General features: G+C 46.7%; 58 protein-coding genes and 1 pseudogene (2 of these 59 running past the window's edge). 36 read left to right on the top strand and 23 right to left on the bottom strand.

The features are described 5' to 3' along the window. Positions 1-399, bottom strand: the 5' end (the start) of a protein-coding gene (locus LGV68_RS04090) for an ABC transporter ATP-binding protein (RefSeq protein WP_158130298.1). The gene continues 1,398 nt to the left of window position 1, outside the view; only the first 399 of its 1,797 coding nucleotides appear in the window; it begins with the start codon at positions 397-399; its stop codon lies off the left edge, out of view. 88 nt (positions 400-487) lie between these two features. Between LGV68_RS04090 and LGV68_RS04085 the strand changes: the two genes are divergently transcribed. From LGV68_RS04085 to prc, 3 genes are all read left to right on the top strand, one after another. Next, on the top strand, positions 488-961 hold the full coding sequence (locus LGV68_RS04085) for a GAF domain-containing protein (RefSeq protein ID WP_020331104.1): 474 nt from the start codon (positions 488-490) through the stop codon (positions 959-961). A gap of 98 nt (positions 962-1,059) precedes the next feature. Next, positions 1,060-1,689, top strand: a complete 630-nt coding sequence (gene proQ, locus LGV68_RS04080) for an RNA chaperone ProQ (protein ID WP_020331103.1) — start codon at positions 1,060-1,062, stop codon at positions 1,687-1,689. 17 nt (positions 1,690-1,706) lie between these two features. Then, entirely contained in the window at positions 1,707-3,707 is a 2,001-nt protein-coding gene (gene prc, locus LGV68_RS04075; protein ID WP_047456799.1) for a carboxy terminal-processing peptidase, read from the top strand. A gap of 57 nt (positions 3,708-3,764) precedes the next feature. Here the strand turns inward: prc and LGV68_RS04070 are convergent, their stop codons facing one another. After that, positions 3,765-4,595 carry an HDOD domain-containing protein gene (locus tag LGV68_RS04070; protein WP_020432247.1) on the bottom strand — a complete coding sequence of 277 codons (831 nt, stop codon included), beginning with the start codon at positions 4,593-4,595 and terminating at the stop codon, positions 3,765-3,767. Positions 4,596-4,876: 281 nt separating this feature from the next. Between LGV68_RS04070 and LGV68_RS04065 the strand changes: the two genes are divergently transcribed. The 11 genes from LGV68_RS04065 (at position 4,877) to rmf (ending at position 22,284) form a co-directional block, all read left to right on the top strand. After that, entirely contained in the window at positions 4,877-5,551 is a 675-nt protein-coding gene (locus tag LGV68_RS04065; protein ID WP_020331100.1) for a hypothetical protein, read from the top strand. Positions 5,552-5,767: 216 nt separating this feature from the next. After that, on the top strand, positions 5,768-8,374 hold the full coding sequence (pepN, locus tag LGV68_RS04060; RefSeq protein ID WP_061056535.1) for an aminopeptidase N: 2,607 nt from the start codon (positions 5,768-5,770) through the stop codon (positions 8,372-8,374). A gap of 41 nt (positions 8,375-8,415) precedes the next feature. Further along, positions 8,416-8,634: a DUF2835 domain-containing protein gene (locus tag LGV68_RS04055; protein ID WP_075988588.1), complete on the top strand. Its 219-nt coding sequence runs from the start codon at positions 8,416-8,418 to the stop codon at positions 8,632-8,634. Between the two features lie 187 nt (positions 8,635-8,821). After that, positions 8,822-13,663 carry an NAD-glutamate dehydrogenase gene (locus tag LGV68_RS04050; RefSeq protein ID WP_252536310.1) on the top strand — a complete coding sequence of 1,614 codons (4,842 nt, stop codon included), beginning with the start codon at positions 8,822-8,824 and terminating at the stop codon, positions 13,661-13,663. 73 nt (positions 13,664-13,736) lie between these two features. Further along, a complete protein-coding gene (pyrD, locus tag LGV68_RS04045; RefSeq protein ID WP_020331097.1) occupies positions 13,737-14,747 on the top strand; it encodes a quinone-dependent dihydroorotate dehydrogenase in 1,011 nt (336 codons plus the stop codon). A 188-nt stretch (positions 14,748-14,935) separates the two neighbouring features. Then, the gene (locus LGV68_RS04040) at positions 14,936-15,478 is read left to right on the top strand and encodes a cell division protein ZapC (protein WP_020432254.1); all 543 of its coding nucleotides are present in this window, start codon (positions 14,936-14,938) and stop codon (positions 15,476-15,478) included. Positions 15,479-15,951: 473 nt separating this feature from the next. Continuing rightward, positions 15,952-18,075, top strand: coding sequence for a bifunctional 23S rRNA (guanine(2069)-N(7))-methyltransferase RlmK/23S rRNA (guanine(2445)-N(2))-methyltransferase RlmL (rlmKL, locus tag LGV68_RS04035; RefSeq protein WP_252536309.1), 2,124 nt, complete (start codon positions 15,952-15,954; stop codon positions 18,073-18,075). Positions 18,076-18,087: 12 nt separating this feature from the next. Further along, positions 18,088-18,330, top strand: coding sequence for a glutaredoxin family protein (locus tag LGV68_RS04030; RefSeq protein ID WP_075988585.1), 243 nt, complete (start codon positions 18,088-18,090; stop codon positions 18,328-18,330). Continuing rightward, on the top strand, positions 18,308-20,224 hold the full coding sequence (locus LGV68_RS04025; RefSeq protein ID WP_061056531.1) for an ABC transporter ATP-binding protein: 1,917 nt from the start codon (positions 18,308-18,310) through the stop codon (positions 20,222-20,224). The genes LGV68_RS04030 and LGV68_RS04025 overlap by 23 nt, the downstream gene beginning before the upstream one ends. A gap of 8 nt (positions 20,225-20,232) precedes the next feature. Next, the gene (locus tag LGV68_RS04020) at positions 20,233-21,945 is read left to right on the top strand and encodes a DUF3466 family protein (protein WP_222733091.1); all 1,713 of its coding nucleotides are present in this window, start codon (positions 20,233-20,235) and stop codon (positions 21,943-21,945) included. Positions 21,946-22,110: 165 nt separating this feature from the next. Beyond that, on the top strand, positions 22,111-22,284 hold the full coding sequence (rmf, locus tag LGV68_RS04015; protein WP_020331091.1) for a ribosome modulation factor: 174 nt from the start codon (positions 22,111-22,113) through the stop codon (positions 22,282-22,284). Positions 22,285-22,416: 132 nt separating this feature from the next. Here rmf and fabA read toward each other — a convergent pair whose 3' ends face one another. Beyond that, positions 22,417-22,935, bottom strand: coding sequence for a bifunctional 3-hydroxydecanoyl-ACP dehydratase/trans-2-decenoyl-ACP isomerase (fabA, locus tag LGV68_RS04010; protein WP_047456811.1), 519 nt, complete (start codon positions 22,933-22,935; stop codon positions 22,417-22,419). Between the two features lie 71 nt (positions 22,936-23,006). Further along, positions 23,007-24,650 carry a Lon protease family protein gene (locus LGV68_RS04005; protein WP_158151052.1) on the bottom strand — a complete coding sequence of 548 codons (1,644 nt, stop codon included), beginning with the start codon at positions 24,648-24,650 and terminating at the stop codon, positions 23,007-23,009. 166 nt (positions 24,651-24,816) lie between these two features. On the opposite strand from LGV68_RS04005, the gene matP reads away from it, so the two are divergent. The 5 genes from matP (at position 24,817) to LGV68_RS03980 (ending at position 26,912) form a co-directional block, all read left to right on the top strand. Continuing rightward, positions 24,817-25,266, top strand: a complete 450-nt coding sequence (gene matP, locus LGV68_RS04000) for a macrodomain Ter protein MatP (RefSeq protein WP_020331088.1) — start codon at positions 24,817-24,819, stop codon at positions 25,264-25,266. A gap of 11 nt (positions 25,267-25,277) precedes the next feature. Beyond that, a complete protein-coding gene (locus LGV68_RS03995; RefSeq protein WP_208564042.1) occupies positions 25,278-25,595 on the top strand; it encodes a DUF3634 family protein in 318 nt (105 codons plus the stop codon). A 122-nt stretch (positions 25,596-25,717) separates the two neighbouring features. Then, positions 25,718-26,047, top strand: a complete 330-nt coding sequence (locus tag LGV68_RS03990) for a hypothetical protein (RefSeq protein WP_208552548.1) — start codon at positions 25,718-25,720, stop codon at positions 26,045-26,047. Between the two features lie 114 nt (positions 26,048-26,161). Further along, on the top strand, positions 26,162-26,539 hold the full coding sequence (locus LGV68_RS03985; RefSeq protein WP_165881058.1) for a regulator: 378 nt from the start codon (positions 26,162-26,164) through the stop codon (positions 26,537-26,539). Between the two features lie 19 nt (positions 26,540-26,558). After that, complete coding sequence (locus LGV68_RS03980) at positions 26,559-26,912, top strand: hypothetical protein (RefSeq protein ID WP_165880999.1); 354 nt, start codon at positions 26,559-26,561, stop codon at positions 26,910-26,912. Positions 26,913-27,443: 531 nt separating this feature from the next. On the opposite strand, the gene LGV68_RS03975 is transcribed toward LGV68_RS03980, so the two are convergent. The 10 genes from LGV68_RS03975 to LGV68_RS03930 form a co-directional block, all read right to left on the bottom strand. Beyond that, positions 27,444-27,863 (bottom strand): cell envelope integrity protein TolA, encoded by a 420-nt coding sequence (locus LGV68_RS03975; protein ID WP_222747912.1) that lies wholly within the window; start codon positions 27,861-27,863, stop codon positions 27,444-27,446. A 436-nt stretch (positions 27,864-28,299) separates the two neighbouring features. Next, positions 28,300-28,479 (bottom strand): hypothetical protein, encoded by a 180-nt coding sequence (locus LGV68_RS03970; protein ID WP_104965717.1) that lies wholly within the window; start codon positions 28,477-28,479, stop codon positions 28,300-28,302. 79 nt (positions 28,480-28,558) lie between these two features. Continuing rightward, positions 28,559-29,929 carry a zonular occludens toxin domain-containing protein gene (locus tag LGV68_RS03965; protein ID WP_252536302.1) on the bottom strand — a complete coding sequence of 457 codons (1,371 nt, stop codon included), beginning with the start codon at positions 29,927-29,929 and terminating at the stop codon, positions 28,559-28,561. Positions 29,930-29,934: 5 nt separating this feature from the next. Further along, positions 29,935-30,276, bottom strand: coding sequence for a DUF2523 family protein (locus LGV68_RS03960; RefSeq protein WP_222737507.1), 342 nt, complete (start codon positions 30,274-30,276; stop codon positions 29,935-29,937). Between the two features lie 8 nt (positions 30,277-30,284). Then, positions 30,285-31,424, bottom strand: a complete 1,140-nt coding sequence (locus LGV68_RS03955) for a hypothetical protein (RefSeq protein ID WP_252536301.1) — start codon at positions 31,422-31,424, stop codon at positions 30,285-30,287. 362 nt (positions 31,425-31,786) lie between these two features. Then, the gene (locus LGV68_RS03950; RefSeq protein WP_252536299.1) at positions 31,787-32,005 is read right to left on the bottom strand and encodes a hypothetical protein; all 219 of its coding nucleotides are present in this window, start codon (positions 32,003-32,005) and stop codon (positions 31,787-31,789) included. Between the two features lie 35 nt (positions 32,006-32,040). Next, positions 32,041-32,265, bottom strand: a complete 225-nt coding sequence (locus tag LGV68_RS03945) for a hypothetical protein (RefSeq protein ID WP_100268099.1) — start codon at positions 32,263-32,265, stop codon at positions 32,041-32,043. A gap of 9 nt (positions 32,266-32,274) precedes the next feature. After that, entirely contained in the window at positions 32,275-32,592 is a 318-nt protein-coding gene (locus LGV68_RS03940) for a hypothetical protein (protein ID WP_100268100.1), read from the bottom strand. Further along, positions 32,585-33,844, bottom strand: coding sequence for a replication initiation factor domain-containing protein (locus LGV68_RS03935; protein ID WP_229601575.1), 1,260 nt, complete (start codon positions 33,842-33,844; stop codon positions 32,585-32,587). Before LGV68_RS03935 ends, LGV68_RS03940 begins: the two co-directional genes overlap by 8 nt. Continuing rightward, positions 33,844-34,050, bottom strand: a complete 207-nt coding sequence (locus LGV68_RS03930; RefSeq protein WP_100268101.1) for a hypothetical protein — start codon at positions 34,048-34,050, stop codon at positions 33,844-33,846. Before LGV68_RS03930 ends, LGV68_RS03935 begins: the two co-directional genes overlap by 1 nt. 119 nt (positions 34,051-34,169) lie before the next feature. Between LGV68_RS03930 and LGV68_RS03925 the strand changes: the two genes are divergently transcribed. Then, a complete protein-coding gene (locus LGV68_RS03925) occupies positions 34,170-34,538 on the top strand; it encodes a DUF3693 domain-containing protein (RefSeq protein ID WP_222785202.1) in 369 nt (122 codons plus the stop codon). Between the two features lie 190 nt (positions 34,539-34,728). On the opposite strand, the pseudogene LGV68_RS03920 reads toward LGV68_RS03925, so the two are convergent. The 4 genes and pseudogenes from LGV68_RS03920 to LGV68_RS03905 all read right to left on the bottom strand — a co-directional run. After that, positions 34,729-35,118, bottom strand: a pseudogene (locus LGV68_RS03920) (divalent metal cation transporter); the annotation flags it as partial. Between the two features lie 23 nt (positions 35,119-35,141). Then, positions 35,142-36,872, bottom strand: coding sequence for an ATP-binding protein (locus LGV68_RS03915; protein WP_252536297.1), 1,731 nt, complete (start codon positions 36,870-36,872; stop codon positions 35,142-35,144). 7 nt (positions 36,873-36,879) lie between these two features. After that, entirely contained in the window at positions 36,880-38,067 is a 1,188-nt protein-coding gene (locus tag LGV68_RS03910; protein ID WP_252536295.1) for an FIST N-terminal domain-containing protein, read from the bottom strand. A gap of 108 nt (positions 38,068-38,175) precedes the next feature. Next, entirely contained in the window at positions 38,176-38,532 is a 357-nt protein-coding gene (locus LGV68_RS03905; RefSeq protein WP_020331079.1) for a hypothetical protein, read from the bottom strand. A 259-nt stretch (positions 38,533-38,791) separates the two neighbouring features. Here LGV68_RS03905 and ccoN point away from each other — a divergent pair, with 259 nt between their 5' ends. From ccoN to ttcA, 11 genes are all read left to right on the top strand, one after another. Then, positions 38,792-40,219 carry a cytochrome-c oxidase, cbb3-type subunit I gene (ccoN, locus tag LGV68_RS03900; RefSeq protein WP_020331078.1) on the top strand — a complete coding sequence of 476 codons (1,428 nt, stop codon included), beginning with the start codon at positions 38,792-38,794 and terminating at the stop codon, positions 40,217-40,219. Positions 40,220-40,232: 13 nt separating this feature from the next. Continuing rightward, positions 40,233-40,853, top strand: coding sequence for a cytochrome-c oxidase, cbb3-type subunit II (ccoO, locus tag LGV68_RS03895; protein ID WP_020331077.1), 621 nt, complete (start codon positions 40,233-40,235; stop codon positions 40,851-40,853). 11 nt (positions 40,854-40,864) lie between these two features. Further along, a complete protein-coding gene (locus LGV68_RS03890; RefSeq protein ID WP_020331076.1) occupies positions 40,865-41,038 on the top strand; it encodes a CcoQ/FixQ family Cbb3-type cytochrome c oxidase assembly chaperone in 174 nt (57 codons plus the stop codon). After that, positions 41,038-42,015, top strand: a complete 978-nt coding sequence (gene ccoP / locus LGV68_RS03885; protein ID WP_020331075.1) for a cytochrome-c oxidase, cbb3-type subunit III — start codon at positions 41,038-41,040, stop codon at positions 42,013-42,015. Before LGV68_RS03890 ends, ccoP begins: the two co-directional genes overlap by 1 nt. Positions 42,016-42,099: 84 nt before the next feature. Then, a complete protein-coding gene (locus LGV68_RS03880; protein ID WP_032081424.1) occupies positions 42,100-42,582 on the top strand; it encodes a FixH family protein in 483 nt (160 codons plus the stop codon). A gap of 4 nt (positions 42,583-42,586) precedes the next feature. Next, complete coding sequence (locus LGV68_RS03875; protein ID WP_252536293.1) at positions 42,587-44,959, top strand: heavy metal translocating P-type ATPase; 2,373 nt, start codon at positions 42,587-42,589, stop codon at positions 44,957-44,959. Then, positions 44,960-45,133 (top strand): cbb3-type cytochrome oxidase assembly protein CcoS, encoded by a 174-nt coding sequence (ccoS, locus tag LGV68_RS03870; RefSeq protein WP_020331072.1) that lies wholly within the window; start codon positions 44,960-44,962, stop codon positions 45,131-45,133. Next, positions 45,130-45,804: a sulfite exporter TauE/SafE family protein gene (locus LGV68_RS03865; RefSeq protein ID WP_252536291.1), complete on the top strand. Its 675-nt coding sequence runs from the start codon at positions 45,130-45,132 to the stop codon at positions 45,802-45,804. Before ccoS ends, LGV68_RS03865 begins: the two co-directional genes overlap by 4 nt. A gap of 90 nt (positions 45,805-45,894) precedes the next feature. Continuing rightward, positions 45,895-46,647: an FNR family transcription factor gene (locus LGV68_RS03860; protein ID WP_020331070.1), complete on the top strand. Its 753-nt coding sequence runs from the start codon at positions 45,895-45,897 to the stop codon at positions 46,645-46,647. A gap of 130 nt (positions 46,648-46,777) precedes the next feature. Further along, positions 46,778-47,725, top strand: a complete 948-nt coding sequence (uspE, locus tag LGV68_RS03855) for a universal stress protein UspE (RefSeq protein WP_020331069.1) — start codon at positions 46,778-46,780, stop codon at positions 47,723-47,725. 131 nt (positions 47,726-47,856) lie between these two features. Beyond that, complete coding sequence (ttcA, locus tag LGV68_RS03850) at positions 47,857-48,789, top strand: tRNA 2-thiocytidine(32) synthetase TtcA (RefSeq protein ID WP_020331068.1); 933 nt, start codon at positions 47,857-47,859, stop codon at positions 48,787-48,789. A 51-nt stretch (positions 48,790-48,840) separates the two neighbouring features. On the opposite strand, the gene LGV68_RS03845 is transcribed toward ttcA, so the two are convergent. The 3 genes from LGV68_RS03845 to LGV68_RS03835 are packed head-to-tail and all read right to left on the bottom strand — an operon-like array spanning position 48,841 to position 51,090. Further along, positions 48,841-49,503, bottom strand: a complete 663-nt coding sequence (locus LGV68_RS03845; RefSeq protein ID WP_202659356.1) for a DUF2987 domain-containing protein — start codon at positions 49,501-49,503, stop codon at positions 48,841-48,843. Positions 49,504-49,505: 2 nt separating this feature from the next. Beyond that, positions 49,506-50,294: a glucosaminidase domain-containing protein gene (locus tag LGV68_RS03840; protein WP_020432323.1), complete on the bottom strand. Its 789-nt coding sequence runs from the start codon at positions 50,292-50,294 to the stop codon at positions 49,506-49,508. Next, complete coding sequence (locus tag LGV68_RS03835) at positions 50,287-51,090, bottom strand: hypothetical protein (RefSeq protein ID WP_020331065.1); 804 nt, start codon at positions 51,088-51,090, stop codon at positions 50,287-50,289. The genes LGV68_RS03840 and LGV68_RS03835 overlap by 8 nt, the downstream gene beginning before the upstream one ends. Positions 51,091-51,416: 326 nt before the next feature. Here LGV68_RS03835 and potA point away from each other — a divergent pair, with 326 nt between their 5' ends. The 5 genes from potA to LGV68_RS03810 all read left to right on the top strand — a co-directional run bounded on the left by potA (position 51,417) and on the right by LGV68_RS03810 (position 56,460). Further along, a complete protein-coding gene (gene potA / locus LGV68_RS03830) occupies positions 51,417-52,553 on the top strand; it encodes a spermidine/putrescine ABC transporter ATP-binding protein PotA (RefSeq protein WP_020331064.1) in 1,137 nt (378 codons plus the stop codon). Continuing rightward, on the top strand, positions 52,537-53,394 hold the full coding sequence (potB, locus tag LGV68_RS03825) for a spermidine/putrescine ABC transporter permease PotB (protein WP_024374473.1): 858 nt from the start codon (positions 52,537-52,539) through the stop codon (positions 53,392-53,394). The genes potA and potB overlap by 17 nt, the downstream gene beginning before the upstream one ends. Then, entirely contained in the window at positions 53,394-54,164 is a 771-nt protein-coding gene (gene potC, locus LGV68_RS03820; RefSeq protein ID WP_020331062.1) for a spermidine/putrescine ABC transporter permease PotC, read from the top strand. The genes potB and potC overlap by 1 nt, the downstream gene beginning before the upstream one ends. Positions 54,165-54,263: 99 nt before the next feature. Further along, positions 54,264-55,295, top strand: a complete 1,032-nt coding sequence (locus tag LGV68_RS03815) for an extracellular solute-binding protein (protein WP_024374474.1) — start codon at positions 54,264-54,266, stop codon at positions 55,293-55,295. Between the two features lie 124 nt (positions 55,296-55,419). Then, positions 55,420-56,460 (top strand): extracellular solute-binding protein, encoded by a 1,041-nt coding sequence (locus tag LGV68_RS03810; protein ID WP_020331060.1) that lies wholly within the window; start codon positions 55,420-55,422, stop codon positions 56,458-56,460. A 42-nt stretch (positions 56,461-56,502) separates the two neighbouring features. Here LGV68_RS03810 and cobB read toward each other — a convergent pair whose 3' ends face one another. Then, on the bottom strand, positions 56,503-57,240 hold the full coding sequence (gene cobB / locus LGV68_RS03805) for a Sir2 family NAD+-dependent deacetylase (RefSeq protein WP_024374475.1): 738 nt from the start codon (positions 57,238-57,240) through the stop codon (positions 56,503-56,505). A gap of 169 nt (positions 57,241-57,409) precedes the next feature. After that, positions 57,410-57,671 carry the final stretch of an ammonium transporter gene (locus tag LGV68_RS03800; protein ID WP_024374476.1) on the bottom strand. Its footprint extends 959 nt past the window's final position, so the window shows 262 of its 1,221 coding nt (coding positions 960-1,221); its start codon lies off the right edge, out of view — the gene reads right to left on this strand; it ends in the stop codon at positions 57,410-57,412.

Raw genomic sequence — 57,671 nt, 5'->3', positions numbered from 1 at the left:
GGTTTCATATTGCTTTATGCTGATGCGCCCCAATTTATCAATCATCTTGCTGCGCATTTGGAAAGTGATGGTTTTGGAAACCAGAGTAAACTGCCGGTTCTGCACGATATTGAGTAGTTGGCTGGCCGCACGCATCAGTACCACCAGCAGCAGGGTAAACATGATGTAACCGGTTGGCGTTTGCCAGTCGGATGGGAGCCACTTGTTCATGACCGCCAGACCTGTGCCTGGCTTATTGAGAAGAACCTCATCAACCATCAGTGGCATAAGTAGCGGGATGGGTACACTGATTAAAGTTGCAGCGATCGCAATCGCATTAGCGTACAACAACTTAGACTTATGTTTTTTAACTTGAGTTATGAGCCAAGAACGGCTAATAGTGTCACTGGTATACGTCATTATAATGAGAATGCATCCTATTTAACTTCTGGGTGCCATTGTACGTAGAACCTTTAGTGAAGTCGTTATTTTTCAATTGGAAGTTAATATGAAAATAGAACATTACCACCGCTTAACCAAGCAAGCTGTTGCGTTATTAGAGTCTGAACCGGATATGATCGCAAACTTGTCGAACTTAAGCGCACTGCTCAACATGGAGTTAGAAGACCTGAACTGGGTGGGTTTCTATCTGATGCGTGATGGTGAGTTGGTACTTGGTCCGTTCCAGGGTAAACCTGCGTGTGTGCGCATTCCTGTCGGACGTGGTGTATGTGGTACTGCGGTTGCCACCAATTCTGTTCAACGTGTTTATGACGTCCATGAGTTCGAAGGTCATATTGCCTGTGATGCGGCAAGTAACTCTGAGATCGTGATTCCGTTTTCTATCAACGGTGAAGTTGCAGGCGTGTTAGATATTGACAGCCCAAGTGTTGGCCGTTTTTCAGAAACTGACGAAGAAGGACTCACGTTTTTGATGACTGAAGTAGAAAAGCTGCTCAATTCACACGCGAACAAGGCATAAATTGGTCTTTGCCTGTGGTTTTTCGTAGTCAGGTCACTATAATACCGAACATATTTACTTAATGCTTCGCGGACCAGCCGCATCAACCAGGAATCCTCATGGAAAACACTGAAAAGTTAAAAAACAGCAAAGAAGTGATTGCGTACATTGCTGAATGTTTCCCTAACTGCTTTACTTTAGAAGGTGAGGCTAAGCCTCTAAAAATTGGTATCTTTCAAGATCTTGCTGAGCGCCTAAGTGAAGACTCTAAAGTAAGCAAAACTCAACTTCGTGCAGCACTAAGACAGTACACTTCGTCTTGGCGTTACCTGCACGGTGTTAAAGCTGGTGCGGTTCGTGTCGATCTAGATGGTAATGCATGTGGTGTATTGGAAGAGCAACATGTAGAACACGCAAAAGCGGCGTTGGCAGAGAGCAAAGCTCGTGTAGACGCCCGTCGTAAAGAGCAAGGAAAAAAGGTGCGTGAAGACGCAAAAGCGAAGCCGAAGGCAGCGAAAAAGCCACAAGCTCGTCGTCCTCAGCAAAAAGCGGCACCAAAAGCGGATAAAAAGCCTGTAGAAACACGTGCTCTGACAGCTGATGAACTGAATGTTGGCAAAGAAGTGAACGTGAACATGGGCAAAGGCAACATGGCTGCGACCATCGTTGAAATCAATAAGGAAGATGTGCGTGTTCAACTCGGCAACGGCCTGCAAATGGTTGTGAAAGCGGAGCACTTGCGCGCATAAAGGAGAAATTCCTACGCATGAAATGCCGTTCAAAATTATCTCTGATTGCTGCTAGCCTTTGGCTAGCAGCCTTTTCAGTTCAGGCTCTCGAAGCCAATATCCACAAAGAGGATCTTCCTCTTCTTTCCCCTGAAGTTCAGCATGAAACCGCGAGCAAACGCGTTACGTCTCGTTTTACTCGTTCTCATTACAAACATTTCAATCTCGACGATCAGTTTTCCCAAGCGATTTTTGAACGTTATATCGAAATGCTGGACTACAATCGCAACCTGTTTACTCAGGCTGACATCGATTCTTTCAAAGACTGGTCAGTTCAACTTGATGACCAACTCAAGGTAGGCAATAACCAAATCGCCTTTGATTTGTATAACCTGTCGATGGAAAAGCGTTTTGACCGTTTTCAATATGCGCTGTCTCTGTTAGATCACGAAATCACGTTTGATACCGATGAATCGATTGAGCTTGACCGTTCAAAAGCGGCGTGGCCAAAAGATCAGGCAGAAGTCGATGAATTGTGGCGTAAACGCGTTAAATACGACGCGCTGAACCTCAAGCTGGCGGGTAAAGAGTGGCCGGAAATCAAAGAAACGCTGGCGAAACGTTACAACAATGCGATTAAACGCCTGACTCAAACGCACAGTGAAGATGTATTCCAACTTTACATGAATGCGTTTGCGCGTCAGATTGACCCGCACACCAGCTACTTATCACCTCGTAATGCCGAGCAGTTCCAGTCTGAGATGAATCTTTCACTGGAAGGTATTGGTGCTGTGCTGCAGATGACAGACGACTACACCGTGATTCGTTCACTGGTAGCTGGTGGTCCGGCTTCGAACAGCAAACAGTTGGGCGAGGGTGACCGCATTATCGGTGTGGGCCAAGACGGTGAAGATATTGTCGATGTCATTGGTTGGCGTTTGGACGATGTTGTACAGCTGATTAAGGGACCGAAAGGGACCAAAGTGAAGCTGCAGGTTCTGCCTGACGGCAAAGATGCAAAAAGTCACGTTGTCACAATTGTGCGTGACAAGATTCGTCTGGAAGACCGCGCAGTTAAGTCAGAGATCATTGAAAAAGATGGCAAGAAAATCGGCGTGCTTGAAGTCCCGAGTTTCTATGTTGGTCTGTCTCAAGATACTGACAAGCTGATCACTGAGCTGAAAGCGAAGAATGTAGATGGCATCATTGTGGATCTGCGTAATAACGGTGGCGGTGCGCTGACAGAAGCAACAGCGTTATCTGGTCTGTTTATTACCAGTGGTCCGGTCGTTCAGGTTCGTGACAGCTACGGCCGAGTGAACGTGAACAGTGATACGGACGGCAAGGTGAGTTACAGCGGGCCGATGACTGTACTGATCAACCGCTACAGTGCTTCAGCGTCTGAGATTTTTGCCGCAGCTATGCAAGATTATGGCCGTGCGATCATTTTGGGTGAAAACTCATTTGGTAAAGGTACGGTTCAGCAACATCGCTCGTTGAATCATATTTACGATCTGTTTGATAAAGAACTGGGTTACGTGCAGTACACCATTCAAAAGTTCTACCGTATTGATGGCGGCAGTACTCAGAACAAAGGTGTCATTCCGGATATTGCTTTCCCGACAGCGGTTGATGCTGCTGAAACGGGTGAAAGTATGGAATCGAATGCGCTGCCTTGGGACAGTATCGATAAAGCGAAGTATGAAAAGCTGCATGATTTTCACAAGATGATCACGACACTGAGTGCGGAACATCAGACGCGCATCGCTAAGGATATGGAGTTTAGCTTTATCCAGCAGGATATTGCGAAGTACAAAGCAGAGAAAGACGATAACTACCTGTCTTTAAATGAGAAAGTACGTAAAGCTCAGAGTGAGAAATCTGATCAGGAACGCTTAGATCGTATCAATACTCGTCAGAAAGCGATGGGCAAGAAAGAGTTTAAGACGTTGCAAGATGTGCCAAAAGATTACGAAGCACCAGATGCTTATCTGGATGAATCGGTCGCCATCATGGTGGACATGATCAAGCAATCGTAAGATGCAAATAATGAACAAGCGGGCTTTAAGCCCGCTTTTTTTGTCTGCTGAGTTCTATTAGACATGCACCATTTGCATCGCGAGATCGCGGCCATTGCCGCGAATACGATCAATCGTTGCCGCGAAACTGGCCGATATTCTGAGTAGTCGTGAATCCGGATGTTCGGCAAGAAAGTTCGCTTTATCCAACTCTTGCTGAAACGAGTCCCAACGTTCGTTGATGGATCGCGCAAAGTGCAGAATTGTTGCCAGTTTGGGTGATACCTCGGCCTCTCTCGGCTCGTTGAAATGTTCAATGGCATCGGCCATCTCTTCCGGAAATTTCCAACTGCGTGCAAGCCGTGCACCCAAGGTCGGAGAGGAGACATCCAATAACTCTTCCTGAACAGAGAAAGGCTCTTCTCCTAACTCAATTCTTTGATTAATAACCATGGCCTGTTCCGGAACCAGCGTATGAATCATCAGCTCGCCGATGTTGTGCAGAATGCCAGTGGTGAATACTTCATTGGTGTCCATACCGACTTCCGCTGCAAGCTTGCTTGAAATCACCGACACTTCAAAGGTGTCTGTCCAATACTTTTCCATATCCAGTGTCGTGATATGCGGGAAAGCGCTCGACAGCACGGACGCTACGACCAGAGTTCTGACTGGCCCCGTTCCCACTCGAATTAAGGCATCATTGACGGTCGCAATGGTTTTGTTGCCGCCAAAATGTGCAGAGTTCGCCATACGTAACAAGCGAGCGCTGAGTACCTGATCCATTTCAATTTTATGGGCGAGTTGGTGAAAATCGACATCGTCCTGATTCACCATTTCAAGTAATTCGTGCAGCAGACTTTGAATGCGGGGAAGTTCGTTTAAACGAGAAATTAGTGCCACCTGACTCATGTTTGTTGTCTCCTTGAGGATTTGGTTTTCTGACTATAGTTCAGCCTTTCTCAATAAGACAAAATTGACAGTTACACTTTTTTAACAATAGTTCGGCCGTTTTATTTTGTTTAAAACGGAGAAGAAAACCAAGTTTTATATCCACTTAGACAGGCCCATTTATCAACAGAAAAATCAGTAAAAAGTCGTTGAAAAGAATGGTTATTGTGATTTATGTCAAATAATTTAGCGTTATGTGTACGGTCAGCCTAAGCTTAAAGAAAAAAGTGAGGGGAAGCGCGATGAAATGGGTAATGATGATTTTCGCTTGTCTGAGCTTGGTTTCCACCGGCCCAGCGTTTAGCGTAAATGATTCTGATAACAGAGATTTAACACAGTTTGACCAACCTTTTTTATTGGGTGACTGGTATCTGATTAATCCTAATCCGGAAGAATCGCGGGAGAATTTTCTGGCGATTAAGCTCAACTTAGAGTCTGACTATACCTTTGCTATTGATATACAAAAGAAAGACTACAGTGTGGATCATTGGGAAGGTATGTACGCAGCCAACAATGACACCATTATTCTTGGGCTGAACTCCGACGAACCTCAGGTTTATGCCTATAAAGGCAATCATAATTTGTTGCATCTCAATGGCGTTACGTTCACTAAAGCTTTGTCGAATGCGCTGGCAGGAATTTGGTCCAGTACGTCGCTGTCTGGTGATGATCTCTCTTCAGGAAACATTCAGAGTGTTGACCTGATTCTCCAACCCGATTTTGTGTTTCTGTTCCGGGCCAGTGGGAGCAATGGTATCGAAGCCATTCACCGTGGAGTCTATTACACAGAGGGGAATCATCTTGTACTGATGTATGAAGATGGTGAACAGGACACACGCTACACCCTAAATCAGGACCAGCTGACGTTGGAAGTGGAAGATGGCTCGATGTATGCGGTGATGGATCGTATCCGTTAACAGCAACGCCAGAAGTTTTCTGAACCACTGCCTAGTCGTTGATGATTAGAGAAATCTGTTATTCCGTTCTTACTCGCTAGCAAGATAACGAGGTATTTAATGCAAATACCTCGTTTTTTCTTTTCAGGGGTTGTTATTGGCGCCAACAAGCCTAAGATCTGTATCACCAAGCAATTGGGAATAGTCACATATCATTACGTCAAAAGGATTCCGACAATGGCTCAAACTCCACAGGCCAAGTATCGTAAAGATTATAAAGAGCCTTCACATACCATTTCCGACATTGAACTGACCTTCGATCTTCATGACACAGCGACAACAGTGACCGCTGTTTCTCAAGTTAAGCAGCAAGGTGACAGTACAACGTTAGTTTTGGATGGCGAAGGACTGGAATTAAAAGCGCTGCAAGTTAACGGCGCAGACTGGCAAGATTACACACTGTTGGAAGCGGGCATTGAGATTCGCGCATTACCGGCAGTTTTTGAACTCACCATCGTTACTTTAACCAATCCGGAAGCGAACACCGCGCTGGAAGGTTTGTACAAGTCGGGTGGTGCATTCTGTACTCAGTGTGAAGCAGAAGGCTTCCGCCGCATTACTTATTATCTCGACAGACCAGACGTGCTGGCGAAATACACCACCACAGTCATTGCTGATAAAGCACAATACCCATTCCTGCTCAGCAACGGCAACAAAGTTGAACAGGGCGAAGCGGAAAATGGTCGCCACTGGGTAAAATGGCAGGATCCACATCCAAAACCAGCGTATCTGTTTGCCTTAGTGGCTGGCGATTTTGATGTACTGCGCGACAAGTTTGTAACCCAATCCGGCCGCAATGTTGATCTGGAAATTTTTGTCGACAAAGGCAATCTGGATCGTGCGCATCACGCGATGGCGTCGCTGATCAATGCGATGAAGTGGGATGAAGAGCGTTTCGATCTGGAATACGACCTCGATATCTACATGGTTGTGGCGGTCGATTTCTTCAACATGGGCGCAATGGAAAATAAAGGTCTTAACATCTTTAACTCCAAGTATGTGCTGGCCAACGAGAAAACGGCGACCGATACCGATTATCTGGGTATCGAAGCGGTGATCGGACACGAATATTTCCACAACTGGACGGGTAACCGAGTAACCTGTCGTGATTGGTTCCAACTGAGCCTGAAAGAAGGTTTAACCGTATTCCGTGATCAGGAATTCTCATCGGATCTGGGTTCTCGCGCGGTAAACCGAATCAACAATGTACGCATTATTCGCGGTCCGCAGTTTGCGGAAGATGCGAGCCCGATGTCGCATCCGATCCGTCCGGATAAAGTGATCGAGATGAATAACTTCTACACCCTGACCGTTTACGAGAAAGGCAGTGAAGTGATTCGCATGATGCATACTTTGTTGGGTGAAGAGGGCTTCCAGAAGGGCATGAAGCTGTACTTCGAACGTCACGATGGCACGGCGGCGACGTGTGAAGATTTCGTTTCTGCAATGGAAGATGCGTCCGGCGTTTCACTGGAACAATTCCGTCTATGGTACAGTCAATCGGGCACACCAACGGTGAAAGTGAGCAGTGAGTACGATGCGTCAGCGAAAACTTATGCACTGACCATTGAACAACACACAGAGGCGACGCACGAGCAGAAAGAGAAACAGCCGTTGCACATCCCATTCGATGTCGAACTGTATACAAAGAGTGGTGAAATCATTCCGTTACAATGTCACGGTAAGGTGGTGGCGAATGTACTGGACGTGAAGGAAGCGAAACAAACGTTTGTGTTTGAAAATGTTCCTGAGCAACCAATTCCTTCACTGCTGCGTGAGTTCTCTGCGCCAGTTAAACTGGAATACGACTACAGTGATGAAGAGCTGACTTTCCTGATGGTGCATGCGACTAACGAGTTTGCCCGTTGGGATGCAGGACAGATGTTGCTGGCGAAATACATTCGCGCGAACGTCAACAACGTGCAGCAGGGCAAGTCCGTGGAATTGTCTGAAGCGGTAGTGGATGCATTCCGCGGTGTGTTGCTGAGCGATGTTCTGGAACCTGCGTTTGTGGCGGAGATGCTGTCGCTTCCAAGCCACAATGAAGTGTCGGGTTGGTACAAACGTGTCGACGTTGATGCAATTGCTCAAGTGCTGAAAGCGATCAAAGTGATTCTGGCAACGGAGCTGGAAGATGAGTTGAGCGCCACTTACCATACATTAAAGCAAGCAGAGTACACCATTGAACATGCGGCGATTGGACGTCGTGCACTGCGCAACACTTGTCTGGCCTATTTGGCTTACACTGAGCAAGGCAACGAGTTGGTGAAAACTCAGTATGCGCAAGCCAACAACATGACTGATACTATCGCGGCAATGTCTGCAGCGAACTCTGCTGGCCTGGTATGTCGTGAATCACTAATGGCGGATTACAGCGATAAGTGGAAACACGATGGTTTGGTTATGGATAAATGGTTTGTGCTGCAAGGTTCTAACCCAGCGGAAAATGCGTTGGAAGTGATCAAGCAGACAATGAATCATGAAGCGTTCAGCCTGAAAAACCCGAACCGTACGCGCAGCCTGATTGGTTCATTCTTGAGTGCGAACCCGGTTCGATTCCACGCGAAGAGTGGTGAAGGTTACCGTTTTGCCGGTGAGATTCTGCGTGAGATGAACAGCAGCAACCCGCAAGTCGCATCACGCTTGATTGATCCACTGCTAAAATTCCGTCTGTACGATGAAGAGCGTCAAGCTATGATCAAAGCAGAACTGGAAGGGTTGAAAGCGATGGATAATCTGGCTCGTGATCTGTACGAGAAAGTTACCAAAGCGCTCGAAGACTAACAAATGATGAGGTGGCACTTCGGTGCCACCATTTTCAAACGATGAACCGTTATTTCTTTTCTCTCAACATTTCTTATCAGGCATTTTTGTCACACTATTCTGGTGCCGCCAGCACGGTATTAGTGTTAACAGAATGTGGCCTGCGCCTCCAATTGCCGGCAGCAAAATTTCGGCCATTTCTTAGCCAAATTGGAGTAAAAGGTCGATTTCGCCTAACTACTGACCAAAACAATAAGTTCCTAAAGTTAGAAGTTCTGTGAGTTCGGTTTTTTGCAGTAATTTAAATAGGTACATTAGTCACATTCTCAGACATTTCACCTCCTACCAGCCGTAAAATCATTAACTTTTTGTCAATAAAGCTTTTACAATAGTCCTGCATTACCAAGTGTAAGTTCTTTGCTTACGCCATACCCTACAAAGCCATAATTCTAATCTCTGGAGTCGCCTATGACCGCGCGTGAAAGTTTAATGCCGGTTCTGCTTGAAAAAGTGTATCAGCTAATTCAAGACAAACTTGAGCTTGCTCATCAACCCCTAGTCACTCAACTCGCACAACACCTTTTTAGTAATGTTGCACAAGACGATCTGATCGAACGAAATGAATCCGACTTATACGGAGCGGTCGTCAGCCTGTGGCACCATATCAACGAGAAGAAACCGGAAGAGCGCTCAGTTCGAGTGTTTAACCCAACGGTGAGTAAACAAGGTTGGCAATCAACCCATACCATCGTCGAAATCGTTATCCCGGATAGTCCTTTCCTTGTTGACTCCATCAAAATGGCTCTGAGCCGTTTGGATCTGACTTCTCACCTGATGCTCAATGGCCCGACTCAAATCGCGCGAAACGCCGATGGCACAATTAAAAGCATCAACGACGGCGAAGGTCCGCTGCAGTCACTGTTCCATCTGGAAGTTGACCGCCTGAGCAGCAAAGAAGAGATGACCGCACTTAAGGATGAGTTGCTGGATATTTTGAATGATACCTCGCTGGTGGTTCAGGATTGGAAACCAATGGCGAGCAAGTTGGATCAAGTGATCGCGCAACTGGAAAAGCAAAAAGATCGTATTCCGGTAGAAGCGGATCGTTGCGAAGAAACGTTGAAGTTCTTGCGCTGGTTGGGTAACCACAACTTTACGTTCATGGGCTACAAAGAATTTGACCTGGTGAATGTCGAAGGCGATACCGAGCTGCGTCCAACAGAAGAATCGGGCCTTGGCCTGTTTTCCGATGCGAAACGTGTTCGTACGGTTAAGCTATCCCACTTCCCGGATTCTGCACGCCTGGAAGCGAAAAAACCGTTCCTGCTGATCCTGACAAAAGGCAATAAGCAGTCACGTATTCACCGTCCGGCATACACCGATTACATCGGCATTAAGAAGTTTGATGAAACAGGTAAGGTCATTGGTGAGCATCGCTTTACTGGCCTTTACACCTCGGCGGTGTACAACCAGGCCGTGGAAAGCATTCCACTGATCCGCGAGAAAGTTGAGCGTATTCTGGCAGCCAGCGGTTACCGTGTTGGCTCATACGCTTATAAAGCGCTGCATAATATTTTGGAAAACTACCCGCGTGATGAACTGCTTCAAGCGCGTGAAGAAGAGTTGCTGGAAGTCGGTATGGGCGTGGTACAAATGCAGGATCGTGATTTGATCCGTCTGTTTGTGCGCAAAGACCCGTTTGGTCGCTTCTTCAGCTGCATGGTGTATGTCACCAAAGAGCGTTACAACACCGAACTGCGCCGCCATACACAACGAATTCTGAAACACTACTTTGGCTGTCAGCAAGAAGTGGAGTTCACCACTTACTTCTCAGAAAGCCCACTTGCCAGAACGCATTACATTGTTCGTGTTGATAACAACAACATGAACGTCGATGTTAAGAAAATAGAGCAAAACCTAATGGAAGCATCAACAACTTGGGATGATCGCCTATCTGAAGCGATCGTGGCAAACTTTGGCGAGAGCAAAGGTCTACCGCTTTCTAAAGAGTATCTGCACGCATTCCCTCGTTCTTACAAAGAAGATGTGATGCCGGGTTCTGCGGTTTCTGATATCGAAAGCCTGGAAGCGCTGAACGAAAACAACAAGCTTGGCATGTTGTTCTACCGCCCACAGGAAGAGAAGAAAGACTCTAAAGCGGTTCGCTTGAAACTGTATCACCGCGATGAGCCTATCCATTTGTCGGATGTTATGCCGATGCTGGAAAACCTCGGCCTGCGCGTCATTGGTGAATCACCATACGAAGTAGTGAAATCTAACGGCCAGACATACTGGATCCTGGATTTCTCAATGCTGCATAAGAGCGACAAAGAAGTGGATCTTCGCGAAGCGCGCGATCGTTTCCAACAAGCGTTTGCCGCAATCTGGAATGGTGGTCTGGAGAATGACGGATTCAACCGTCTGGTACTGGGCGCATCTCTGACTGGTCGTGAAGTCTCTATTCTGCGTGCATATGCTCGTTACATGCGCCAGGTTGGTTTCCCATTCAGTCAGCAGTATATCGAAGAGACACTGAACCATTATCCTGATCTGGCGAAAGGGCTGGTGGAACTATTTGTTCGTCGCTTTGATCCTAAATTCAAAGGCGCGCAGAAAGGTCAGGCTGATCTAGTCGCGAAACTGACTGAGCAGTTGGATCATGTGGAAAGCTTGGATGACGATCGTATTCTGCGTCGTTACATGGAAATGATCGCAGCAACCCTGCGTACCAACTACTTCCAATTGGACGAAAACAAGCAACCTAAGCCTTGGCTGGCTCTGAAAATGAAGCCGAGCGAGATTCCGGATATTCCAGCACCAGTGCCTGCGTTTGAGATCTTCGTGTACGCACCGGATATCGAAGGTGTGCACCTGCGTGGTGGTAAAGTTGCACGTGGTGGTCTGCGTTGGTCGGATCGTCAGGAAGACTTCCGTACAGAGATTTTAGGTCTGGTTAAAGCGCAACAAGTGAAAAACACCGTTATCGTACCTGTGGGTGCGAAAGGTGGCTTTGTGTGTAAGAAACAGTACATGTTTACAACGCGCGATGAGATCTTTGCCGAAGGCCAACGTTGCTACAAACGCTTTATCCGTGCGCTGCTGGATGTGACTGACAACATCATTGAAGGCGAACTGATCGCACCGAAAAACGTTGTTCGTCACGATGAAGATGATCCGTACTTGGTTGTTGCAGCGGATAAAGGTACAGCAACGTTCTCGGATCTGGCTAACTCGGTTTCTGCTGAATATAACTTCTGGTTGGGGGATGCGTTTGCATCAGGCGGTTCAAACGGCTACGACCACAAAGCGATGGGTATCACGGCGAAAGGTGGTTGGGAATCAGTGAAGCGCCACTTCCGTGAAATCGGTATTGACTGTCAAACCACGGATTTCACCGCGATTGGTATCGGTGATATGGCTGGTGACGTATTTGGTAACGGTATGCTGTTGTCGAAACACATTCGTCTGCAGGCCGCATTTAACCACCTGCACATCTTTATTGACCCGACACCAGATGCAGCAAGCGGTTGGGAAGAGCGTAACCGTCTGTTCAATCTGCCTCGTTCAAGCTGGGAAGATTACAATGCGAAACTGATTTCTAAAGGCGGTGGTATCTTCTCTCGTAAGTCGAAGTCGATCACTTTGAGCCCTGAGATCCAGAAGATGCTTGGCACGAAGAAGACATCGGCAGCGCCAAACGATCTGATTAAAATGATCCTGAAAATGGAAGTGGATCTGCTGTGGAACGGCGGTATCGGTACTTATGTGAAATCGTCGGCTGAAACCCATACTGACGTTGGTGACCGTGCAAACGATGCGCTGCGTATTGATGGCCGTGAGTTGAACGCTAAGATCGTCGGTGAAGGCGGTAACTTAGGTATGACTCAGCTAGGTCGTGTGGAATACGCACTGACTGGTGGCCGAGTCAACACCGACTTCGTCGATAACGTGGGTGGCGTAGACTGTTCGGATAACGAAGTGAACATCAAGATCTTCCTGAATGGCCTGGTTGCAAATGGTGATATGACCATTAAACAACGCAACCTTATCCTGGAATCGATGGAAGACGAAGTCGGCGAAATCGTTATTGAAGACGCTTACACCCAGTCTGAGTCGATTTCTGTAACCGAGCAACAAGGTGTTGATGTGGTGAAAGAGCAGATTCGCTTTATCCACCACATGGAAAAAGCAGGTCACCTGGATCGTGCACTGGAGTATATCCCAGATGACGAAACGCTGCTGGAACGCGAAAAACAAGGTATGGGTCTGACTCGTCCCGAACTGGCTGTTCTGGTTGCCTACGGTAAGATGGTGCTGAAAGAAGAGTTGGCGTGTGATGACATCGCAAATGATGAATTCCATGCGACTCAACTGGTGAAATACTTCCCATCTGAGTTACGTCGTAACTTCTCAGAACAAATGAAGAATCACCCTCTGCGTAAAGAAATCATCGCAACAGCGCTTGCAAATCAGATGGTTAACGAAATGGGCTGTAACTTCGTGACTCGTCTGCAAGAAGAAACTGGCGCGAACCCAGTCGATATCGTTAATGCCTATGCGGCAGCTCGCGAGATCTACGGTTTGGGTGCAGTTCTGGAACAGGTTCGCACGCACGACAACAAAGCCACTGCGAACGCACAATATGACGTTATGTTCCATGTGCGTCGTACGCTGCGTCGTCTGTCTCGTTGGTTCCTGCGCAACCGTCCGGGTAAACAGTCAGTGCAAACGTTGATCGATTGCTACCAGTCAGATGTGAAAGCGATAGCGAAAGAGCTGGATCAACTGTTGGTTTCTGATGAAGTGGCAGAACACAAAGCCATGGCTCAAGTATGGACCGAGCAGGGTATCGATGCTGAACTGGCCAATTATGTTGCTCGTTTGTCTAGCTTGTATTCAGTACTGGATATTTCTACAGTATCTCGTGAAAAAGGCAAAACCGTTGAACAAACAGCGAAGCTGTACTTCAACTTGGGCGACCGTTTGTCACTGCACTGGTTCCTGAAACAGATCAATGGCCAGGCTGTGGATAACAACTGGCAAGCTCTGGCCCGTGCGGCATTCCGTGAAGATCTGGATTGGCAGCAACGCCAGCTGACTGCGCAAGTGCTTAACTGTGCATGTGAGCCAGAAAAACTGGACGTCATGAAAGCGCTGGAAGAGTGGATCGAAAACAACGAAACCTCTCTGCATCGTTGGGAAAACATTCTGAACGAGTTCAAAGTTGGTACGGTTCATGAGTTCGCGAAGTTCTCAGTTGCCATGCGGGAATTGATGCTCCTCAACTTAAACTGCCAGGCGGCGGAATAAGCATTGAATTGTTAGACAAATACGTCAATAATAACGCCCCGTTTATTCGGGGCTTTTTTCTTTCGGAGGCACAATGCTTTACCGCTTAGCCAGAGCTGGCTTTTTTCAACTGGATGCTGAAAAGGCGCATGAACTCGCCATTCAAAACTTCAAACGTTTCACTGGTACTCCTCTCGATCTCTTCTATCGTCAACACCTTCCAAACCGTCCTGTAGAATGCATGGGACTCACATTCAAAAACCCTGTTGGTTTGGCCGCTGGTCTGGACAAAAATGGTGAATGTATCGATGCGTTTGGCGCAATGGGTTTTGGCTTCGTAGAAGTAGGGACGGTGACTCCTCGTCCACAACCGGGCAATGACAAACCGCGTCTTTTCCGTCTTATCCCAGCAGAAGGTATTATCAACCGCATGGGATTCAACAATGAAGGTGTTGATCACCTGATTGAGAATGTTAAGAAGGCGAACTACGACGGTATCATCGGGATTAACATCGGTAAGAACAAAGATACACCGATTGAAAAAGGTGCGGATGATTACCTGATTTGTATGGATAAGGTATATCCATATGCCGGTTACATTGCGGTGAATATTTCATCACCAAACACCCCAGGGCTGAGAACGCTGCAATACGGTGAGGCACTGGATGAGCTTCTGGCTGCGCTGAAAGAAAGACAAGCGGAACTGGCTGAAAAACATAACAAGTATGTACCGTTGGCTCTGAAGATCGCACCGGATCTTAGCGATGATGAGATCAAACAGATCTGCCAGTCACTACTGAAGAATAAGATTGATGGTGTTATCGCAACGAACACCACACTGGATCGCTCTTTGGTGGAAGGTATGAAAAATGCCAACGAAGCGGGTGGGCTGAGTGGTCGTCCGTTACAATCTCGCAGTACTGAAGTGATCAAGTGTCTGTATCAGGAGCTGGGTGATGAGATCCCAATCATTGGTGTCGGTGGTATTGACTCTTATGTTGCGGCGAAAGAGAAACTGATGGCTGGCGCGAAGTTAGTACAGGTATACAGCGGTTTTATCTACCACGGTCCGAAACTGGTCAGTGACATCGTCAAAAATCTATAAATGATCGCAATATATTGAGTTTCATGATCATTTAGAAAAAGTGACAAGGTGACAAACAGAGGGAATGAGATAATCATTTCCTCTTTTTTTTTGATTTTCCGTTCTTAGAATTACAGATATTCGTTGGCAAAGGTAATTTAAGCGTTTTACCTAATCGTTTGATAATAAGTAAATTGAGAGTCGGAACAATGCTTAAACCAAGTGACAAATGGAGTTGGTACTACTCAGATAGCGAAGGCTATTTGATGCTAGACCTGGGCGAGGAGATGGTGTTTCGCACGAATCTCAGCCGCAACCTTTTAGTCGATTGCGCCTTTTCTGACAATCACTTCACTGTTGACGATGCGTCTGACTACCAAACCTACAAAGAACGAATCAGCTGTCTGGATATGAGTGAACCGCGCAGAGTTGAGCTGGCGCTGTATTGTGTAGCGGCAAAACGCTTTCACAAACCAGTTCAGCCTAAGAGTTGGTTCTTTGATTATCAGGGCGGGGATGTCGCTCCGGAAGAGGGTGACATTGTCAGTCTCGTGAATAGTTTCAACCAAGGATACTTTATTGTGCTTGAAGTGGGCGATAACGCTAGCTTGTGCGCTTTGGTTGATCTCGAGGCATTTGTGCTGAATGGATCTAAGTCACTCGATTTTGGTCAGGTGATTAAGGTGATGCATGATCGCATGGCCAACGCTAATCATATTCTTGTATCAGAGCCAATGGCTTTGGTCGGTTAATCTTTTCCCTAAGTTATTTTCGTTCCTTTTTTCATTTCCCATCGGCGTAAGCCGATTTTTTTTTGCCTTCAATCTAGGTCCAAGTTCTCATCTTCGATGGAATAGTGGCGTCTTACGTCTGAGATTTAATCAACAATCGAATATTTTTTAGCGCAAAAGTGACAGGCTTTCTGGTGCTTGTTGCGTATCTTTCCACCTATTTATTCCCGTTTTACGTCATTTTGTAACTAATTTACAGTGTAAAAATCAGTCTGGTATAGTCCAAAACCTGGGTGAATAAATACTCACTTCGTCTCTGGGTGCTGTAAATAGGTGAGGTGATTCGGAAACTCTCACTGAGGAAGCCCGCCAGTTACGTCTGTTGGACTAATCGCCATTTGTAGGGATTTTTAGTGAAATGATTCGTTTAGATTTAGGAATGGTCCGCATTGTCAGTTATAATCTGAGGCCATTTTTACCAGTCAAAGAACACTATGAATCAGTATCTAGCGGTTACCTCAAACGGTCTTGAGAACCTATTAGTCGAAGAATTAACAAATTTAGGGATTGTCGATGCCAAGCCTGTACAGGCAGGGGTGAAATTTAAAGCAACCAACGAGCAGATTTACCGTTGTTGCTTGTGGAGCCGCCTTGCTTCTCGATTCGTACGTGTGGTTGCCGAGTTTAACTGTCAGAACGACATGGATTTGTACCTGTCAGCGACAGCCATCAATTGGGTAAATCATTTCCACAGTACTAAAAAGTTTGTGGTCGACTTTAATGGTACCAACCGCGAAATTCGCAATAGCCAATATGGCGCAATGAAAGTTAAAGATGCGGTAGTGGACTGTTTTGAAAAGAAAAATCTACCACGCCCGTCGGTCAGTAAAGATCATCCAGATCTTCGTATCCATGTGCGTCTACACAATGACAAAGCACTTCTAGGCATCGATATGGTTGGTGGTGGCCTACACATGCGCGGCTATCGCCCAGAGTCGGGGAAAGCGCCACTGCGTGAAACACTGGCTGCCGCGATTGTTATGCGCAGTGGTTGGAATGAGTCTAAATCTCTGCTCGATCCAATGTGCGGTTCCGGTACGCTATTGATTGAAGCTGCCATGATGGCGGCTAATATTGCCCCTGGTTTGAAGCGCGAGAAGTGGGGCTTCCAAGCGCTGGAAGACTTCGATGAAGAGCTGTGGGCGACCATTAAATCAGAGGCGAATGTACAGGCCAGAAGAGGCGCCAAAAAAGTTGACGCTAAGTTTTATGGCTTTGACAACGATTCTCGAGTGGTCCAGGTTGCTAAAGATAACGCGCGTCGTGCTGGTGTGAGTGATTTGATTGAGTTCACGGTCGGTGATGCAGCAAAACTGGTGCGTCCTACAGGCTTTGAGAACGGTGTGATCATCTGTAACCCGCCATACGGTGAGCGTTTAGGTACGCATCCTGGTCTCATCGCGCTATACACCGCTTTTGGCGCCCAGTTGAAGGCGCAGTTTGGTGGTTGCCAAGCTTCCATCTTCTCCAGCTCTGATGAGCTGCTTGCGTGTTTACGCATGCGTGCTGAAAAGCAGTTCAAATTGAACAACGGTGCGTTACCGTGTCACCAAAAGAACTACAGTATTGCCGTTCGAGCAGAATCGGAGCTAACAGAAGGCCGCCAGGAATCGTTGGTTGCTCCTGATTTCTCTAACCGTCTAAAGAAAAACATGGGCAAGATCGGTAAATGGGCTAAACGCGAAGGATTGGATTGTTACCGCATTTATGATGCCGATTTACCGGAATACAATGTTGCCATCGACATCTATCTCGATCATCTGGTAATTCAGGAATATGCAGCTCCGAAAAGCATTCCTGAAGAGACGGCAAAACGCCGTCTGACTGACATCATTCGCGCGACCATTCAGGTGACGGGTGTTGATGCTAACAAAGTCGTGCTGAAAGTTCGTGAGAAGAAGAAAGGGGCCTCTCAATATCAGAAGCTTGGCCAACAATCAGAAACCATGTATGCCCAAGAATACGGTGTAAAACTGATTGTTAACCTTTTTGATTATCTTGATACCGGCCTGTTTTTAGATCACAAGTTGACTCGTCGCCGCTTGGGCCAAATGGCGAAAGGCCAGGATTTCCTGAACTTGTTTGCTTACACCGGTTCTGCCACCGTGCACGCAGCTTGTGGCGGTGCAAAATCGACGACTACCGTGGATATGTCTAAAACCTATCTGGATTGGGCAAAAGAGAATATGGCACTCAATGCTCAGGTGGGTCGTCAGCACCAGTACGTGCAAGCAGACTGTCTTCAGTGGCTAGAGAAGGCGACTGGTCAGTATGATTTGATCTTTATTGACCCACCGACGTTCTCGAATTCAAAGCGCATGGAACAGTCTTTTGATGTTCAGCGCGACCATATCCAGTTGATGACGAACCTGAAGCGTATTTTGCGTCCAGAGGGCACGATTGTGTTCTCAAATAACAAACGTCACTTCAAGATGGATATGGATCAGATGGAGGCGCTGGGTCTTCAGGCTCAGAATATTTCATCTCAGACACTGCCTCTCGATTTCGAGCGTAACAAACACATTCACAACTGCTGGATCGTGACGCACAAAAACTAATAGGGCACGGATGTGATAACTCTCTACAGCACGGAAGGCTGTCATTTATGTGAAATGGCCTATGACTTGCTTAAACAAGTTAAATTAGTTCAACAGGTTAACGTCGTCGACATTGCGTTCGACGACCAACTGTTTTCTCGTTACGGGGTCACAATCCCTGTACTTTCCTATCAGAACTCTGAACTGAATTGGCCTTTTGATATCAACGAATTAACTCAATGGTTAGAAAATAATGGCATTAATTACCATCCATAACGGGTTACTGGCATTTGGTGATCACCCATTGCTGGACCATGCAGATTTTGCGCTGCAGGAAAATGAACGCGTCTGTCTTGTTGGCCGCAATGGCGCGGGCAAATCGACATTGATGAAAGTGCTGGCGGGTGAAACCATCATGGACGATGGCAAAATGCAGGTTATGCAGGATGTTGTCGTTTCGCGCCTGGAGCAGGACCCGCCTCGCGATCAGGAAGGTAACGTTTACGACTATGTCGCTGGTGGCCTAAAAGAAGTCGGTCAGCAACTGAAGATCTATCAGGATCTGTTGGATCTGGTGGCGGTAGAGCCGACAGAAGCCAATATAAAGCGTTTATCTGCGATTCAAGAACAACTTGAGCATGCTGGCGCGTGGCGTTTCGAAGACAGAATCAAGAATGTTCTGAGTGCTCTGAAGCTTGATGGCCATACGAAACTGACGGATTTATCAGGTGGCTGGCAGCGTAAAGCGGCTCTGGCGCGCGCCTTGGTCTGTGATCCGGACGTATTGCTGCTGGATGAACCAACCAACCACCTGGACGTTACGACCATTGAGTGGCTGGAAGGTTTTCTGAAAGATTTCCGTGGTTCTATCATCTTTATTTCCCACGACCGTGCCTTTATCAAATCAATGGCGACGCGTATTGTTGATTTGGATCGCGGCAAGCTGAACTCGTTCCCGGGCAACTACGATAAATATCTGGTCGAGAAAGAGGAGCAGCTTCGCGTTGAAGACATGCAGAATGCCGAGTTTGATAAGAAACTGGCTCAGGAAGAGGTTTGGATCCGTCAGGGAATCAAAGCTCGACGTACTCGCAATGAAGGCCGCGTACGAGCGCTTAAAAAGCTGCGTGAAGAGCGTAGCGAGCGTCGTGAAGTGCAAGGTAAAGTGAATCTGCAAATCGATGACGCGGCTCGTTCAGGCAAGATCGTCTTTGAGGCGGAGAATCTGCAGTATTCCATCGATGGTAAATCTATTGTTAAAGATTTCAGCTTTAACATCATGCGTGGCGATCGTATCGCGCTGGTTGGCCCTAACGGCTGTGGTAAGAGTACATTGCTGAAACTGCTGCTTGGTGAGCTTCAACCGGATTCGGGCCGTCTGCATTGCGGAACCAAACTGGAAGTGGCGTACTTTGACCAGTATCGTGAAATGCTGGATCCGGAAAAATCGGTCATTGATAACCTGGCAGATGGTAAGCAAGAGGTTACGATTGGAGGTCGTCAGCGTCATGCGCTGAGTTACCTGCAGGATTTCCTTTTTGCTCCCAAACGCGCTCGTACGCCAGTTAAGGCTCTGTCTGGTGGTGAGAAAAACCGTCTGCTTTTAGCGCGTATTTTCCTGAAATCGAACAACCTATTGGTGCTCGATGAACCAACTAACGATTTAGATATCGAAACCTTGGAACTTTTGGAAGATTTGCTTGCCAATTACCAAGGCACGTTATTGTTGGTAAGCCACGACCGTGAGTTTGTTGATAATACCGTAACATCGAGTTGGATATTTGAAGGCGACGGTGTCATTGAAGAGTTTGTTGGAGGCTATCACGATGCCCAGCAACAGCGTCAGCAGGTTCTGCAGTCCCGTAATGCCGAAAAAGTAGTCAAAGCAGAGAAAGTGGTTGAGGAATCTCCCAAAACCGCGTCTTCTAAGGCTAAGTCTAAGAAGTTATCTTATAAACTTCAGCGCGAGCTGGAAACTCTGCCTGTCAAACTCGAAGAATTAGAAGCTGAGATTGAAGCTCTGCAGGAACAGGTGAATAGCCCGGACTTTTTTGGTCAGCCTGTAGAAGCAACACAACCCATTTTAGACAAGTTAGCTGCAACAGAGCAGGAGCTTGAAATTGCATTCGAGCGCTGGGAAGAGCTTGAAGCAATGCAACAGGAAAGTTAATGAAACCAATGAGTAGTAACACTTTTAAACTGACCTTTATTACCGCCGCGATCTTATCGTCGACTTCCGCGTCAGCAGCTTTGTATCAGGTGGTGGAAGTTACCCCTGATCTCACTTATAACAGTGATTATGTCAGTGCTTATGGCGTCGCAATTCAGTCTGCCACAACCACTGGTGCTTCTGATAACTGTTTTAATAGTTCGACGGTGTCCGGTGACGGTGTAACTTGCTCCGCTTATACTCTTGGTGGTGAAACCCGAGTGACTGAAACCAATGCTGGCGAAGCGGTAGACGGTCTGAGCTTCCGTGAAGAAGCCCCATTCGCCATGGACAATGCGTTTTACTACATCCAAGACTCTGACGATTTTGAGAACTACTGTGACAACCAATTGTTGTACTCAACATGTGAAACCTGGGCTTCATTGCGCTGGAACCTGTGGAACAAAGAGATTACTGGCGATACAACGGTAAACTCTTACGCTTTTACAGGTAGTTCGACGTCAGGAACGTTAGTGAACTCTACCTATAACACTGTTATCAATAGTATTGATAGTAGCGGTGACCCTGTCGGTATCCAGTTGACACCGGGTGACGTGACCAGCTACCGCCGCAATACCGTTGATGCATTGGCGGACGACATTACAACTACGGATTATCTGCAATCTCGCGCTTGGAAAACTGATGGTACGTATACTGTAGGTAGTGTTTCGACTTCCGTGAAAAATACTAATGGCACTTACTATTCCTCAAAGGCGGCAATGTGGAATGCTAGTGATATAGTTGAGTTAAACTGGCCAAGTGGGACGGAAGTTTACAATAACAGCTCTATCGCACAAGGCAGTCTACGTGATTTTGTCATTGTAGATGGGACCATCTATGCCGTGGGTTATAACAGCTTCTACAGCAATCGCAACTATATGGAAGCAAGTATCTCCAAAGTAGCGGAAGGAAGTTTTGATACAGCATCGAGTTGGACAACTGTGGGTGTAACGAATGCAAAAGTGTATACCAATGGTGGAACCAGTGGTGACCACATCTATTCAAACACTCGCTTAACATCGGTTAACAGTAACCTAATTGCAATCGGCGAAGCCAAACGTCAAGGTAGCGCTCCATCAAACGGTGCAGCAGCAAACCGTCTGTTTGTCGTTTCAGATGTTTCGGCTTCTTCACCATCTGCTACATTCCTGTCTGATGGCATTTTCTTTGATGGTGCTGGTGGTAAAGCCGGCGCGATTAACAACTACAACGAAATTGTTGGGCAAATTGATGCTGAGTCAACTCGTGAAGCGAGTGGTAAACCTCGTCGTAAACGTGGCTTCATCTATCCATACAACGGCACTGGCACCGATTCTGATCGCCGCGCGGTGTTTAATAATCAAGGCTGGTGGTTGGATAACCTGACGAACGGTGGCACCTATTCAAGCAACAATAACCAATACCGTATCATTGACGCAACGGACATTAATGATGCCGGTGTGATTTCTGCGACCGCTCTAAAATGTGACGGTGGTTATGATACAACGTCATACAATGCCACTTGTGGTGGAGGCAGTCAGGACGAAACTACGGTAGCTATTAAGCTAGTACCTATTGTTGGAGCGACAAGTGACGACATCTCTGAGCGTGGTACAGATGATACTTCGACTGAACGTAGTGGTGGTAGCATCGGCTTATGGATGCTTGCTGTACTAGGTTTTTTAGGGTTCCGTAGAAAATAGCAAATTTTTGTCAAACGAAGCACAAGTTCACAGATCTGGACTTGTGCTTTTTTTTGCCTTGATGAAGGTGGTTTTTTGAGCAATTCTTAATGGTGTGGTAATAAAAATGCCACGCCATTTTAATAGTTGTAAGTTAGACACAAGCTACTGTATGAGGACTTCACTATGAAGAGACAAAAGCGTGATCGCCTGGAAAGAGCACAATCTCAGGGATACAAAGCTGGCCTGAATGGTCGATCGCAAGAAGAGTGTCCCTATCAGCAAATGGAAGCTCGTTCCTTCTGGCTAGGTGGTTGGCGTGAAGCGAGAGAAGACAAACAGACTGGTCTCTATAAATAACCTCCACATACAACACAGGATCTAAGCCCCGAAAGGGGCTTTTTATATAGACACATACTCTGACGCACTATAACTAAATATTGCACTAATAAAAAGCCGCTCAACTGAGCGGCTAGATTCAATCGCAGCGTTTTAGAATGCTGAAGTGTCTTGGAAAAGGCCAACTTTCAGATCTTTAGCAACGTAGATTTCTTTTCCATCCACCAGTACGCGGCCATCAGCAAGACCCATAACCAGTTTACGGTTCACAACACGTTTCATATGAATTTCGTAAGTGACTTTTCTGGCTGTTGGCAGAATTTGCCCTGTGAATTTTACTTCACCAACGCCCAGAGCGCGGCCTTTACCTTTACCGCCAACCCAGCCAAGGAAGAAACCAACCAGCTGCCACATGGCATCCAAACCAAGACAGCCAGGCATGACTGGGTCACCAGGGAAGTGACAATCGAAGAACCATAGATCCGGAGTGATATCTAGTTCAGCAAGGATAAGTCCTTTACCGAATTCACCCTCAGTTTCAGACATCTTAGTCACTCGGTCCATCATCAGCATGTTTGGTGCTGGTAGTTGAGGGTAACCAGGGCCAAAAAGCTCGCCACGGCTAGAAGCTAAAAGATCTTCACGGTTATAAGAGTCGCGTTTGTTCTGCATTATCAATTACTCCAATTTTTGATAGGGTGCATGTTAGTGAACACGTGTACGCCAAACAACTCCGATCAGTACTAGACAAACCAGTTTTTGACGCGTTCCACAAATCCTTGTGGCTGAACGTGTTTTTCAAAGTTTTCAATTCGTTCTGCTATCCGGCTGATCACGCTCTCTTCATCATCACCACGGAAGGGCTTGTTCATGAGCACCGGTACAGCTTCATCAACATTGGATACTGGCCAGATGTTGAATTCACCATTTTTAATACTTTCGACGACAGATTTATGAAGCGCAAGGTGTTTAAGGTTACTTTTTGGCAGAATCACACCTTGTTCCCCTGTAAAACCTTGATGTTGGCAAACACGGTAGAAGCCTTCAATTTTTTCATTCAGTCCGCCTACGGCCTGAACACGGCCAAATTGATCAACAGCGCCAGTTACCGCAATTTGCTGATCAATAGGGTACTCGGACAGAGCACTAACTAAAGAACACAGTTCAGCTAACGATGCGCTGTCACCATCGACTTCGCTATACGACTGTTCGAACACAACGGATGCTGAAAAAGGAAGTGGTACGTCAAGGTTCAGGGCGCTGCTTACAAACGCCTGCATAATCATCATACCCTTGGCGTGTAAGTTGCCACCCAGTTCAACTTTGCGCTCAACATCTGAGATGTCGCCGTCACCAAAGTGGATAACACACGAAATACGTGCAGGTTCGCCGTAAGAAACAGGGTGTCCAGCAATATCAATGACTGTCAGGCCGTTTACCTGTCCTATCTGTTCACCTTGAGTTTCAATGATTACTTGACCGTCAAGAATGTCATCGAGCGCTCTTTCAGGCAGATAAGACTCACGATAATAACGTTGGTTAAGCGCTAGCTCGACATGGTTTTCCTCAATGCGCTGTCCACTGCTGATGAGTGATGCTTCTTCGAGTAAAGCGCGTAGCCACATGACACACAACGGAGCGTAGTGCTGATCTTCTGTATAACGTGCTCCGGCAGTCATCACGGCTTCGATGGCATTCTGGCTAAGATCCGGCAGCTGGTATCGATTAGCGATCCATCGTAAATAGCCAAGATAGGTTGTAATCGTTTCTGGCTCAATCTTGATGTCCATTTCGAGTTCACTGAACAAACAAAGTCCTGCGTGTATATCGGCATCAAGGAAGTCCACATCACCCAATTGATTTCTATCGCCAACCACCACTAACTTAATGTTATAGCGCTTGTTTAATGGTGTTTGGATTGGTGACTTAGGGTCACAGTTGAGTGGCGAAACGGGATCACCAAGAATGGCTGATTTCAGCATTGGCCAAGTGGCAGGATTGGCCAGTAAAAGGTTCGCTGAAACAATAAGATAACCATTGTTTGCTTGGTCCAGTAATCCGCTTGTCTCATTGACGACTTGGCCATTTTCGGCTTTAACCTGGCCAAAAATAGTCACCATATTCAATGTTTCAGTGACGACAACCGGAGCCGTTGTGACGAGGCTATCCATTTGTTCCTTTATCAGAGAGCGATAAATGGAATTGTCTGGAGCATTAATCAACAGAACACGACTAAATCCATTGATGTGTATGAATCTTTCAATCGCTTGTGAAAGCCTAGTTTGAGTACCAAACAGAGAAACAGGAGGCAGGCTAGGGTATTGAGAAAACTCAGCATTGAATTGATCATACTGGGGCGTGACTAAACGCCAGATATCTTGTGTCATTGAATCATCGAAATGGTGAAAAGGACGTAAATTATATAGAAAAACCTAAAGCGCGAATAGCTTTGATATTTGGGATGATCTTAGTCTTGTTTTTAACGGATTGAATTGAAAACAAAGCACGATTTGGGTTACGCTGTCACCCTAATTTTTAACAGGTTTGCCAGACATGAAATATCAACAACTCGAAAACTTGGAATGCGGTTGGAAGTGGCAGTACTTAATCAAAAAATGGAAAGATGGCGAAGCGATCACCAATCATATTGATCGCAGTGAAGCCGATAACGCTGTCCGTGAGCTAAAATCCATTGAACATGAGCCGACATTGGTACTTGAATGGATTGAGCAGCACATGGCACCAGAGCTGGAAAATAAGCTCAAACAGGCAATTCGCGCCAAGCGAAAGCGCCATTTTAATGCTGAACAGCTTCATACACGTAAGAAGTCGATTGATCTTGACTATCGGGTTTGGGAAAAATTGTCTGTGCGAGCCAATGAACTCGGATGTACGCTATCTGATGCCATTGAATATCTCTTGAGTGAGGCATCTCGCAGCGAGAAAGCGAGTCGAACGGTGTCAAGCTTGAAAGAAGATTTGAGTAAATTGCTGTCTGATTAGGAGTTAGCAAGATGCTGTATGTGATTTTGATTGCTGCAATCGTCATTTTCTGGTTGGTTGTGGTCGACAGGCCTGTTCTGAGAGTTAAGTTTAAAGACGGAGCAGTAACCGATGCAAAAGGGCATTTCCCGCCATCGTTTAAGCACAATGTGGCTGAAATTGGTGAACATGCACCGTTTGATGGTGAGCTTAAAGTCTATCATCGAAGAAGTGGCATGAAGTTGGTGTTCTCGAATCAGGTACCGAAAAAAGTACAGCAAAGAATTCGAAATGTCTTCCCACATCAAGGTTTCAAGACGAATGGTGATAAAACCAAAAAGAGTCGCTGAATATAGGTTTCTGTATACATCGAATTTTCAGTAGTGCGTTAAGTGTTACGGAACAAAGAAACTTCAGACTGAAACGGTTGAATGCTCAATGTAGTATTCAGCCGTTTTTTATGGAGCGACAAATGAAAGTAAAGTTACTAACCGCGCTGATCGTATTGAATTCCCAGTTTGCATTTGCGGATGATTCGGAAACTAACGCTGTAGCCAGACAAATAAAATCTCAAATAATCAAAGTGTTTTCCAAGCAGAACATCGATACAAAGGGTTTTTGTGATGTATTCATCGAGATGAAACACAACAACGACAAGCAAACACAGATAGTCAAAGTCTCAACATTAGGCGATGGTCAGTTGTGCATACGAATCAAGAAAGTGATCAAGACTGGAACAAAGTACAAGTATCAGATACCAGAGCGATTTATAAGAATCCACATCAGTGCAGACGATGTTTAGGTCAGATACACGATGTTAAAGCTCCACCACTTCAGTGCGCATTATGTCCGGTTATGTTGAATCAAGTTTCATATAAGCTTCATATAGAGCCTTTGGATTACCAAAGGTTGTATGATTCACTATCGGAAAATGACAAAGAACTACATATTTCGGAAGTTTGAGTGCGAGTTGAGCAAGGAAGAAACCGCAAAACTATGTTTTAAATCTGTGAGGACGGTCACGGGTTGGGATTGTGGTAAAGAGATCCCACCGGAGTGCAGAAGGCTCATGCGAATGGTTAAGAGTAAAGAACTTAGTCATCTTGAAATATGGGAAAACTTCAGGATGGTAAAAGGCATGCTTGAACTACCCACTGGACAGCATATTACTCCTCAACAATTGCTTACTGGTATTGCATTGCTATCAATTCAATCTGATTTAGAACTCAAAACGAGTTCAAAATTGTTACGTATTGCCCGTGCTTTAACTAGAGTAAAAGATAAGCGCGTTTAGACTTCTAAGGACATTAAGATTGAGTAGCATACTTTCAGTAATTGCCATAAATGCAACAATCATTCTCTACCCACAAAGCAGCGTACTTGCGAGTACATCTGGAGAATTCCCTACATCATCTCAATTGGAAACAGATAAAAAAGCAATTTACGATGCCCTGAATCAGGGACTTTCTAACTATCAAGAAGGGGAAAATGATTGCACCTTCAGTATCATAATTAAGAATAGCGTGATGAAAGTTACTAATATCTCATATCAATCAAGAAGACCAGAATGTGAGAGAGCTTTTAAAGCTGCACAAAGTCAAACAGTTAAACTAATCACTAAGGAAGGATTAAAGGGTGTCTTATTCATAAGAGAAGAAAAACTATAGTCTTGATGTATATAATTTCATCATCTAACGTTTTATCGAAGGCAAACGCTATGGATAAAACCATCACTACAACGTCTGGTTTTATTTTGGTAACTAATTTTATTGTCACTTAATGTACCGTTAGTGACTGATTTACCTAGACCATCCTCAATCTTGTTGATGGTCTTTTCTTTTTTATTGTCACTATTATCAATATGGGCTAATTTTATTTAGACAAGATAAGTTCACTTCACTCTTGTGACCATTAGGAAGTGGGGCTCCGGAACTTGAAGCCTCTGCAATAAAAAAGCCACTATGACATGAGCACTCACAGTGGCTTTTTTCTATACCTATTGTTGATTTTATCAAAAACATTTCCTACATTTTAATAGAGCTCGTGACACGGAGCTTATCTCCTCAAGTACGCATTGTTGTTTCGCTTTATACATGCAGGGGATTCAACTGGAGACCTTGCCAAAGCCATCATTACACCACGTGATGGCTTTTCTTTTATCTGAGTCCCGTTAACGCCATGAGGCTCCGTGATACATGTTAGGGGATAACAGTTAAGTTTATGTTTTGTAACTTTTCTTTCAAGTTGGCTTGTTTTGGCATTGGGAAACGCTTAAGCCTATACACTGTGAGGAATACATCATTACAAAGCAATTCTTGATTAGTTGATTTTTTGTTAGTGGATGGGGGTAAGATAACCACACGACGAACAGATCCACTAGGATGAAGTCTTATATTTACCCTGCATACCTCATCTTTGTATCGCGATTGATCTGGTAAGTTCTGACTAATCAACTGGGTATAAATAGCCCCCCAACGCTGAGCTTCGAAAGTAAGTTCCATCGGAGAGAGAGTCCTTTCAATAGCTTGTTTTTGTTCTTTTTGTTGTTCAGCCATTGGCTCATTAGCGTGAACCACCCATGTACACAAAATAGACATAGCTAGCATCCATCGAAGCATCGAAACCTCCTTATACATTTGCGCACACATTATGCACCAAATTGATTAATGTTCAGTGATGGAGTGAAGACTTTCACCCCGTATTACTATACGGGGTGCTCCCCAAGGCTCGCTCGACACTCGCAGCGCCTACGCAGATGATCCAACGAGACACACAACTACCCAGTGCGCGGCCACGGCCGTATGGCTTGGCAGGGCGAGGCTCTTTTTTCTGTGTTGGGAGTAAGCGCAGCATTTCGCCCAGGAGGGCGCTGGACGTTGGGCGCGGGCAGTCGTGAATGACGTGGCGGTGTTGGGTATGCGGTAGCGCGAGAACATCGAGCGCAGGAACTTGGGTTACGGCTTGGCCCCTAAGCCTAGGCTTAGGGTAGTCGCGCACTAAGGCGCGAGATAGTAAAAAGCGGTATGTCATTTTTTTAACATACCGCTTCGTAGGTCACGCTTTGTTTTTTCTCGACCGATGGAGGCCGACACGCAGCACTCTGGCCAAGTACACCAATGAAGGGAAAACCAACCCTGACACCACCGGAGGAACGAGGCCGATAATCAGGCAAGTCCAGAATAGGGCGTCGAGCAGTGCATTAAATTGTGCGTCAGTAAAAGTGATAGTAGCCATAAGATGATCCTTTGGGTTAGCTTGCTGTGCTCCTCCTCCTCAGTTCTCGTCGTCGTGCGCCAGCTGCGCGCGCAGAGTGTTAGAAAACTGAGTTGAGTTTGATTTGGGGTTGTTCAGGTGTGGATTGCTCGCCAGCCCGTGGCTTACAAAACACGTTCAGGTCAACGGCCTCTTTGGTCAGCTTGAGTAAGCAGTCGTCATAATGCACATACCGGATGTGATTGGCCTTGAGAAACGTGTCGTCAAACCGATACACACCATCCGGTGTTTTCGCTTCCAGCGTGACCATGAACTTGAAACCGGACTGGGTTTTCTGTGTCGTGTGTCCCGTGTAATAGAGACTCTGAATCTCATACAGGCCGAGCATTTTCCGCATCAGCTCAAGCCTGTTTGATGCAAGAGAAACTGAATCAATGGAACCGCCGTCAGGCGGATTGCCAGTCCCACGAGCAGGTAAAACGCCAGCACCTTCAGCACCTTTTTGACCAGTGCCTTTGGCCGATTCAGAAACCTGAGATTGAGTGTGCGCCGTGGGCGCGTTCGGTACTTCCTCAGAAGTACCAAGAACCAGACCGGATAGACCATAGAGAAAGTATCCTATGCAGCCGACACCCGCAGCGAAGGCCGCGAGAAACTTTGGGTTTTTATAAAGGACGTTCACCGCACCGGATTGTTGCGCTTTTCCGGTAGCCGTGGACTTGTAAAGCAGGAACGCATCAAGCGGGATTTTGACCGACATGACGTTGGGGTCTTTGCCTTTGGGGATAACAGGCGTTGTCGTGTTCTTGGCGTGTTTGTAGATAAGCGGTTTGCGCCTCGCCCAGAACATGCCGTCATTGCCTTTGTGGAAAAAGCACTGTTCAGCACACGCACGAATGGCCGTGTCAATTTGTCCCCAGTCCGGTGATAACAGTTCGATATCCCAGTTGTATTTGCGGTGACGCATGAAACCTTCGTTGAAAGAGAACGGGTAGATGATGCGCCCTTGGTCGTCATACTCGGCCTGTCCACGGTCATCGACCTCAGAGGCATCGAGCTTGGACATATCGACAGGGACATATCGTGAGTAAAAGAACTGCTCATAGTCAGACGGCAGGTGAGGCAGGAAATCCGCCAAGGGTCGGGCAATGGCTTTCTCCATACGAAAGCCGATGTTCTTGGAGAAGATATCCTGGCACTCATCGATGACGATGAGCGCCCCCAGTGGGCACCAGCAAAAGAAGTGTTGCCAGAGATCTTTTCCATTGTGGTCACGACTGAAAATGCGAATGAGCTTGGCCGTCGTCGGGAACTGAATATCAAGGCGGCGTTCGATTTCTTCCAGCGGTTGCATCCCTTCAATATTGGTCACGACCACGCGACCCGCTTTGAGCGCTTCCAGAATAACGAAGTGGCACACATAGGAAGATTTGTAGGCACCGTTAGCACCGGTGCGAATTGTGATAGCCATGGCCGTTACCTCAACATCTTCATCACGAAGCCTGTGGCGACGAAATTGAAATAGACACTGATAGCGCGAGGCAGACCAAAGGCGTGCGCGTAGTAACGCAGTTCATCCGGCAGCGCGTTAAAGGCCGAAGCAATCGCCTGAGTGAATCCGATTTCTTCCAGCAGTATCTTGGCGGTCAGGTAATAAATCTGCATCGACCAGATAAGCCATTCCAGTTTCTTATGGATGTACCACGCATTGAGATACGCGATGAACTGTTGAAAGTACGTCGGTATGAAATTGAAGAAGTCGACCACCGTTTGGCCGAGGTCTCCGATTGAGCTGATGAGATCAACTAAGAATTGCATACGTCCTCCTAATCCGTCAGGGATTTGATACCAAGCAGCACCGCGAGGAACAGCAGCACGGCGGCGATGAAGTTGGCGTTCTGGAGCAGTGCAGGGAACACGCCTGAGCTGAAAGAGTTGGTGCGGCCATTGGCAAAGGTGAATGTCCATTCGTGTTTGACGTACTCGCCCGAGTTGAGCTGAGATTCGTCGAACGTGAACAGGGACTTAAACTGTCCCATCTGCTCTTGGTATTGCTCCTGAAGCTGTTCGATTTCGCCTTGGAGCTTGTCTATCGCGTCCGAACCGTAAAGGCCGTTACCTTCAAAATCGACTTGCCCCTCAAAGGGACGGCCGGACAGGCCAACACCGTTGAGTGTGTCCTGAATGCCTTTGAGTCTGGACTCGATACCGGAGAGGTCGACATCATCAGAGCCAGTACCTGAACCAGCGCTGATTTGTTCAGACAGGGCTTTTAAACCATCGGCCAGCCCGTCAATCTTGGTGTTGGTAGCGTCAAAGTTGCCGGATGTGGTGCTTTCCAGTGAGTCAATCTTGCCATTGGTGGCCGTGATTTTATCGGCCGTGTCCTGAGAGAGTTTGGACATAGAGGAACGCAGGTTACTGGTATCCGATTTTAGCGTTCTCAGGGAGGGCATCACCTCCGAGAACATAAGCTGTTCGATACCGAATATTCGGCTGTTACTGCTCATAGCAGAAGCCGCGTTAAGGTTGGCCAGCCGCGCTTCGACATAAATATCATCGAGTTTGGTCTTTGTCTCAGGTAGCAGAGAGACACCACTGGATACAACCTTATCCAGTTTGGCAATGATTTTGTCCTGAGTCCTTTTCTCGGACTCAATGATTTTTTTGGGGAACCTGACCGTTAACGAATCTGTCAGCGCCGTATAACCCTGACGCCGCATAAACTGCGCCCATTCATGGGAAGAGGTTAAAAGCGTCATTATCGTAGGATTGGTTTCAACCGTTCCCTTACATACCCCGCCATTACATGTCGACTTGAGAATATTAATCAGCGCTGGGTCAGGCGTTGGGTCGGGGTCCGGTTCAGGCGTCGGGTCAGGAACGGGAGTAGGCGTCACACAATCATCACCTTCACACTCAGGCGGATTTTCGACTTCTTCACACAAGGTTCCATCACTGACCATATAAGCACTGCACCAACCATGAGCACACGATGTTGTAGCAGGTGACTGATAACGGCAACTATCAGAATTCGAACAGAGGACAGGAAAAGCGCCAATCGACTCAGACCACCACATAAGGCGACTAGCACCAATAGGGCAACCGACTTCCTCAGCATGAGCCGATGAAGATAGAGTCAGAAAAGTCGTCAGCAAAAGTAGGAGAGTCAGACAGGTATTGATTGCAGTTCGCATAAGCCACCCCAAGAAGTAAAACGCCCCCGTTAGGAGGCGTTGATTCCAGTGTAGAAGCCGTATATGAACGCCCCACCATTGGCCAAGGCCAGAAAGATGGTGACGACGTTAGATACCAGCTCGACCATGGCTTAACGCATCGCGCCGATGATGGCACGAAGACCAAAACCGATAGCCGCCAGACCAATCAGACCGACCACAACCAGCGTGTAGTTGGCTTGGCCTGTTGAGACTGCCGTCGTGATGGATTCGGCAACGTCAGCGCGCGCTGCACCAGACAGCACCAGCGCACCAGTAGCAGCACCGAATTTACCCGCATGTTTTTTCATAGAGACAAGAATGTTTTTCATAGGGATTTACTCCGTTGTTAGTGACATACAAAAAATTAGCCTCGGCCGAGGCCTTTAACGATACGACCCAGAACGTGACCGCCAACCAGTGACAGCAGCAGATAGCCGCTCACGGTGGTGTACAAGTTAGGGTCAATACTTAACGCATCGGCGGAACTGGTTTGTAATTGTTGAAGCTCCGCAGAGGTTAACAGGGCGTAATCGCAGGACGCCGAAGACGGCACCACATACCCATTGGAGACGATTACGCATTGACTCATGACGCCGCCTTACTTCGTCAGCGGCTTGATATCGACCACCCAGTTTTTCTGTGGGTTGTTCGGGTCGATGTCCAAAATCAAATCGCATTCCATCGGAAACTGACCTTCGAGTTTCTGGAACTCGGCCAGCAGTGACGGATTGGTGTTGCACATGGTGATTTTCTTTTGCTCCATGCCGACGCGAGTGCATTGGCCTTGAGCGGATTGTGTCCAGCCATCGTTCTTACCGAGGTAGTTCACGACGGCGTAGTCGTAAGGACGGTTAGAGCCTTTGGACAGACCTTTGCTGTGTTCACAGCCGATAACGAAAGCGCTGATTTTAGACATGTTGGAGTTCTCCAGTTTTTTGCTGATGGAAAGCCCGACCGACTGGATAGTTGATTCGGTCGGGGATATCGGTTGGTTCGAAGCCTCTTGTGAGCGCTTCAAGGACTCTTGAATCGTCTTCAAAGATTTGACGCATCGCATTGATAAGCTTGCCGTATTGAGTCTTCGCATGTTTCACCGCGTTATCTAATGAGATGTTAAAAACGAGCTTGACCGTTGGGATACGAACTGGCTCAACGTCGCTCAAAAGCGAGGCGAGAGCAGGGTACGCGCCAACAAAATAGGGGTCAGGATTGACCAGAATATCGAGCGGAATGACTCGGTAACGGTTGCCGATTTGCACCTCAAAACGGTTCCAGTCGGGGTATTCTTCGGACTTGAGTTGTGCGCCTTTGTGGTAAGCACGGAACACTTTGCCGTTCTCACGAGCACCGACGTAGAACGTGCGGCCATGGTCAGGCACAAGGCCACATTTGCGGCGGTCATCGGAGGATGCACCAGAGCCACCCATGAACAGACCCCAACCGGGCGGCGTGCCGCGAGTGATGAATTCACCGTCCTGATAGCGTTCAATCATGGAGTCAATCGAGACATTGCCTTGCAAATCATCAAGCGCAAGGTCAACACGGGTCAGCTTCGTACCAACCATTTGCTTTAAGGCGTAATGCAGTTTTTCAAAGTTGACGGCCTCGCAGCCTTTACCGGAAAACGACACGTAGTAACCGAAGTTCGACGCACCCCAAGCGACCATTCCCGCTTGAATTCCGTTACACAGTAACTTTGCAGAATAGCGATAACCGGAGAAGCCACCACGGCGTTCCGTTGTCCAGATGTTGCCGTCATAGCTGAGTTCATGTTGCAGCAGCTCAAGGAACGATTCGACTTCGCCATGGCAAAGGACGTCGAGCATATCAATACCAAGGTTGGCGATAAGCTCTTGGTAACAGTCGTTAAACGATTTGTCCTGAGCGATGTGTAAGTCAGCATCTTGGAGTTGGTCGGCCAGCGCTTCAAAGTACAAATCTTTGTTGGCGTAGTTTTCCGATTCAACACAGCCAAGAACTTGCGCGAGGTTTTCCGCAAAGTGGTTGATTTGGTCGCGTTCGCGGCCAGCAACGGCCACGTCATTGTAAGACTGGAACTGATAAGGCGAGCGGCCAATCAGGAAACGTTGTTTGGCCATGTCTTTGCAGCGCTCAAGGATAAGCGGCGAGCCAGAGAAAGAAACGTAGTCAATCAGCGTGCGAGACATCAGAAATCTCCCTGATTAACAAAGGCACCAGCGGCGCGCAGTTCGGATTCGTTTTCGTCGGTGACTTCGATGAGATCGCGTTCAGTGTCGCAAGCGTAGGCGTACAGTTCAGAACGAGTACGGAAATACTCAGGTTGTCCGTCAACCGAGCAGTAAAAGCCGTCTTCGTCATTCCAGTAGTAAACAGGCGATTTCTTAGAGCACATTTTGCAGTCCAGCGAATCCAAATTCCGATTTAGCGGAAGAGTAATTCCGTTTATTCGGATGTTCAAGATACGAAAAATCGGAAGTTTTAGGCTAAAATCGAAAAAAAAGGAGTCTGGCGATGTACCAAAGTAAACTGTTAGATGCCTATAAACAGGCTCAAAACTACGTACAAGACAAGCAAATAGCGCACGATTTGAATGTTCAACCATCTCGAATCAGTGAAATGCGCAAAGGAACTCGCTATATCTCTGATACAGAAGCAGTTTTTCTGGCGGAGAATTCAGGAATTGACCCAGAGGTCGCGTTGCTTGGTTGCCACGCTGACCGCAATGATAATCCAACCATAAAAGCGTACTGGGAACGCATCGCAAAAAAGTATAACGGGCTAGGATTACAAGGATTATCAATGGCTTTGGGCGGACTAATGTTGTACGCGGTACAGCTTAAAGAGCTACTACTTCAGTGCGCATTATGTATATTATGTTAAATTAAGTATATGAGAATAACAATATACATTACGTTTGCCCCTAGCTTACTTGATGATGCTCTACCTCATTGAACATAATCAATTTACCATAAAGTATATAATTACTATATTGATTAACGTAAAACACGTGTAATCAATACAGTAATTATGATTACACGTAGCTGATAACTTAGATCTGTGTTGTTAATAGAATACTTCTTCGTAGCCACATAGGGATTGTCATACGGACAAAACCCTGCATTACGACCTGACCTGCCATTGTTCCGACGACGGTTGATGACAAGCCTGACGCGATCAGTGACACGCCGAATAATATTGAAGCGGCTTTTTTTCCTACTAGTGGCTCTGAACAACGCAGAATGCAGATAGATTACGTGAGGCATGATAGTCGCGCCTAAGATGCCCGCTGCCAAATAGATCTGATGACTGTTGGAACCAAAATGCCAGCCGTAAGTGGTGCTCCTGATGGATGAGCAAATAGCAGTTCCGCGACATAGACAATCGCAACCAACAGAAGCAATCCCCCAATGGTCATATCTAATGGCTTCTGCTCTTTCTTGTTGAGCATCAAAATGGCGACATAACCGGGATAGGTATCTTCTATCAACGACGATTGAGGTAGCGATCTGAGATTCGTTGTAGTTCCTTGCTACGAATGGGCTTTAACACAATATCGTTCATACCAGCGGCCAAACAGTTTTGATGGTCACTATTCATTGAGTGTGCGGTCAGCGCAATGATTGGAGTGGTCAGTCTTTGAGATCGCAAGATTCTGGTTGCCTGAATTCCATCCATAATGGGCATCGAAATATCCATAAAAATAAGATCAAAACTTCTATTTTTTTCAATGAGCTCTAAAGCATGTTGTCCGTTGTTAGCAATAGTTACGTTGTAACCCATTCGATTTAACAATAACTGTATAACCATCTGGTTCGTTTTTGTGTCTTCTACAACCAGAATGTGCTTGCTGTTATCAAGAGCATCGTATGTTTTGGTATCACTCAGTTGGCCCGCATTCTCATTGGCGGCTGCAGTGCTTCTCGATTCCAACGGAATCGAGATTGTAAACAAACTTCCCTCGCCTAGTTTGCTGTTTACTTTTATGGTGCCACCCATGAGTTCAACCAGATGTTTAGTAATCGCCAGACCCAAGCCTGTTCCCCCATAGTTGCGCGTTATGGACGTATCAGCCTGAATGAACGGTGAAAACAGATGTTCAATACGCTCGTTGTCGATACCAATACCGGAATCACGGACTTCGATTTCAAGACGATCCCGGGCGGTAACCAACGATACATCGACAAACCCCTGATGAGTAAATTTGATGGCATTGCCAATGATATTGAACAAGATCTGTGTGAGGCGAACAGAATCAACCCAATACTCAAACTGCTCGCAAATTGAAGCTTTGACATTGAACTTAATATCTTTGGCCTGGGCCACTTGACTATGGTACTCGAGCGCGTGTTGCAGCTTTTTACTTAAACTTATCCAGTGACGTTGTAACTCAAAGTGCCCGGATTCAATGCGACTGAGATCCAGAATGTCATTAATGATGACTAATAGAAGCTCAGCAGAATTTTCCATTTGCTCCAGCATTTCTTGTTGATAGGCATCAGAGTCATCACGCAATAAATCAATCAGACCCAATACCGCATTGAGTGGTGTTCGTAGCTCATGACTCATCATCGCAAGGAACTGGGATTTGGACTGATTTGCTTGCTCCGCTTGTTGCTGCGCGATTTTCAGTTCACGGGTTTTCAAATCGACCAATTTTTGCAGCGCCTCTTTATGTTCGATGTCGTTAATCGCACGCTCCAACAGAGGTCGAAAACGTGAAAGAGTCGATTTGGTTTCAAGACTAAACTGCCCTTTTCTCGTACCAAGCAGCAGCAGTACCGAATCACTGGTCTGCGCTCGTATACCAGTGACCAATGCGGAATTGATTTGGTCTTTAAGAAAGTGGTTCAGATTGCGAAATTCTTCGAGTTTACTTGGTTCAAAAAGAATGATGCATTCACCATCCAATACACGCTGAAACTTGTCACCGTTGAACCAGTCTTTGCCTTGAAATGCGAGGTTAGACGCCAGATAAGTCGAGAAAGTTCGGCTCTCTTTTTCTTTTGAAATCACGATGAAGTCATCAAATCGAATATAACGACTGAGAACTTTTTTCAACTCTTCAAAGATCTGATACTTGTTGTCCGCATGGCTGAGTGCCGATAAGGCAGCCAGAATAACGCGATTTTCCTCTGCTAATCGCTGCTCGCGTTCTTTGCTGCGCTCAAGCTCCACTAACGCCTCATTAAGCTGTTCTATCTTTTCTTGATCCATCAGGTGGTTACTCAGACTCATAGAAAAGGACTGACGAGATCATCAGGTTACCGTGTGCATTCTCGCCACCGATGAAACGCCCTTGTTCGCCAAAGGTAAACGGGCAAATAAAAGGCCGGCCGTTCATTTGAGACTTCAATTGACGCTGAACTCCGAGAATATCGTCTCCCAGCCGCAACATGGAGCCTGCACAATAAATAATGATAGACCCTAGTAATTGAGACTCATGATAGTTTGGCGTATTGGCCTCTTTGACTACCCGGGACGCACGGTTGATCAGCTGTTCTCTGGAACCAGTCATCAACGTTACCGTTTCCCCTTCGACGACGGCGGTGAACATCTCCATAGCGCCGCTACGCGTCATACGAACGGGATGTGACAACTTGTAATAAGGCTGTTGGTGAATATGGCCAGCGACACGGCCGAGTGGAAAACGAGTGACATGGTGAAAAAGGTAGTGTTCTGAAATCTGAACGCTGGAGTGGTCACTGATCCACTCTTTGTAGATTTGTTTAGCAGGCTCACCATCGATTTCATGGATAAATCGTCCGGAGGCTTTGGTTACGGTGCCAACAAACTCAGTGGGTGAATAGCCTGCGCTAAATCCTGTTGTGAGAGGCTTGGATGGAAAATACAGCTGAACGGCCAGGCCGTTTTTAACCCACCCTTGCTCGGTCATGCTTGACCATTGCTGCTGAATATAATTGTCTGCAGCGCTGCCACCGATAATGGGAATTTGAGTACCAAAAGTATCGTCAATCTCATCGATAAAAAGCTCTTCATGGCCTGGTGTGGCATGAAGGATAATTAGGCTGGGTACTTCTCCAATCCGCCCAGCTGACTTCAACGCTTGCTGAATCGCCTGACGCGTTGATTTCCTGAGGTCTTTATCGTCTTCCAATCCGATTAGCCCTGTACCGTAGGCACTGCTCGCTGCATCATAGATTGCCAACGCCGCGATCACAGGTCCGGAATGGTAACCTTTTTCCGTCATCACGCCTTTGCAGGACGAACACCCAACAAAAGGAATATTAGGAAATGCTTGCTTAAGCGAGCGGAATAATATATCGGCAGGATACTCATCAGTATAATAGAATACCAAACTGGAAAGCCCCTCAAATATAAGGGACTCTTTCAGATGACTAACGGCATTTATAGGATCAGAGATTTGAGTAAAAGTCGTTATCAATCGCATATGCGAATAAAGTTAAAAGATTCTTCAATCTTTATACATTAACTTTAAGCGATATTGAATTCTTTCTCTTAACTTAATGAAGCCTATCTCGCAAATTATGCGTCATTATTAATTAATAATATTAATGTTTACTGAGTCATTAATATTAATCGCGCTATTTGTTTTTGAGTTGTTGCGAATCACTTTTAACTGCACTTCTTCACCATCTCGAACCAATTCATCATTTGATTCCAGGCTCCAGTCCACGGGGATTGGACGAATAATATACACGCCTGGGAACTCTTCACTTTTTGTTACAGTTATTTTTTGTCCGTTCACAAATAAAGAACATTTTGGCTCTGGAATGCACTCTTGAGTTGGTACATCACGATATGTGATCGTGCGCCAAAAAAATGCGCCAACGAGTATTGCCAGCGTGATGATAATTTGAGCAAGTCGGTGTTTAGTAAGCTTTTCAGCCGCCATGTCTGTGAGTTCCTCGTGTAACAAACTTCAAAGTTTTGAAATAAAAGGCCAAATCCGGATGGATAGTAAGGTTACTACACTGTCATTGAATTGTTAATTGCAGTATAGTTGTCGGCTGAAAATGCCACTTTTTTATAAAGTCAGCAATAGGTATTAAGGTTCTGAAAAGACATTAATTTTTATTGTGAACTTGGGTGGCATTACGACATGTGTCGTGTTGGAAGTAAAGTGTAGTTAATTAGACATTGGAAGCATGCAAATGAGCCAAGAAAAGCAGCTTGAACAAAACTATAACTATACAGTCGTCCGTCAATTTACCTTAGTAACTATTCTCTGGGGTATTGTCGGTATGGGTGTTGGTGTTTTGATTGCCGCTCAATTAGTATGGCCACAGCTAAACTTTGATACGCCGTGGCTGACGTATAGTCGCTTACGTCCCCTGCATACTAATGCGGTAATTTTCGCGTTTGGTACCAGTGCACTGTTTGCAACATCCTATTATGTTGTGCAGCGTACTTGTCAAACTCGTCTCTTTGGTGGCCCGCTTGTCCCATTCACATTTTGGGGATGGCAAGCGATCATCGTTTCTGCCGCTATTTCTCTGCCTCTGGGTTATACCTCAGGTAAAGAATACGCAGAACTTGAATGGCCGATTGATATCGCGATTGCTCTGGTTTGGGTTTCATACGCCGTGGTGTTCTTCGGAACGCTAGTGAAGCGTAAGACATCACATATCTACGTAGCAAACTGGTTCTTCGGTGCGTTTATTATCACCGTAGCAGTTCTTCATATCGTGAACAGCATGGCAATCCCAGTATCTATGGGTAAATCGTACTCGATTTATTCTGGTGCAGTGGATGCGATGGTTCAGTGGTGGTACGGCCACAACGCAGTAGGTTTCCTACTGACAGCCGGCTTCCTGGGTATGATGTACTACTTCGTTCCTAAGCAAGCTGAACGTCCTGTTTACTCTTACCGTCTGTCAATCGTTCACTTCTGGGCACTTATCTCTCTGTATATTTGGGCGGGTCCTCACCACCTTCATTATACGGCGCTACCTGACTGGACTCAGTCTCTGGGTATGGTGATGTCTCTGGTTCTGTTCGCTCCATCTTGGGGTGGCATGATCAACGGTATCATGACGCTATCAGGTGCGTGGCATAAACTGCGCTACGACCCAATTCTTCGATTCCTGATCGTTTCTCTGTCTTTCTACGGTATGTCTACCTTTGAAGGCCCGATGATGTCGATCAAGACAGTCAACGCACTCTCTCACTACACCGACTGGACGATTGGTCACGTTCACTCTGGTGCTCTGGGTTGGGTTGCTATGGTGTCTATCGGTTCGGTTTACCACCTAATCCCTCGCCTCTTTGGTCAAGAGCGCATGTACTCAATGAGTCTGGTGAATGCCCATTTCTGGTTGGCAACCATCGGTACTGTTCTGTACATCGTTGCGATGTGGATCTCTGGTGTTATGCAAGGTCTGATGTGGCGTGCGGTTAACTCCGACGGTACGTTGACTTACAGCTTTGTTGAGTCGGTTCAGGCATCTTACCCGTTCTATACCGTACGTTTCATCGGTGGTTTCATCTTCCTATCGGGTATGTTCCTGATGGCGTTTAACGCGTATAAGACGATTTCTGCACCAAAGCATAGCTTAAAAGCTATCCAGCAACCGGCTTAAGGAGATTGAAAGAATGAGTTCTAATTCTAATAATCGCCACGAAATCATTGAGCGCAATGTCGGTCTGTTGGCTATTTTTATCGTTTTCGCAATCAGTTGGGGTGCTCTGGTTGAAATCACACCGTTGATTTTCCAAAAGCAAACGACTGAGCCTGTAGAGAATCTGAAACCTTACACTGCTCTGCAATTGGAAGGCCGTGATATCTACATCCGTGAAGGTTGTAACGTCTGTCACAGCCAGATGGTTCGTCCATTCCGTTCTGAAACGGAACGTTACGGCCATTACTCAGTTGCGGGTGAAAGCGTGTGGGAACATCCATTCCTGTGGGGTTCTAAGCGTACTGGTCCTGACTTAGCACGTGTTGGCGGTCGTTATTCTGATGAATGGCACCGTGTTCACCTGACTAACCCTCGTGAACTGGTACCTGAATCAAACATGCCTGGTTTCCCATGGTTAGCTGAAAATGTCCTTGACGGTAAATACACTCAACAGAAACTTGAGTTGTTCCGTGACAAATTTGGCGTGCCATACACAGATGAACAAATCGCGAATGCGGCAAAAGATGTAGAAGGTAAAACCGAGATGGATGCCATCATCGCTTATCTTCAGTCTATTGGTCACGCAATGAAATAACAGGGGTAATTATGGATATCGGTACTATTCACAGTATTTGGACCATAGTGCTTTTCGTCTGCTTTATTGGCGTCGTTTGGTGGGCCTACGGTAAAAAACGTAAAGCTCGCTTTGATGAGGCTGCCAATCTGATTTTTGCAGACGAACCGCAAACGCCCTCAAAAAAACAAGGAGTGACTAAGTAATGACAACATTCTGGAGTCTATGGATTACCGTCATCACACTGGGAACCCTGTTGGGCTGTGCTTTCCTGCTCGTTTGGTGTCTTAAAGACAAAATGGGTGTGGAAGAAGGCGTAGACATGGGGCACGAGTACGATGGTATTCGCGAAATTAACAACCCGCTGCCAAAATGGTGGACTTACCTGTTTGTAAGTACCTTCGTTTTTGCTGCTGTCTACCTGACTCTTTACCCAGGTCTGGGTAACTTTAAAGGTGTGTTAGGTTGGCAAAGTTCAGACCAGCGAGTTCGTTCACTGGAAGAATCAAAAGCCTCAATTGCGGCTGCTCAGGAAAATAAAACTCTGGTGCAGTATGCGAAAGAACTAGACGACGCAGACACCTACTTTGGTGAAGCATTCAAACGTCTGGCATACAAAGATGGTGGCTCAGATCTACGCCCTATTCCTGAAATCGCCGCAGATTCCGATGCACTGAAAGTAGGACAGCGTTTGTTCCTGCAAAACTGTTCTCAGTGTCACGGCTCAGATGCGCGTGGCCAGAAAGGTTTCCCTAACCTGACTGACAATGCGTGGCTGTATGGCGGTGAACCTGATGCTATCGTGACAACAATCCGTCACGGCCGTATCGGCCAAATGCCGGCATGGAAGGATGCACTGGGTGAACAAGGCGTTCAGGAAGTCGTGAGCTACGCTCTAAGCTTATCTGGTCGTTCGGTTAACGCCCGTGAGGCAGAAGCTGGTAAAGCACGCTTTGTCGTGTGTGCAGCATGTCACGGTACAGATGGTAAAGGTAACCCAGCAGTGGGTGCCCCAGACCTGACAGACCAAGACTGGCTGTTTGGCGATTCGCGCGCAGCGGTAACTGAAACCGTATCTAACGGCCGCTCAGGTGTCATGCCTGCTTGGATTGACATTCTAGGTGAAGACAAAGTGCAACTTGTTGCTGCTTATGTCTGGAGCCTGAGCAATTCAGACAAATAAGTAACAGTCCAATAACAGCCCCTTTCAAAGGGGCTGTCTTTCTTTTAAGTTAGAGCCTTCTTTTTTGTTGTAGAGAACTTTTTTATGGTAAAGCCTTGGTATAAACAATTCTGGCCGTGGTTTCTGATTATTCTTCCGCTTACGGTCGTTGTCTGGACAATTGCTACTGTCATCGTGTTTTCCAATAATTCGGTATCCTTGGTGACTGAGGATTACTATAAAAAAGGCAAAGGCATTAATATCGATTTGTCTAAGATTCATGTTGCTAAGGAGCTCGGTTTGAATGCCGCTGTCTACTCTGAAGGCAACGACATTGTGATTGAACTGAACAAAGGGAAACTAGATCATTTTCCGGCGATTCAGACGATGTTTGCCCACCGAACCCTACCAGATCGTGATTTTTCAATGCTGCTGACGGCTGACGCTAAAGGTCGCTATCGAATCACTCGAGATAGCGAACTTCAGGGACCTTGGTTTATTGAACTCACTCCCCACAACAACGAATGGCTAGTTCAAGGCAGAGTCACTTTCCCTACTGAGTCTCCGACTCAACTGATGAATTATTAATATCATGAGTAAAGCGTGTTATCACTGCGGTGAAGATGTCCCAGCCAACACGGATTTCAAGGTAGAGATTCTCGGTGAAGAGCGGGAGATGTGTTGCCCGGGATGTGAGACGGTGGCGCAAACCATCGTCGATAACGGTCTAGTGTCCTATTATCAGTTCCGCACAGCACCAGCCGAAAAAGTGGAATTGGTACCAGAACAGCTTAAGTCACTGATTCATTATGATAATTCCGATGTACAGGCCGAGTTTGTCCGAAATAACGGTGATTGTGGTGAAGTGACATTGTCACTTGATGGGGTCTCTTGCGCGGCTTGTGCTTGGCTCATTGAAAAGCAACTGGCGAATGAACCGGGTGTGTTGTCGATTCGTGTTAATACCACAACCAACCGAGCGTTGCTGAGTTGGGACAAATCCAAAGCAAAATTGAGTGAGATTCTCAGTCAAATCCACAAACTGGGCTACAAGGCCGCTCCGTTTGAAGCGGATCAGCATGAAGCGTTTTATCACCAGACGATGAAGCAATACCTCTATCGCCTGGGGATCGCGGGGCTTGCCACCATGCAGGTTATGATGCTGGCGGTGGCACTGTACCTTGAAGCGTTTGGTGATTTGGATGCTGAGTTTAAAAACTACTTTCGCTGGGTTAGCCTGATTTTCGCGACTCCTGTACTGCTCTACTCTGCGCTACCATTTTATTTTAACGCGTGGCGCAGTATTAAAGGTCGAACGCTTGGCATGGATGTCCCTGTGTCGATTGCGTTGATTTTTGCTTATGTGGCCAGTCTTGTCGCAACCGTGACGCAAAAAGGCGAAGTCTTTTTTGAGTCCATCTCCATGTTCACATTCTTTCTGTTAGTCGGACGCTTTCTTGAGATGCGCGCACGCCGCAAAGCGGCGGCGGCGAGTGGTAACCTGCTCAAATTGATTCCTGCGATTGCCACCACGTTGGATGGGCAACAGGTGCCGGTGAAAACGCTGCAACTGGGCGATCAAATTCGAGTTTTGCCGGGTGAACACATTCCCGCTGACGGCAAAATCATGCGGGGCCGAGTCCATGTGGATGAATCTATGCTCACCGGTGAGTCACTGCCGGTCGTGAAACATAAAGGCGATACGGTCTTTGCCGGAACGCTGAATGGCGAGGAAGCATTCGAGCTTGAGGTCACAGCCTCTAAGGCGGATTCGGTCATCTCAAATATTGTGCGTCTGCAGGATGATGCACAGTCTTCCAAACCGCGCATTGCTGAAATTGCGGATGTTGTGGCGCGTTACTTCGTCGCCGTGATTTTGATCATTGCCGCTGGGACATGGTTCTATTGGCATCAAGCAAAGCCGGATGACGCGTTCTGGATAATGTTGTCTGTATTGGTGGCCACTTGCCCTTGTGCCTTGTCTCTGGCAACGCCTACCGCGCTTACTTGTGCGACCTCTCGCATGGGCGGTTTTGGTATTTTGCTCCGCAAGAGCCACGTTTTCGAAACTCTATGCAGAGTGAACCATTTGGTGATCGATAAGACGGGCACCCTGACGAACGGCAATATCGAAATCTGTCGGGTTGCGCTTCACTCTTCTTGGACAGAAGAGCAATGTCTGGCGCTGGCCGCATCACTGGAACAACATGCGAACCATCCCATTGCCAAGGCATTCAGAATGTATGCTGACGCTGCGTTTGTTGTTGAACAAGTACAGAACGTGATCGGCTCTGGCGTTGTGGGCCAATATGGCACGCATGATGTGAAAATCGGTAGCGCGGAATTTGTTTTAAGTAACGCCAGCCAAGGTGAAGTTAATGCCATTTATCTCGCGATTGGTGGTGAACACGTTGCGACGTTTTTTTACCAAGATCCAGTGCGCAAAGAAGCGAAGACATTCATCGATAAGTTTCATGATGCCGGTATCCGAATCACTTTGTTGACCGGTGATTCCGAAGCAAACGCGCAAACCGTCGCGCGTCAGATGGGGATTGATAATGTTGTCGCTCAGGCCAAACCGGAAGATAAACTGGCGTATCTGAATAAAATCAATGCACAAGATATCACGATGATGGTTGGTGATGGGATTAACGATGCCCCTACACTTGCTGGGGCGCATATTTCAGTTGCGATGGGTGGTGGGACCGATGTTGCGAAAGCGTCAGCAGACATGGTTTTGCTCGGAGATAAACTGGATAAACTGCTGGAGGCTCGCGCGTTAGCACTCAAAACCCGCCGTATTATTCGTGAAAATCTGGCCTGGTCGTTGGGATACAACGTGCTGATTTTGCCACTTGCAGTGGCTGGCTTAGTTGCGCCATATGTGGCAGTGGTGGGTATGTCTGCCAGCTCAATTATAGTAGTATCCAACTCTCTTCGTTTGTTGAAAGAGCAAGGTAAGTAAATGGAAAGCCTCTATATTCTGATTCCTATCGCTATTGTGCTTGTCTGCGTTGCCGTCGCTATTTTTCTGTGGGCAGTGAAAAGCGAACAGTTTGAGGATCTTGAACGTCAGGGGCACAACATTCTGTTTGAAGATGACGAGCAAGTTGAAAAATCGACCAAGGACAAACAATGACCCCCGATTTTATCGGAGCGTTTGTGATTGGTTTGCTGGGCGCTGGACACTGCATGGGTATGTGCGGCGGGCTTGGCGCTCTCCTCACTCTAAACCATCAATCTAACCCTTCTGCGCCGCTGTTCTTTTACAATTTTGGCCGGATTGGCAGCTACATGCTGTTTGGCGCGATTGTTGGCGGTTTAACGGCTTCTCTTTCAGCTGTGGCTGATATCAATCATTTCTTGGTCTGGTTACGACTGTTGGCTGCTGTGTTGATGATTGGTCTTGGACTTTACGTTGGCCGTTGGTGGTTTGGTGTGCTCAAACTCGAGGCTTTGGGCCAACGACTATGGAAACACATTTCGCCCGCAGGGAAAGCGCTTCTGCCGCTAAAGAAAAGCTGGTATGCCCTGCCGTTTGGTTTTATCTGGGGCTGGTTGCCATGTGGATTGGTGTATTCAATTTTGACTTGGGCCGCGGTTTCGGGTGGTTTTTTACAAGGCGCTCTTGTTATGGGCGCGTTTGGTTTAGGGACATTGCCTGCGATGCTTTTGGTTGGTTTTGGTGCAACAAAAATAAAAGAGTTGCAACAATCGAAAATATTTCGTCATATAGCGGCAATGTTTATTATCGTTTATGGCGTATATACCGGTATCGGAGCCATAAATATTCTGATTACCTTAGTTTAGGTAGTTGATTTTTTGCACAATTATTTTCGCTATCCTTTGGGGTTAAGGGATGCTAAAATATTGATGTATATCAAATAGTGAAAGGTTGTTATGATTTCTGAAAAGCCTGCTGCAAAACGCATTCAATCCGGTGGTTGTGCAATTCATTGTCAAGACTGCAGTATTAGCCAGCTTTGCATCCCGTTTACTCTGAATGAATCGGAGTTGGATCAGCTTGATCAGATTATCGAGCGTAAAAAACCGATTCAAAAAGGTCAGGAACTGTTTAAAGCTGGTGATGATCTGCGTTCTCTGTACGCAATCCGTTCTGGCACAATCAAAAGCTACACCATTACTGAACAAGGTGATGAGCAGATCACTGCTTTCCATCTGGCTGGCGACTTAGTTGGCTTTGATGCGATTACTGGTGATTCGCACCCGAGTTTCGCTCAGGCGCTGGAAACGTCGATGGTGTGTGAAATTCCTTACGAAATTCTGGACGACCTGTCAGGTAAAATGCCTAAACTGCGTCAGCAAATCATGCGTTTGATGAGTAACGAAATCAAAGGCGATCAAGAAATGATTCTGTTGCTGTCGAAGAAGAATGCGGAAGAACGTCTGGCGGCGTTCCTGTACAACCTTTCTACACGTTTCTCTCAACGTGGTTTCAGCCCGCGAGAGTTCCGTCTGACAATGACACGCGGTGACATCGGTAACTATCTGGGGCTCACCGTAGAAACGATCAGTCGCCTACTGGGTCGTTTCCAGAAGTCTGAAATTCTGAGTGTTAAGGGTAAATACATTACTATCCTTGATCATGACTCACTGATGGAACTGGCTGGCGTTTCACAAGAAAGCAAGTAACTTCAATGAAGTAGCTCATTAATGAGCTACTTCATACTTCTCTGATTTTCCTCTCTAAATAGCTAAAACTCTTCCATTAACTGCGCTAAAGTAAATCTAAGAAACCTCCTCCACTAACAAGGAGTTTGTTATGAGCATTTATAGCAAAATCTTAGTTGTTGCTGACATCAACCATGATGAACAACCTGCCCTAGCCCGTGCGATGCAACTGGCGGCAAAGAGCAAATCAACCAGTCGCATTACCTTCTTTTTGTCTATCTATGATTTTTCTTACGATATGACGTCGATGCTTTCAGTTGATGAACGCGACGCGATGCGCAGAGGTGTGATTCATCAACGTGAGCAGTGGATGAAAAAGGTTGCTGAACCATACGTTGATGAATCGGTGATGTTTGATGTCAAAGTTGTATGGCATAACCGCCCCTACGAAGCGATCATCGGCGAAGTATTTGCGGGTGAGCATGACATCCTAATTAAAGGTACTCGCAAGCACGATGTCCTGGAGTCAGTGATTTTTACTCCGACTGACTGGCATCTTCTGCGTAAATGTCCGACACCTGTGTTATTGGTTAAGAATGCCACCTGGCCCGAGGACGCCAACATCATCGCTTCGGTACACGTTGGCTCGGAAGTAGAAACACACCTGCAGCTCAATGACATCATGGTGGATCAACTGTTGAGTCTGACGTCTCGTCTGGGAGCGACACCCTATTTGGTGAATGCCTACCCTGTGACGCCAGCGAATATCACCATAGAATTGCCCGAATTCGACCCAACGACTTACACGGATGCGGTACGTGGCCATCATCTAACATCGATGAAAGCGCTGCGCCAAAAACATGGTATTGATGAAGCGCAGACGATCGTTCAGCAAGGTTTGCCTGAGGATGTTATCCCAGAAGCCGCCGAAAAATTGAGTGCAGCCATGGTGATTCTCGGTACGACAGGCCGTACGGGTTTGTCAGCGGTGTTTATCGGCAATACCGCTGAGCATGTGATTGATAAGATTAATTGTGATGTACTCGCGCTGAAACCGCCCGGCTACATTAGTCCTCTTGATCCGAAAACGGCGGTATAACGCCATCGGTTACCATCATCAATCCTCGGCAGTTCAGCCGGGGATTTTTTCTTTTCTAGCACTAGCATCTGTTCAATTTATCCGTATCATACGCACTTCATTTTGTTTTGAAGAATAAAGACTGCAGGCTGATGACAGAGCAAACTCAAGAGTTGACCAAAGCTCAACACTACAATTTCAATAAATTGCAAAAGCGCATTCGTCGCAATACTGGTCAGGCTATTGCTGACTTCAACATGATTGAAGACGGCGATCGCATCATGGTGTGTCTGTCCGGCGGTAAAGACAGTTTTACCATGCTGGACATTCTGATGAGCTTGCAGAAAAGCGCACCTATCTCATTTTCTCTAATTGCGGTAAACCTTGACCAGAAGCAGCCTGGTTTCCCTGAACACATTCTGCCTGAGTACTTAAAGAGCCTCGGTGTTGAATACAAGATCGTGGAAGAAGATACATACTCTATCGTTCAGGATAAGATTCCAGAAGGCAAAACAACATGTTCACTTTGCTCTCGTCTGCGTCGTGGCATTCTGTACCGCACCGCAAAAGAGCTGGGCGCGACCAAGATTGCTTTAGGACACCATCGTGATGACATCATCGAAACGCTGTTCCTGAACATGTTCTACGGCGGCAAGATGAAAGGTATGCCACCTAAACTGGTTTCTGATAACGGAGAGCACGTAGTGATTCGTCCACTGGCCTACTGCCGTGAGAAAGACATCATTAAGTACTCGGATCTGCGTGGTTACCCTATCATTCCGTGTAACCTGTGTGGCTCTCAGCCAAACATGCAGCGTCAGAACATTAAGCAAATGTTGAATGCTTGGGATAAGCAATTCCCAGGACGTATCGAGACAATGTTCCGTGCGATGCAGAACGTGGTACCTAGCCACCTAGCGGACTTCGAACTGTTTGATTTTAAATCCATCAACCGTGATTCCGGTGTAATTAACGGCGGCGATATTGGCTTCGATAAAGAAGAGATGCCGGTGCAACAGCTTGAAGACGAAGATATGGTGATGGAATTTGATCCAAGCCTGAAGCTTGATGTCACGAATATCTGATAGAAAAACAAAAGGCTGCATTCGCAGCCTTTTTTGTGCTTGTTTTGTTGCTTACTTCTTGGCTTTCGGTAGATATGGCAGCACGCGTGTGGTTGCCTGTGGCAATGACATCCAACCGTCTGGCCCGATTTGCGAAAGTTCAACCTGAGCCTTTCCGTTGATCACTGGAATGGTTGAACCGTTGCTAAGCTCGATGGGTGAATTCACATCGTGAGCAAATTCCAGTGTTACGCCAGTGACGGCTGGTGTAAACCAGCTGGCAAACATACCGCCCAGATCCTCCAGCATGCTTTGCATCTGCGGTAGAAGTTTCTCAATTTGAGTGTAACTCACCTTACCTTCCAGTGGTTGTTTGGTCATAACGACCATCGAAAAGTCACAACGTCTGTCGTTTGGTGTGTCTACAAACACCAAAGGATTGGCCTGACGAAGATTGTTGTCGAGCGGCACCACTAGCTCGTTGCCGGAGGACGGTGTGAGCTCCTCGTAATGCTCCTCTTTTTCCATCCAGGCCTTTTCAATGCGGCATAACTGTTTGCTGTCTGCGTCAACAAAGAAGAAGCCGACTTTGACGTCCTCGTGGTTTTCCTTCACGTTGTTTTTCATTTGTGAGTACAGTTTTGAATAGGTAAACATGTACTCTTGCGCCCACGTTGGCGCAGAGATGCCCGCGCAACATGCGGCGAGCATTAAGGTTGAAAATGGTTTTTTCATGCTTAGTTGAGCCAGTATTTTTCGTTATGACGAATCATGGTCTGTAAATCCGACACGTAATCTTCGCCACGTTCTGAATATTTCAGCAGGCCGTTGGTCAGAGCGACCGCCGTTTCAACGCTGAGTAGATCGCTTTGTTCTTTACGCAAATCGTAACGAATTTTGCGCAAATCGTAGTATGCGGCGTTGCGGTTTACATTCATAAAGTAACGATGGATAGATTCCTGCACGGATTTGAACTTCGCCACTTCGTGTGTCATACCTTCAGCTCGGGCCAAAGGCACCAAACCGCAGCCCTGAGTGTAACACCACTGGCCAAAGTAATTGTTGGCTTCACGAGCAAAGCGTGACGTACCCCAAGCGGATTCGTTCGCCGCCTGAGTTAATACCAACGCTTCAGGTAACACATCAACACGATGTTGCATCACGCTCAGCCACTTGGACGTGACTTTACTTTCTGTTAATTCGACTTTGTAGAGCTTAGCCAGACGTTTCGCGTCTTCGAGATCCTTTTCAGAGGTTCTCCCCTGATCAAAGTGTTCCTGAATGCGTTTTAGCGTTTTGCGCTCTTTCATCACTCGTTCGTTCTCGAGTGCAATTCCGGGCTTAAGGTAAGAGAAAAAGGCGTGCTTTTTCTCAGAGACATCGGCAATCGCCGAAAAATCAGGGGCTTCGGATATGGCCTTACCTTTAAGCTCGACAGAAACCGTTTCTGTATTGTGTTGTTTTACATAGTAAACGCTGCAGCTGGCTATGACAGCAACGGCAGACAGAGCGAGATATTTACGCATCAAACACCTGCGGATCTTGGTTGTGGTTATTGTCATCATCAGACGGTGGCGCAGCGACGATCTTCAAACGGATACCGAACATGTTACGGTAGATAATGCCTTTCACGTGGAAGAAAAACGGAAGGACAAAAATCAGGCCAATGCCATAAAACAATGCTGCGGCGACAAACAGCATCATCATCACCATATAGATGACGGCAAGTTGCAGAAGTTTCTTGTTCACTGCTCGCAGTGACAGCAACAGTGATTGCAGCGGAGAAACGTGCTTTTCACAGATTAATAAAACGGAGTTGCTGAACGCCAACGAGAAGTACATGGACAACAGAGGAAACAGCATGCCGCCAATCCCCTGCAGCACTAAACCGCACAACGTTGCGATGATAACCGGAACGGTAAATTGCAGCCCCTTGCTGATATGACGGGTTTTCGTCGTCAGGCCAGCAGCGTGGCTCATCGCCATCAGGCTGACACCCGCATAAATCGGTGCACTGACGACTTCATAGCTGAAGTTGGCAATAAAAATAGCCTGAACCAGCCCTTCTGGGAAAGCGCCATCCTGATTAATTGCAGTGATGATGACGGAAGGATCACCCAGTTGCAGTTTCAATGCGATGAAGAAAATCGCCAGCTGAACAATAATCAGCATGACAATAGCCGGAGAAAAAGAAAGAAAATGCTTGATGGTCGAGTCCCAGGCTTCTTTAAAAACCTCGCCTATTTTCAGTTGATACTGGCCCGACAGCGCTTGCTCAACCGTCCCACCTAAATTGAAATCTCTTTCCATATCGTTGTTCATAATGTGCCCTAATTTGGCTTGTCAAAAACGCGATCTAAATATGACAGATAAAAATATTCGGTCATTATACTGAAATGCTACCGAGTCTAAAATCTGCGTGCCAAACTCATCTTGCTTTCTGAAAAGTATGGTTGATAATTAACCACTTGAAACCATTGAGAGTTAGGCGAAGCGCCTATGGTAAGTAATCTTTCCTTTTAGGTGCAAAATTTTTTCTGTTTCAGAATAAGAAAAAACTTTGAATTCGTACTTTTGATGATTATGATTCGCGCCTTACTTGGTGTATTGCAACAGGTCTAATCAGTAGAGTTACTCTACGGACCAAGGTGGGAGAAAAACAGACGTTGAACGAACAAAATTCAGTAGGAAAGCCAGTTATTCGTCTTTCTGGCATTAGCAAAAGTTTTGATGGTAAGGAAATCATCAGTCGCTTAGATCTTGATGTAAACCACGGTGAATTCTTAACCATATTAGGTCCCTCTGGTTGTGGTAAAACAACCGTACTGAGAATGATTGCTGGTTTTGAGACGGCAGATGAAGGTCAGATTCTGCTGGATAGTCAAGATGTAACTTCAGTTCCTGCTGAACAAAGACACGTCAACACTGTCTTCCAAAGCTATGCGCTATTCCCACATATGACGGTGTTCGAAAACGTTGCGTTTGGTCTGCGTATGCAGAAAGTACCTACCGAAGAAATCGAACCTCGTGTTCTGGAAGCTCTGAAGATGGTGCGCCTGGAACAGATGGCCCAGCGTAAACCTCACCAGCTTTCTGGTGGTCAGCAACAACGTATCGCGATTGCGCGTGCTGTGGTCAACAAACCTAAAGTACTGCTACTGGATGAGTCTCTGTCTGCTCTGGATTACAAACTGCGTAAGCAGATGCAAATCGAGCTGAAACAGCTGCAACGCCAACTAGGCATTACCTTTATCTTCGTAACACACGATCAGGAAGAAGCCCTGTCGATGTCTGATCGCATCATTGTTATGCGCGACGGTGTGATCGAGCAAGATGGCTCTCCGCGTGAAATTTACGAAGATCCTAAAAACCTGTTTGTGGCTCGCTTTATCGGCGAAATCAACGTGTTCAACGCCGTCGCTCAAGAGCGTCTGGATGAGAAGCGCGTACGTGTCGATATTGATGGTGTAGACGCGATTGTTTACTACGACAACGCTGTTAACGCCGGTGAAAAGCTGCAAGTCCTCCTTCGTCCTGAAGACTTACGCATTGAAGAAATCAAAGAGTCTGAAACCAACGGTATCGTGGGTCACGTGACCGACCGTACTTACAAAGGTATGACTCTGGAATCGATTATCGAGCTGGAAGATTCTGGTATGCGCGTATTGGTCAGCGAATTCTTTAACGAAGATGATCCGGATGTGGATCACTCTATCGGCCAGAAAGTCGCTATCACTTGGGTTGAAAGCTGGGAGGTAGTCCTCAATGATGAGCAAAAAGCTTAGTCTTCAGAACGCGATTATTACCCTTATCGTCGGTTGGTTGGTGCTGTTCGTACTGCTTCCTAACCTGATGATTATCGGTACCAGTTTTCTGACTCGTGACGAAGCGAATCTGATTGATTTGACGTTCACGTTTGAAAACTACGCTCGTTTGCTGGATCCGCTGTACGCCAAAGTGATGATGCACTCGTTCTACATGGCCATTGTCGCGACGATTCTGTGTCTGATCATCGGTTACCCGTTTGCGTATATCGTGGCGAAAATGCCGGTGAAATGGCGCCCTATCATGCTGTTTCTGGTGATTGTGCCGTTCTGGACTAACTCTCTGATCCGTACTTACGGTTTGAAGATTGTTCTGGGTACGCAAGGCATTCTTAACCAAGCTCTGATGGGCATGGGTCTGATCGATTCACCGCTGCGACTGATGTACACCGAAACGGCGGTTATGATCGGTCTGGTGTACATTCTGCTGCCGTTTATGATTCTGCCCCTCTACTCGGCAATCGAGAAGCTCGATGGCACTTACATCGAAGCCGCTCGTGACCTGGGCGCAAATAAGCTGCAAACGCTGACGAAAGTGATTCTGCCTCTGACGATGCCTGGCATCATCGGCGGTTGCCTGTTGGTTCTGCTTCCTGCTCTGGGGATGTTCTATATCGCTGACCTTCTGGGCGGTGCGAAGAACCTGCTGATTGGTAACGTGATTAAGAGCCAGGTCCTCAACGCTCGTGATTGGCCGTTTGGCGCAGCAACCAGTATTGCACTGACGATTGCGATGGCAATCATGCTGTATGCGTACTACCGAGCAGGTAAATTATTGAACAAGAAAGTGGAGCTGGACTAATGGGAAAAGCAGTTAGATTTAGCTTTATGAGCTTGGTGTACTTGTTTTTGTACCTACCAATCATCGTGCTGATTGCCAACTCGTTCAACGACAACAAATTCGGCATTAAATGGGGTGGTTTCACGACCAAGTGGTATCACGCTCTGGTGGCAAACGACAGCCTGATGCAAGCGGCTTGGCACTCACTGAACGTTGCGGTCTTTTCGGCGACAGCAGCGACAATTATCGGCAGCCTGACAGCAGTTGCCCTGTTCCGTTACCAATTCAAAGGTAAGAACATGGTCAACGGCATGCTGTTTGTTGTGATGATGTCCCCAGATATTGTGATGGCAATTTCTCTGCTTGCGCTATTCTTAGTGTTGGGCGCAAAACTGGGCTTCTTTACCCTGCTGATTGCGCACATTACATTCTGTTTGCCATTCGTCGTTGTGTCGGTATACAGCCGCCTGAATGGTTTTGACGTGAAAATGTTAGAAGCTGCAAAAGACTTAGGCGCCAGTGAGTGGGTGATCTTGAAGAAAATCATTCTGCCATTGGCGAAACCGGCCGTCGCTGCGGGTTGGCTATTGAGTTTCACCTTGTCTCTGGATGACGTGATTATCAGCTCTTTTGTCACCGGCCCGACGTATGAAATCCTGCCGTTGAAGATTTATTCCATGGTTAAAGTGGGTATTTCACCTGAAGTCAACGCACTTGCTACAGTAATGTTAGTGGTTTCGTTAATACTTGTTATCACTTCACAGTTGTTAGCAAGGGAAAAAGTGAAGTAGAATCCACTTTCTAAAAAGGCACGAAACAGAATGACTTACGTCATTCTGTTTTTCTATCTAACGCCCCGTTGGGCAACGTTTGGTTTGGAGCTAACGTCAATGAAAAAATGGGCTACTCTATTAGCTGGTAGTGCATGTGCGCTTTCCCTGTTCTCTGGTACAGCAGCAGCGGAAGATAAAGAGCTGGTATTCATGAACTGGGGACCGTACATCAACAGCGGCATTCTGGAACAGTTTACGAAAGAAACAGGCATCAAAGTCATCTACTCGACTTACGAGTCGAATGAGACACTGTATGCCAAGCTAAAAACGCATAACGAAGGTTACGATCTGGTTGTTCCTTCAACCTACTTCGTCTCTAAGATGCGTGATGAAGGTATGCTTCAGAAAATTGATAAGTCTAAACTATCAAACTTCAAAAACTTGGATCCAAACTATCTGAACAAACCTTATGATCCAAACAACGACTACTCTATTCCTCACGTTGTGGCGATTACTGGTCTGGCGGTAAACACAGACATGTATGATCCAAACGATTTCCAAAGCTGGGGCGACCTGTGGAAACCGGAACTGGCTGGTCAACTGATGCTGATGGATGACACTCGCGAAGTGTTCCACATTGCGCTGCGCAAGCTGGGCTACTCAGGTAACACCACTGACGACAAACAGATCGACGAAGCATACGCCGAGCTACAAAAACTGATGCCAAACGTATTGGTATTCAACTCAGACAACCCAGCAGCACCTTACCTGTCAGGTGAAGTTGGTCTGGGTATGCTGTGGAACGGTTCTGCGGCAGCGGCCCAGAAAGAAGGTCTGCCACTGAAACTTGTTTTCCCTAAAGAAGGCGGTATCGGTTGGGTTGATAACTTTGCTATCGCATCAGGCGCGAAAAACATTGAAGCGGCACATAAGATGATCGACTTCCTGCTACGTCCTGAAATCGCAGAGCAAATCTCACGTGACACAGGCTACCTGACGGGTGTTAAAGCATCGAACGACAAGTTCAAAGATGTGGCACCACTGTTCCCATCTCAGGAAGATCTTGATCGCGTAGAATGGCAAGCAGCTGTTGGCGACAAAACAGTGAAATATGAAGACTACTTCATGAAGCTGAAAGCGGGTCAATAATTCCCTTAAAATGAATGAAATAGGCGGCATTAGCTGCCTATTTTTTTTTGAGCTGTTATACTCGTCCCCTTCTATAAACTCGCTCTTGCCTGATTAGGCTCTTGCACTAAATCATGGAAAAGTAATGAAAAGTAAACTGTATGCTGGCGCATTATGTGCTGCGACTCTATTCACTACCAATGCAATGGCTGAGGACCAAGAACTCTATTTCTACAACTGGTCTGAATATATTCCTAATGAAGTTTTGGAAGACTTCACCAAGGAAACCGGAATCAAAGTCATCTACTCCACCTACGAATCCAACGAGAGCATGTACGCGAAGTTGAAGACTCAAGGTTCGGGGTACGATCTGGTTGTACCGTCAACCTACTTCGTTTCAAAAATGCGCAAAGAAGGTATGTTGCGCGAAATCGACAAGTCAAAGTTGAGTCACTTTGCGGACCTGGATCCTAACTATTTAAATAAGCCTTTCGATCCGGATAACAAATACTCAATCCCTTATATCTGGGGCGCTACGGGTATCGGTATCAATACTGACATGCTCGACAAATCATCAGTGAAAAACTGGGGCGACCTGTGGGATGCCAAATGGGAAGGCCAACTGATGATGATGGATGACGCTCGTGAAGTGTTCCACATCGCACTGACTAAGCTGGGTTACTCCCCTAACACCACAGATCCGAAAGAGATTGAAGCTGCTTATCATGAGCTGAAGAAGCTGATGCCAAACGTGCTGGTGTTCAACTCAGATTTCCCTGCAAACCCATATCTGGCCGGTGAAGTGTCTCTGGGTATGCTGTGGAATGGTTCGGCTTACATGGCTCGTGAAGAAGGCGCGCCAATTGAAATCATCTGGCCTGAAAAAGGCACCATTTTCTGGATGGACAGCCTGGCGATTCCTGCTGGTGCGAAGAACGTTGAAGCTGCACATAAGATGATCGACTTCCTGCTGCGTCCTGAGAATGCGGCGAAAATTGCACTAGAGATTGGCTACCCGACTCCGGTTAAAACCGCTTATAAGCTGCTGCCAGCTGAGTTTGCCAACGATCCTAACGTCTTCCCTCCCCAGTCGGTGATGGACAATGGCGTTTGGCAAGACGAAGTGGGTGAAGCGGCGGCGCTTTACGAGGAATACTTCCAGAAACTCAAAGTGAACAACAACTAAAAAAAGCGGCCATTGGCCGCTTTTTTCTTATTCAGCTCAAGCTTACGCGTGCTTGAACGACGGTTTTTGCAACGCCAGTATCTCTTCCACTAATTGCGGAACCTCGACACTCGCTTTACCGTAGCGCTTCTCGGCAAACTCGCTCTCAACCGCACTGGGTTCGAGGTTGATTTCAATCGTATGCGCGCCATGCATTTTGGCATCGTGCACAAAACCTGCCGCCGGATAGACGACCCCGGAGGTGCCGATTGAAATAAACAGGTCGGCTTCTTCCAACGCAGCATAGATATCGCCCATACGCAGCGGCATTTCACCAAACCAGACAATATGTGGGCGCAGCTGAGACGGAATTTGGCAGCAATGACACAGCTCCCCTGTCAGCAGATCCTCTTTATGCTCGATAACCTGATTAGAGACGCTACAACGCGCTTTAAGCAGTTCTCCATGCATATGGATAACGTTGTGGCTTCCGCCCCGCTCATGCAGGTTATCGATGTTCTGAGTAATGATGGTGACGTTGCCGTCGAGTTCTTGTTCCAGCTTACCGAGTGCGATGTGCGCAGCATTTGGTCGAATGCTCTCGGATTGCAGTTTACGACGACGCTGATTGTAGAAGTCTTGCACCAGATCCGGGTCTCTTTCAAACCCTTCCGGAGTGGCGACATCTTCGATTCGGTGATTTTCCCAAAGTCCGTCCTGGGCACGGAAAGTCTGAATACCGGATTCTGCTGAGATGCCCGCGCCAGTCAGGATGACAACATTGCGATACGGAAAATTCATACAACATCCTTTTGTTTTGCTTTTCGGCTAGCTTAGCACCGATGCCCGGACATCCCTAGTTTTGGGGGTTAGACCATAGTATAAATTTAAACAGTGAAACTAACTTCTGTGACCTCAAAAACAAAAGAGCAGGCACATGGCCCGCTCTTTCATTGCAGAATGTGGTCGATTACTCTTCGTTAACCGATGAAATTTTATGAATGGCCAAATCTGCGCCGTTGAATTCGTCTTCTTCGGACAGGCGTAAACCAGACACTTTATCCAGTGTGCCGTAAACGATAAATGCACCGATGACTGCAACTGCAATCCCCATTAGTGTGCCTATTACCTGAACGGTGAAGCTGACGCCTCCCAGACCACCCAAAGCCGATTGGCCAAAGATACCAGCGGCGATGCCGCCCCAGGCTCCGCACACGCCATGTAGCGGCCAT

The organism is Vibrio sp. LQ2 (assembly GCF_023920125.1).
Classification (GTDB): domain Bacteria; phylum Pseudomonadota; class Gammaproteobacteria; order Enterobacterales; family Vibrionaceae; genus Vibrio; species Vibrio fluvialis.
Note: the sequence above shows the minus strand (reverse complement) of the source record. Positions and strands in the feature narration are given on the sequence as shown.

Coding starts and splice junctions, on each gene's coding strand:
- LGV68_RS04070 (WP_020432247.1), bottom strand. CDS start 4,595: ATGAGTCAGGTGGCACTAATTTCTCGTTTAAACGAACTTCCCCGCATT.
- LGV68_RS03965 (WP_252536302.1), bottom strand. CDS start 29,929: ATGGCTATCACAATTCGCACCGGTGCTAACGGTGCCTACAAATCTTCC.
- LGV68_RS03970 (WP_104965717.1), bottom strand. CDS start 28,479: ATGGCTACTATCACTTTTACTGACGCACAATTTAATGCACTGCTCGAC.
- LGV68_RS03950 (WP_252536299.1), bottom strand. CDS start 32,005: ATGAAAAACATTCTTGTCTCTATGAAAAAACATGCGGGTAAATTCGGT.
- LGV68_RS03905 (WP_020331079.1), bottom strand. CDS start 38,532: ATGGCGGCTGAAAAGCTTACTAAACACCGACTTGCTCAAATTATCATC.
- LGV68_RS03815 (WP_024374474.1), top strand. CDS start 54,264: ATGAAAAAATGGGCTACTCTATTAGCTGGTAGTGCATGTGCGCTTTCC.
- ccoN (WP_020331078.1), top strand. CDS start 38,792: ATGAGCCAAGAAAAGCAGCTTGAACAAAACTATAACTATACAGTCGTC.
- LGV68_RS03990 (WP_208552548.1), top strand. CDS start 25,718: ATGAAAGTAAAGTTACTAACCGCGCTGATCGTATTGAATTCCCAGTTT.
- LGV68_RS03940 (WP_100268100.1), bottom strand. CDS start 32,592: ATGTCTAAAATCAGCGCTTTCGTTATCGGCTGTGAACACAGCAAAGGT.
- LGV68_RS03915 (WP_252536297.1), bottom strand. CDS start 36,872: ATGGATCAAGAAAAGATAGAACAGCTTAATGAGGCGTTAGTGGAGCTT.
- prc (WP_047456799.1), top strand. CDS start 1,707: ATGAAATGCCGTTCAAAATTATCTCTGATTGCTGCTAGCCTTTGGCTA.
- LGV68_RS04085 (WP_020331104.1), top strand. CDS start 488: ATGAAAATAGAACATTACCACCGCTTAACCAAGCAAGCTGTTGCGTTA.
- LGV68_RS03955 (WP_252536301.1), bottom strand. CDS start 31,424: ATGGTCAGTGATGGAACCTTGTGTGAAGAAGTCGAAAATCCGCCTGAG.
- LGV68_RS04065 (WP_020331100.1), top strand. CDS start 4,877: ATGAAATGGGTAATGATGATTTTCGCTTGTCTGAGCTTGGTTTCCACC.
- potC (WP_020331062.1), top strand. CDS start 53,394: ATGGGAAAAGCAGTTAGATTTAGCTTTATGAGCTTGGTGTACTTGTTT.
- LGV68_RS03880 (WP_032081424.1), top strand. CDS start 42,100: ATGGTAAAGCCTTGGTATAAACAATTCTGGCCGTGGTTTCTGATTATT.
- LGV68_RS03890 (WP_020331076.1), top strand. CDS start 40,865: ATGGATATCGGTACTATTCACAGTATTTGGACCATAGTGCTTTTCGTC.
- rlmKL (WP_252536309.1), top strand. CDS start 15,952: ATGAATCAGTATCTAGCGGTTACCTCAAACGGTCTTGAGAACCTATTA.
- LGV68_RS03935 (WP_229601575.1), bottom strand. CDS start 33,844: ATGTCTCGCACGCTGATTGACTACGTTTCTTTCTCTGGCTCGCCGCTT.
- LGV68_RS03860 (WP_020331070.1), top strand. CDS start 45,895: ATGATTTCTGAAAAGCCTGCTGCAAAACGCATTCAATCCGGTGGTTGT.
- pyrD (WP_020331097.1), top strand. CDS start 13,737: ATGCTTTACCGCTTAGCCAGAGCTGGCTTTTTTCAACTGGATGCTGAA.
- LGV68_RS03910 (WP_252536295.1), bottom strand. CDS start 38,067: ATGCGATTGATAACGACTTTTACTCAAATCTCTGATCCTATAAATGCC.
- rmf (WP_020331091.1), top strand. CDS start 22,111: ATGAAGAGACAAAAGCGTGATCGCCTGGAAAGAGCACAATCTCAGGGA.
- proQ (WP_020331103.1), top strand. CDS start 1,060: ATGGAAAACACTGAAAAGTTAAAAAACAGCAAAGAAGTGATTGCGTAC.
- LGV68_RS04050 (WP_252536310.1), top strand. CDS start 8,822: ATGACCGCGCGTGAAAGTTTAATGCCGGTTCTGCTTGAAAAAGTGTAT.
- LGV68_RS03960 (WP_222737507.1), bottom strand. CDS start 30,276: ATGCAATTCTTAGTTGATCTCATCAGCTCAATCGGAGACCTCGGCCAA.
- LGV68_RS03945 (WP_100268099.1), bottom strand. CDS start 32,265: ATGAGTCAATGCGTAATCGTCTCCAATGGGTATGTGGTGCCGTCTTCG.
- LGV68_RS03930 (WP_100268101.1), bottom strand. CDS start 34,050: ATGTGCTCTAAGAAATCGCCTGTTTACTACTGGAATGACGAAGACGGC.
- LGV68_RS04040 (WP_020432254.1), top strand. CDS start 14,936: ATGCTTAAACCAAGTGACAAATGGAGTTGGTACTACTCAGATAGCGAA.
- LGV68_RS03875 (WP_252536293.1), top strand. CDS start 42,587: ATGAGTAAAGCGTGTTATCACTGCGGTGAAGATGTCCCAGCCAACACG.
- ttcA (WP_020331068.1), top strand. CDS start 47,857: ATGACAGAGCAAACTCAAGAGTTGACCAAAGCTCAACACTACAATTTC.
- LGV68_RS03925 (WP_222785202.1), top strand. CDS start 34,170: ATGTACCAAAGTAAACTGTTAGATGCCTATAAACAGGCTCAAAACTAC.
- potB (WP_024374473.1), top strand. CDS start 52,537: ATGAGCAAAAAGCTTAGTCTTCAGAACGCGATTATTACCCTTATCGTC.
- LGV68_RS04025 (WP_061056531.1), top strand. CDS start 18,308: ATGGCATTAATTACCATCCATAACGGGTTACTGGCATTTGGTGATCAC.
- ccoS (WP_020331072.1), top strand. CDS start 44,960: ATGGAAAGCCTCTATATTCTGATTCCTATCGCTATTGTGCTTGTCTGC.
- cobB (WP_024374475.1), bottom strand. CDS start 57,240: ATGAATTTTCCGTATCGCAATGTTGTCATCCTGACTGGCGCGGGCATC.
- ccoP (WP_020331075.1), top strand. CDS start 41,038: ATGACAACATTCTGGAGTCTATGGATTACCGTCATCACACTGGGAACC.
- LGV68_RS04020 (WP_222733091.1), top strand. CDS start 20,233: ATGAGTAGTAACACTTTTAAACTGACCTTTATTACCGCCGCGATCTTA.
- LGV68_RS03845 (WP_202659356.1), bottom strand. CDS start 49,503: ATGAAAAAACCATTTTCAACCTTAATGCTCGCCGCATGTTGCGCGGGC.
- LGV68_RS03995 (WP_208564042.1), top strand. CDS start 25,278: ATGCTGTATGTGATTTTGATTGCTGCAATCGTCATTTTCTGGTTGGTT.
- LGV68_RS04005 (WP_158151052.1), bottom strand. CDS start 24,650: ATGACACAAGATATCTGGCGTTTAGTCACGCCCCAGTATGATCAATTC.
- uspE (WP_020331069.1), top strand. CDS start 46,778: ATGAGCATTTATAGCAAAATCTTAGTTGTTGCTGACATCAACCATGAT.
- pepN (WP_061056535.1), top strand. CDS start 5,768: ATGGCTCAAACTCCACAGGCCAAGTATCGTAAAGATTATAAAGAGCCT.
- ccoO (WP_020331077.1), top strand. CDS start 40,233: ATGAGTTCTAATTCTAATAATCGCCACGAAATCATTGAGCGCAATGTC.
- matP (WP_020331088.1), top strand. CDS start 24,817: ATGAAATATCAACAACTCGAAAACTTGGAATGCGGTTGGAAGTGGCAG.
- LGV68_RS04055 (WP_075988588.1), top strand. CDS start 8,416: ATGAACCGTTATTTCTTTTCTCTCAACATTTCTTATCAGGCATTTTTG.
- LGV68_RS03810 (WP_020331060.1), top strand. CDS start 55,420: ATGAAAAGTAAACTGTATGCTGGCGCATTATGTGCTGCGACTCTATTC.
- fabA (WP_047456811.1), bottom strand. CDS start 22,935: ATGCAGAACAAACGCGACTCTTATAACCGTGAAGATCTTTTAGCTTCT.
- LGV68_RS03865 (WP_252536291.1), top strand. CDS start 45,130: ATGACCCCCGATTTTATCGGAGCGTTTGTGATTGGTTTGCTGGGCGCT.
- LGV68_RS03840 (WP_020432323.1), bottom strand. CDS start 50,294: ATGCGTAAATATCTCGCTCTGTCTGCCGTTGCTGTCATAGCCAGCTGC.
- LGV68_RS03835 (WP_020331065.1), bottom strand. CDS start 51,090: ATGAACAACGATATGGAAAGAGATTTCAATTTAGGTGGGACGGTTGAG.
- LGV68_RS03975 (WP_222747912.1), bottom strand. CDS start 27,863: ATGCTTCGATGGATGCTAGCTATGTCTATTTTGTGTACATGGGTGGTT.